Genomic DNA, 56,354 nt, shown 5'->3' with positions numbered 1-56,354 from the left:
TGACCCCGAGACTGAGGTCGGGCCGGGTGACGAAGTGGTGGGCGACCCGGCTGGCGACCATGTCGGCCAGCCCGGCGTCACCGTTCTCCGGCGCGGCCGGGAACATCTGCACCCCGGCGTCCGGGCCGGCCGGGCCGGCCGGCGGGAACGTGTTGAGCCGGCCCTGGTAGAAGGTGTGGTTGGCGAACGCGATCAGCGACTCGTGCCGGCTGCGGTAGTGGGTGCCCAGGTCCAGGACCGGGAACGCGGCACAGCCGATGGCCAGCTCCAGGACCGAGCGCCCGCCGCCGGGGGTGGGCAGCGCGGTGAGCTGCCGGTCGTCGCCGACCACCACGAACGAGGCGCCGCGGTAGACGCAGGTGATCGCGTCCGGCACCGGCACCCGGGACGCCTCGTCGATGATGACCACGTCGAAGGTGAGGTCGGCCGGGACGAGCCGGCTGACGTCGGCGGGCACGGTCAGGAAGCACGGTTTGACCGCCAGGGTGGCGTGCCGGGTGCGGCTGATCAGCTCCTGCACCGGCATCCGCCGGCCCTGCTCGACGGCGGCCGACCGGAGCAGCGCGGTCTCGGCCGCGGCGGTGCCGGTGGGCTGCATCTCGTCGACGGCGTTCATCACATCGGCCGCGGCGGCCCGCTGCAGCCGGGCGTCCCAGACCCGGAACTCCTCGACCAGGCGGTCCCGGGCCTCGGAGTCCAACGGTGGCAGCCGGTCGTCCTCGCGGATCACGGTGCCCGCCCAGGACTGGAACAGGGCCCGGCCGAGCACCGGCAGCAACTGCTCGACCGCCAGGCCGGCGGCGGCACAGAAGTCGATCACCTCGGACAGGCCGTGCTCGGCCAGGGTGGCGCGGGCCGCCTGGTACTCGAACCACTCCTGCTGGCCGCCGGCGTCGGCGAGCAGCGCCCGCAGCAGCTCCAGCGCCCGCCCGTGGTCGGCCAGGGCGGCGGTGAGCGAGGCGTGCCGGCCGGGTGCGAAGGCCCGCAGGATCCCGTCCTTGGCGGCCTGCCACTCGGCCACCCGGGACGGCAGCGTGTCGGTGGGCCGGGCCGCACGCAGCGCTGTTGCCTGGTCCCGGGTGAGAGGGGTGTCGACACCGACCCGGATCCGGCGGGCCTCCGATGTCCAGGCCATCGCGGTGGCGAGCGCGTCCACATCGGTCTGGGTGCCCTTGTAGGCGGCGCCCAGCACCCGGCCGTACTCGGCGGTGTTGGCCGACAGCGCGGCGGCGGCGTCCGCGGCGGTCTCCCGCAGCAGCCCGACGGCAGCCGACTCGGCCAGGGTGAAATCCCGCCCGCCGGCCGCGCTGTACGCCTGGACCAGCTCGGCCGCGGCGGTCAGCGGCTCGACGTGGGCGCGCAGCCAGGTGATCGCGTCGTGCACCGGCCCGGCCGCCAGCTGGGGCCGGGGCGCCGGCTCGGGGGCCGGGCGCAGCGACAGGATCCACCTGTCGAACTCCTTGCGGGCCTCCGAGACGATCCGGATGATCGCGCTGTTCGGGGTGGCCGCGCTGACCCGCTCGATCACCGCGGGCAGGGCTTCCGGCGGGGTCACCCGCATCACCTCGCCGGCGGTGGCCAGGGCCCGGTTGATCGCCTCGAAGTCGGTGTCCAGGCGCCGCCAGTGCCGGCCCAGCGCCCGGGCGTACTCCCGTTCGGTCCGGTCCAGGTCGTTCAGCGCCTTCTTCCAGGCTGCGGCGGTGGCCAGATTGGCGACCGCCTGGCTGCGCTTGACGTCCGGGCGGGCGATCTCGGCGGCCGCCTTCTTGTCCCGCCGGTACGGCGACCGCAGCTTCCGGATGCCCTTGTGCACGTTGGCGAACCGGTCGGCCAGCTCGTCCACCGGGTGCGCCAGCGCGGCCTCGTTGAAGTGCTCCCGGGCGGCGGCCTCGGCCACCCGGACCACCTCGACGGACCGCTGCAGCATCCGGGCGGCGGTCTGCGCGGCGGCCATCCCGGCCGTGTCGAACCAGGCCGCCTCCGGCTTGTCACCCCGGTTCAGCAGGTCGACGATGGCGGCCACCCGGTTCAGGTCGGAGAACGCCACCACGTTCGGCAGGCCCAGCCGGGCGGTCACCCGGTCCAGGCTGTGCTGGTGCTGTTCCAGCCGGTCGGCGTCCTCGGCGAACCGGCGGGCCAGCCCCCGGGCCTGGGCCGCGGTCAGCGGCAACAACTCGATGGCCGGCGGATCCAGGTGCGCCAGACTGGGTACGATCGGCAGCTTCGCCGGCGACGGCAGCGCCGCCCAGGCCACCCCGGCCCGGGACCGGACCGCCTCCTCGGCCCGGTGCAGCGACCTCAGGTGACCCAGCAGCCCCTCGGCGGCCCGGGCCACCGGCTCCAGGCTCTCCATCAGCAGCCACTCGTCGACGGCCTCGTCCGGGCGCCGGGCGGCGTGCCCGACCAGGGTGGTCAGCGCGATCGCGTCGGCCAGGTCCCGGGTGCGGAAGGCGATCGCCAGCCGGTCCTCACCGACCGCCTCGAGCAGGTTCTCCAGGGCGGTGTGCGCCTGCTGGAGGGTGCCCTCCAGACGGTTGCGGTCGACCACGTCACGCCACAGGAACGCCTCACCCTGTACGGCCGGGCGCCAGGCCCCGCCCAGCTGCTCGGCCGCGTCCCGGACCCGTTGCAGGGACTGGGTGGTCAGCGGGACCGGCAGCACCGGCGGCACCGGCGCGGACGCCACGTCGGTCATCTGCGCGCACATGCCCAGCACGTCGTGCAGCCGGTGCCCGAGCGGCTCGCGGACCTCGTTCATCGCCTCGGCGTACGCGTTCAGCTGCTGCCGGTGCTCGCGCAGCTCCTGTCGCTCGTCGGTGGACAGGCCGGGCGGCGGCAGCGGAATGAAGTCGAGCGCCCCGGCCAGGGTGGCGGCCACCTCGTCCCGCCCGGTCCGGTCGCTGTGCAGCTCCAGCAGGTAGTCGTCGAGTCCCGCGTGCGCCAGCCGGTCCTTGACCACGTCCAGGGAGGCGGCCTTCTCGGAGACCAGCAGCACCCGCTTCCCGGCGTGGATCAGCGCGGCGATCATGTTGGCCACGGTCTGCGACTTGCCGGTGCCCGGCGCGCCGCGCATCACGAAACTGCGCCCACCCAGCGCCGCCGACACACACGCCCGCTGCGCCGCGTCGGCGTCCAGCACCAGCGGTACGTCATCCGGCGGCGCCACGTCGTCGATACTGCGGGCCGGAATCGGCTCGAACTTGAACGCGTCGATCTGCGACCGGGCCTCGGTGGCCAGCGCCCGGATCACCGGGTGGGCCAGGATCTGCCGCTCGTTGTCGACCAGGTCGTGGTAGACCACCTCACGGTGCACGGTGAACCGGGACAGCAGGATCGCCTCGTCGGTGTGCCACTCCGGGTGCTCACTGATCGCCGCGTCCAGCCGGGCCCAGAAGACGGTGACGTCCAGCCCGGTCAGGCTCTCCACCCCCGGCAGCTCGACGCCGTGCTCCTTCAGCCGCACCGTCAGCGCCGGGTTGACCAGCGGATCGTCCGGCCGGGCCCGCAGCCGCGGGTAGTCGTGCGGGTCGCTGTCGGCCAGATCGACCGGGATCAGCAGGATCGGGCTGGCGTACTCCCGTTCGGCGTCCTTCCAGTGCAGGGTGCCGAGGGTCAGGTAGAGCGCGGACAGGCCGTACTCCAGCTGGTCCCGGTGGGCGGACCGGCGCAGCGACCGCAAGGTGGAGTCCATGTCGGCGTCCGGCATCGCGGTCTGGAACGCGCTGATCGCCCGCGGGCGGGGCCCCTCGGCCTGCTCCTCGGCGCCCAGGAAGCCGCACTCCCGGCCCTGCTGCAGCGCCTCCAGCACCCCGCGCGGCGACGGGTTGTCGATCGCCACCACGCCGGGACCGGCCGGGTCCACGTGGATCAGCGGGTTGGCGGCGGTGAGGTCGAGCAGACCGGCCCGCCACGTCTCCAGCACTCCCCGGACACGCGCATCCGGCCGCCCGGTCAAGCCGTCAGCATCATCCCACCGCATCTGCACATTCCAGCAAGGCGAGGTGGGTCACCGTGGGGCTTTTCCGGGTTAATCCGACGTATCCCACCCAGAAAAGCCGACGAAACCACCCGAATCAGTCAGACAAGCCCTCATCCGGGTGGCCCCTACCCAGCCGGGCCGTCAGATCAACACCATGATCCCCCGGTACGCACCCCGGGGCGAACCTCCCACGCCGACCCCCACGACTGACCACCCGCCCAGACAGTCCGATGCACCGCGAGGCTCGCACCCCCGACAGAACGTTCCATCTCGTCCTAGCCCACCCCGACCCCACCCCCGCCATCCAAGACAGAACGTTCTACCTCGCTCGCACCCGCTTCCACCCCACCACCCCCAGACAGAACGTTCTACCTCGCTCGCACCCGCTTCCACCCCACCGCCTCCAGACAGAACGTTCCGTCTTGCCCACGGCCCGCCCCAACCCCGCCAGACAGAACGCTCCATCTCGCGGACAGCTCACTTCCCCCAGAAGCTTCCTCCACGGCCACCAGCCCGCCCGCCGCCGATCCCCCGCGCAGGCGATCCACCCAGCCGCGATCTTGCAGGATTCACCACCGAAAAGAGCCTTCTCCGTAGCCAACGACTCACTCTCAGTGAACCTCTCGCACGAACAACCGCAAAATCTGCAATCTTGGAGGATTTTCCACCGATTTCGGTGGTAAATCGTCCAAGATCTGCCGCGGAAGGGCGCTCGCATGGGACATCGGCGGCAAATCAGGCGGCGATCAAGGGACGAGGCTCCTTTTCGCCGGCGATTCCTCTAAGGCCGATCCGAGTTCGGTCACCTCTACGAGCAATATCACCGCAAGTGCGCTGGCGACCAAGAGGCAAAAGCTCCGGTAGGTCATAACGTTCATCTCGCTGGCGGCTCGCCAGGCTCGAGCCAGACAGAACGTTCTGTCTCGTCGGCAGTTCGTCTCACCCGAACCACACAAAAGGTTCCAACTCGCTGGCCAGTAGCCTCCCTGAGCCAAACAGAACGTTCTGTCTTGCCGGCACGTCGGCCCACCCGGAGCAGACAGAACGTTCTACCTCGCCGACAGGTCGGCTCACCCCGAGCAGACAGAACGTTCTACCTCGCCGACAGGTCGGCTCACCCCGAGCAGACAGAACGTTCTACCTGGGTGGCAAGTCGGCCCACCTGGAGCAGACAGAACGTTCTGTTGTGCTGGTGGGCCGTGGGTGATTGGGGCGGCTGACGCGGGTTGCCGACTTGGACCGCGCCTGGCTCCTGTGCGGTTCGCCGTGTGGGAACTAGTCCCAGGTGGGGACCCACCACTGCCAGCCGGACGGGGCGGTGGGCCAGGACGGGTCGGGGATCCAGCCTTCGGGCGGGTACCAGCCGTCCGGCGGGGTCGGCCATCCCTGCGGGACCACGAATTTGATCCCGGTCGGTGCCGGCGGGATCGGCGCATGCGGGTTGGTGTCGGTCGGCGAGTTCGGCGAGGTGGGTGAGTTCGGCGAGGTGGGTGAGTTCGGCGAGGTGGGTGAGTTCAGTGAGCTCGGTGAGTGCGGGTTGGCCTCGGTGGGTGGGGCCGGGGAGACCGGAGTTATTCCGGCGATGGCTCCGGAGTTGGCCTTCACCACGGCGGCCAGGGCGGGGATCACCGTGGTCTCGGCGATGGCGTAGTCCGTGGAACCGGCGGGTGCCGGGCTCACCGGGGGCACGGCCGGGCTGACCGGGCGGGCCAGTGGGTCGGTCAGCAGCGCGCCGTCGGTCTGCGGCACCGGTGAGGTCGCCGCCGCACCATGTCGGCCCGAGGTCGCCCCGTCCGGCGCGCCGGACGGGGGCACACCGGTGCCGGCGGGCCCGCCGGATACCGACGCACCCGCTCCGGAGGACGGCACACCCGAGGTGGCCGAGGTCGCGGTGGCCACGCCGGCGCGGGAGAGATCGGGCAGCGCGCCGCTACTGGCGGACCAGGACGGTCCGCCGTTGCCGGGTGCGCTCCACGCCGGGACGCCGCTGTCCGATTCGGTCCACCCGGGACGGCCGCCCTCCGCCGGGGTCCGACCCGGGCGGTCCGCCTCCGACGGGGACCGGCCGGTCCGGCTCTCGTCCGACGGGGACCAGCCGGAACGAGACTCGTCCGACGGCGACCAGCCGGAACGGGACTCGTCCGACGGGGTCCAGCCGGGACGGTCTCCCTCCGACGGGGACCAGCCGGAACGGGACTCGTCCGGCGGGGTCCAGCCGGTGCTCTCCGGCGGGGTCCAGCCGGGACGGCTGTCGCTTGGGCCGGGCCAGCCGGGGCTCGGCGCGTCCGGCCCGGGGAAGCCCAGCCCCGACGAGGACGAGACGGACGACGAAGACGAGACGGACGGCTGCGACGAGGTGGACGGCGGGGGTGCGGGCGATACCGAGGAAGCGCCCAGCGACGCGGCGAACGGTGACGGGAAGGACGGCGCGGGCATGTCCTGCACCGGGGCGAAGCTGTCCGAGCCGCCGGCGGACGGGAACCCGGAGGTTCCCGGCACTCCGGATGACGGCGCACCGGACGGGGTGCCGGGGAAACCGGCGCCGGCCGAGGAAGGGGTTTCCGGGAAGCCGGTTCCGGCTGCGGAAGGGGTTCCCAGGGACGGGGTTCCGGGCGGGAAACCGGCAGCCGCGGCGGACGGGTAGGAGCCGGAGGGGAACGGGCCGGACGGCACGGGCGGGGCCTGACCGGCGGCCGGGAACTGCGCGAACGAGCCGCCGGACGAGGACGACGAAGAGGACGGGGACGACGGGGACAAGGACGGGGACGGCGACGGGCCGGAGGCCCAGCTCGGCAGGGCGTCCTCGGAGACCCAGTTCGGCACCAGGCCGCCGGCGGCGGGTCCGCCGGACATCAGGCCGGGCCCGGAGCTGCCGGGGGCGTTGATACCGGGGATCGGCGACGCGGATCCGGAGGCCACCGGGACGGATCCGGTGGGCACCGCGCCGGTGGGCACGGAAGCACCGGCGGAACCCGTGGAGCCGGTGGTGGACGGCGCACCGGGGGCGGACGGCGTACCGGCGGCGGGGTTGACGGTGGGGACGCTTGCCGTGCCGCGACCGGCCGCGGTGGCGGACCGCTTCGCCGCGCCGTGCCAGGACTCCGGCAGATCCTGGACTCGGGCCACGTACAGCATGACCTCGCTCTTGCCGCTGTTGCCCTTGACGATGGCCCGGGCCGCGGTGACGACGCCCTGTTCGGCCATGTGCCGCAGGATGGGCAGCAACTCGCCGCTCATCTTCGGGCTGAGGTCACCGACCCGGCTGTCGCCGGCGCGCACCTCGACCAGGTGGTCGGAGGTCTCGTGCAGGGTGACGTACGCCCAGCATTCGCCTTCCGCGCGGAGCAGCGGGGTGAGGGCGGCCAGTGATTGTTCCTGCCCGGTGACCTGGACGGCCGAGCCGGACGGCAGCAGCCGGTGTTCCTGGGTGGGTGGCGGGTTGGCGGGCACCAGCATGTGCGGTTCGGCCAGGTCGAGGCGGATGGTGGCGTCGAACGCGGCGGGGCGGCCGTCGGCGGCCATCCATTCCCGGCCGGTGATCCGGGCGTTGACCTCGGGGACGAGGCCCCGGTTGGTGAGTGCGGTGAGGGCGTCGACGTAGCGCGCGGCTTCCGGGCGGGGCAGGTGGCCGAGCAGGTTGGTTCCGGACCAGACTCCGACGGCGTTGCGGTCGTGTTTGTTGGAGCGGTCGGGTATGAGCTGGACGGGCACGGTTATGTCGGCGCCCCGGGGGTCGAGGTCAGCACCGAAGAGGGCACGTATCGCCTTCGCGTAGTGCGTCTCGCCGACCACTTCGGCACTTGCCCAGCCCGCTTGTCCCCAGAGGGGGAACCGATTCGCCACACGGGAACGTTAGTGTCTGCTTTCCGTCAGTGACCTCACCCGTACGGATGAGTGCGATCAACCGTACGTTCCGTATCCGTCCCACTCGTTAGCGCGACTGAATTACCGTTCAGTGTTGGGTCATTCCCGGCGACAGGCCCCAAACCGGTCGCCGGGTGGAGCTTAATCGCTGGTTAACCCACCTTGACCACCATCTTGCCGGTGTTGTCGCCGCGCAGGAGCCCGAGGAAGGCCTCCGGGGCGTTCTCGATCCCCTCGACCACCGTCTCGCGGGCAGTGATCTTCCCCTCACGGAGCCAGCCGCCGACCTCGGCCACGAAGTCGGGCGTCCGGTCCGAGTGGTTGGCGACGATGAAGCCGCGCAGGTTGATCTCCTTGCCGATGACCGACGCCAGGTTGCGCGGGGCGGTGGGCGGGGCGGTGTCGTTGTACTGCGCGATGGCGCCGCACAGGGCGATCCGGCCGAACTTGTTCATCGAGGCGATCGCCGCCTCCAGGTGCTCGCCGCCGACGTTGTCGAAGTAGACGTCGATCCCGTCCGGAGCGGCCTCGCGCAGCTGGTCACGGACCGGCCCGTCCTTGTAGTTGAAGGCCGCGTCGAAGCCCAGCTCGTCGACCAGGTGAGCGGCCTTCTCCGCGGAGCCGGCGCTGCCGATCACCCGTTTCGCCCCGCGCAGCCGGGCGATCTGGCCGGCCACGCTGCCCACCGCGCCGGCCGCGCCGGAGACGAAGACGGTATCGCCCTCCTGGAACCGGGCGATGTCGAGCAGCCCGACGTAGGCGGTCAGGCCGGTCATGCCGAGCAGGCCCAGGTAGGCGGAGAGGGACGGGGCGGCCGCCGGGTCGACCGGCCGGGCCCGCGCGGCGTCGACGACGGAGAACTCGCGCCAGCCGAGCGCGTGCACCACGAACGCTCCGACCGGCACCGACGGGTCCTCGGACGCGACCACCTCACCGACCGCGCCGCCGTCGAGCGGGGCGCCGACCTGGAACGGCGGGGTGTAGGACTTCACATCGTTCATCCGGCCGCGCATGTAGGGGTCGACCGACATGTAGACGTTGCGGACCAGCACCTGGCCGGGGCCGGGGACCGGGGTGGGCGTCTCGGCGATCTCGAACGTCCCGGCGGTCGGCCAGCCGACCGGTCGGGCGGCGAGGCGGATCTCTTTCATCGGGGCTCCCAGCGAGAAGACGGGTCGTCGTTACTTCTCGACACTACGTCGAAAAAATCGACACCGCGTTAATCTGTACGCATGACCACACTCCCCGGCCGGCGCCGTGGCCCGAGCAAGGGCGACCGGCGCGAGCGGGCGATCCTGGAGACCGCGCGGGAGCTGCTGGCCCGCAAGCCCCTCGCCGAGATCACCATCGACGAGCTGGCGGCCGGCGCGGAGATCTCCCGGTCCAGCTTCTACTTCTACTTCGACTCCAAGGTCGCGGTGGTGGTGGCGCTGCTGCACGAGATCAGCGGCCGGCTGGGCGCCGGCGCCGGGCCGTGGCTGGACGGCACCGGCCCGGACGCTCCGGCGCTGCACCGGTCGCTGGCCGCGCTCGCCGTTCTCTGGCGCGATCAGGGCCGGCTGCTGGCCGGGGCGCTGGCCGCCGCGCCCGGCTGCCCGCCGCTGGCGTCGTGGCGCGACGGGCTGCGGTCGGCGCACGTGGAGCGGCTGGCCGCGCGGATCGAGCGGGACCGGGCGGCCGGTCTGGCGCCGCCGGGTCCCGCGCCGCGGGTGCTGGCCGGGCTGATCGACGACCTGCGGGCCGCGGCGTTCCAGGGCGCCGCCGACCCGGAGGCGCTGGCCGGCGACCTGGTCACGGTGGAGCTGCGGATGATCTACGGCGATTTCGCCGATCACCACGCGGCCGGATGATCGGCAGCGCACCCTGGGAGCATGCGAATCGGGGTCATCGGAGCAGGTCAGCATGGTGGCACTCTGGCCAGGTGGTGTGCCGAGAGCGGGCACGAGGTGGCGGTCACCTCACGGCACCCGGAGCGGCTGAGGACCGAGGTGGGGCAGGTGATGTCGATCCCGCAGGCGGCGACCTTCGGCGACGTGATCATCTTCAGCCCGAACTGGTCGTCCGCGTTCGAGGCGCTGGAGCAGACCCGGGGCCTGCTCGCCGACAAGGTCATCATCGACGTGACGAACCCGGACATCCCGGATGACATCTCCGGCCTGGAGGCGCTGATGGACCGGGCGCACGAGGGGCACTGGGCGAAGGCGTTCAACACCGTGCCGACCGATGTGCTGAGCCGGCGGCGCGGGCACGACCCGCTGCTCACCGAATACCTGTGCACCGACGACCGGGACGCCCGGCAGGCCGCCTCACAGATCATCCGGGATCTGGGGTTCGCGCCGGTCTACGCCGGCGGGGCGCACGCCGCGCTGCTCACCGAGACCGGCGGGCCGCTGCAGATGCGCGAGGTCGACGTGAAGGACGCGACGGACGTGCTGGCCGAGGCGCTGACCATCCACCCGATCTGAGATCCGTCCCGGACCGGGAAGCCGGCGTCCCGGGTCGGGAGGCCGGCTCAGATCAGGACGTCGATGAACCCGGGCGGGGTCATCCGGGCGATCTCGTCCCGGCTCTCCAGGACGGCCGCCTTGTCCTCACGCAGCCGGCGCTCGCCCACCTCCCGGGCGTGGTCGGCGGCGAGCCGGGTGCAGTCCTCGCGCAGCCGCAGCCAGGCGGCGTGGGTCTCCCAGACGGACGTGGTGGACGAGGTTCCGATGCTGATGGTCATGACGACCTCCGAGGGGGCGTTGCGTTTCCGGGCCCCGACTATCGGCGGTCGGCCTCCGCCCTGAGGGAAATCGGCGAATAGAGTTCGACGAGCCGCCGCCGGTCGGCCTGCAACCGGCCGGCGACCACCGCCAGGAACCGGGTGGACAGGTCCCGGGCCAGCCGGTCGTCCCGGGCCATCAGCGCCCGGACACAGTTCGCGTCGAACTCGATCGCCTGGCAGACCTCCCCGGCCACCGCGCCGGTCGCCCACCGGCGCGGCGGCAGCAGCCAGGACCAGCCGAGCACACTGCCGGCCCGGATCCGCTCGATCACCACGTCGCCGCGGCCCGGGATGTCCATGTCCAGCACCACCTCACCGGCGTGCAGCAGCCAGAACCTCTCGGCCGGCCCACCGGCCCGGAACAGCCGCCGGTTGACCGGCCACATCACCCGCCGGGCGCGCCGGGACAGCCGGTGCAGGTCCTCGGCGGGCAGATCGGCGAGGAACGGGTGGAGCGCCAGGTGGTCGAAGACGGAGAGCATGGCCTATGACACCGCCCGTGCGGTCCGGGGCGACAGGGCCGTGCGTCCCGTGCGGGCCGGGCCGGGCGGGATCATCAGGACCGGGCTGAGGCCGGTCGGGGTGCCGTTGCCGGCCGTACCCAGCAGAAGGTCGCCGAGATGTCCGCGGTGCCGGATGCCGGCGACCAGCAGGCGTCCGCGCCGGGAGGCGCGTTCCAGGGTGTACGCCACCTCGGGCTCGGGGATGGCCAGCGGCTCCACCTCGACCCGCGGGTAGCGGCCGGCCCACCCGGCGAGCACCTCGACCAGGTAGCGCCGCGCCCGGACCGGATCCTCGCCGGGCCGCCAGACGTGCACCGCGACCAGTTTGGAGCCGGTCAGCGAGGCCTCCTCGAAGGCCCGGCGCACCGGGGCTGCGGGTTCCTCCGGGCCGGGCACGGCGAGCACCACCGGGCCGTGCCGCTGCCCGCCGCCGCGCTGGACCAGCAGCGCCGAACGGCTGTGCCGGGCCAGGTAGGCGGCGGTGGAGCCCCAGCCGGGGCGGCCCGGCCCCTCGTCCCGGCGCCCGATGACGACCAGGGCGGCCGTCTCGGAGTGTTCGGCGAGCACCCCGGCCGGGCTGCCGGTGCGCAACTCGGTGCCGACGGTCAGCCAGGGTGCCCGCTGGCGGGCCCGCCGGGCGGCGGCGTCCAGGAGCCGCCGGGCGTCCGGTTCGGCGGGAACCGGCCCACGGCAGCGGTACCGCCCGGTGTACTGACCGGGCCAGATGTGCAGGAGGAGCAGGGGTACGCCACGCCGGACGGCCTGGTCGGCGGCGAGATCCACGGTGACCGGATGCGTCCGTGAGCCGTCGATCCCGGCCACGACGGGCTGAGCTTCGGAGGTCCGCATGTTCGGACGGTAGTTCCCGGGTGACCGTTCGCGGCACGGCCGACGGTCCCATCCGGACAGGCCGGATGACAGGTCGGTCAGTGGGTAGAGCAGGAGTTCACCGAGCAGAGGAGACGGCGATGCCCGTGGTCCGTACCGAGAAGAGCACCGAGACCATGACGCTGACGTTCGTGGCCGAGTTCGATCATCCGCCCGGCGAGGTCTGGCAGGTCTGGGCGGATCCGCGCCGGCTGCAGCGCTGGTGGGGCCCGCCGACCTGGCCGGCCACCGTCGACCGGTTCGAATTCGAGCCGGGTGGCGCGGTCCGCTATCACATGACCGGCCCGGACGGGACGAAGGCGCACGGCTGGTGGCAGATCACCGACGTGCGTGAGCCGGCCCGGCTGGAGTTCGACGACGGGTTCGCCGGCGACGACGGCGAACCCGTCGACCCGGAGGACATCACGCACATCACGGTCGGGCTGGAACCGGCCGGCGCCGGCACCCGGATGACCACGGTCGCCACCTTCCGCAGCGCGCGACAGCTGGAACGGCTGGTGGAGATGGGCATGGAGGAGGGCATGCGGCTGGCCATGGGCCAGATCGACGAGGTCCTCGCGGGCCGGTGAAAGCCCGGACGGGTGACGGGCGGACACGGTAACGTCTGATCATCATGCCGCTCTGGTCGTCACTCCGCCGGCGTCGCACCACCGGCGACGCCGGTTCCGATGCCCGGGCTCTGGCCGAACTCACCGAAGCGCTGCGTGAACGCGACGCCGAGCTGGCCCGGCTGCGGGCCGAGCTGGACGCCCAGGCCCAGGCGTCCATGGTGCATCAGCGGGAACTGAACGTGCAGTTGCGCAAACGGGCCCGCGAGGCGATCGACGACACCGCCGAGGTGATCGGCGGCAAGCTGGAGGACGTGGTGGTCCAGGTGACCGCGGCCCGGGACGCGGCCGCCGCCACCAACGACCGGGTGTCGATCACCAGCGAGGCGGCGAACTCGCTGGTCCAGCGGGCGCACAGCGCCGACGAGGCGGCCACTGCGCTGAACGCCAGCCTGCGCCAGGTCGCCGGGATCGCCAGCGTGATCTCCGGGATCGCCTCGCAGACCCGGCTGCTGGCCCTGAACGCCACCATCGAGGCGGTCCGGGCCGGCACCGCGGGCAGTGGTTTCGCGGTGGTCGCCGACGAGGTGAAGGGCCTGGCCGACACCACCGCCGACTCGACCGAGCAGATCACCAGCACGATCGCCGCGCTGGAGGCCGACGTGGCCCAGATGGCCCAGACGCTCAGCGCGATCATCGGCGACGTGGGTGACATCGAGGACGCGATGCGCCAGCTCGGCGGGATCGCCGACGAGCAGCACGAGATCGTCGGCCGGCTGCACATGAGCGTGGACGCGACGATGGCGCAGATCGGCGACCTGTCGTCGGTGGCCGACCGGCTGGAACGGCGCCGGCACGACCGGCTGCCGGTGCACGGCACCGTCCATCTGGACCGGGCCGGCCGGCCACGGCTCACCGCCGACCTGCTGGACCTCAGCTCGGACGGGCTGGGCTGCACGGTTCCGTCGGGCACCCCGCTCGCGGTCGGCGACGCGGTCCGTGTCGAGCTCAGCCTGGACGGGCTGGCCGGCACGTACGACGCCCGGGTGGTCCGCCGGGTGGTCCGCGACGGCACCGCCGAGATCGGCGTCCAGTTCGGTGGCCTGCCGGATCAGACCCGGGCCCGGATCAGCGCCTACCTGTCCCGCCTGGTCGCCGGCATCTGACGGTCGTGTGCCGCACACCGGCGCGATCCGCACCGCAACGCACCACACGCCGTGCCACCACCCGCACCGTGCCGCACACCGGCGCGATCCGCACCGCAACGCACCACACGCCGCGCCACCACCCGCACCGTGCCGCACCGGACGCGGCACCCGAGGCTCAGCGCGTGCCGCACACCGGTCAGGGCGCCGGGAACACCCCCGGCAGCTCGCCGGTGAGGTAGCGCTGCAGGGCCGGGCCGTAGGCCGCCACCAGCGTCTCGGCCGGGGCGGAGGCCAGCGGCTCCACCTTGATCACATAACGGGCCAGGGCCAGGCCGACCAGCTGGCTGCCGGCCAGGGTCATCCGCAGCCGGCCCTCCTCCGGGTCCAGGCCGAGCCCGGGCAGCGCCCGGCGCAGCACCTGGGTGACCACGAACTCGCGGAACAGCTTCGTGGTCCACTCGCTGCCGACCGCCGAGCGCAGCAACGCCACCCCGGCCGTGCCGCGCGGGCCGTCCCAGATCTCCAGGAAGGCCCGCACCATCCGGGTGCCGATCTCGCCGCGCTCCCCCGCGGTCGCCTCGGCGAGCATGTCCAGGGGGTCCAGCGGCGAGTTCATCGCGGCCAGGAACAGCTTGTCCTTGGTGCCGAAGTAGTGGTGGACCAGCGCCGGGTCGACGCGCGCGCCGGTGGCTATCGCACGGATCGAGGCGCCGTCGAACCCTTTCTCGGCGAACGCTCCGCGCGCCGCCTCGAGGATCGCCTCCCGGGTGTCCGGGTTGCCGGGCCGGCGTCCGGTCCGTCGCACCATCGATCAAAACCCTTTCGCCGTACGTCCTACGCGGTCCTGCGCCGCAGTGTGGCCGCACCGAGCACGAGCGCCACCACGACGGCGGCCACCACCACGGTGAGGTCCCGCCACATGATGCCCGTCGGCTCGGCGTGCACACCCACCTCGGTCAGTGCCTCCACGGAGTACGACAGTGGCAGCACGTCACTGATCGCCCGCAGCCAGCCCGCCATGTCCTCGCGGGGCACGAACAGTCCGCACAGCAGCAGCTGTGGCGCGGCGACCACCGGCATGAACTGCACGGCCTGGAACTCGGTCCGGGCGAACGCGCTGGCCAGCAGCCCGAGGGCGACGCCGAGCACGGCGTTGGCGACGGCGATCAGGATGACCAGGCCGACACCGCCGGCGGTCCGCATGCCCAGCACGAGGGAGGCGAAACCGGCCGCGACCGCCGCCTGCACGGCCCCCGCCAGACCGAACGCGACACCGTAGCCGAACAGCAGGTCGAGTTTGCCGACCGGGGTGGTGAAGAGGCGTTCCAGGGTGCCGGTGGTGCGTTCCCGGAGCATGGCGATCGAGGTGATCAGGAACATCACGATGAACGGGAACACCCCGAGCATGGTCAGCGCGATCCGGTCGAAGACGGCGGGCTGATCCTCGTACATGAAATAGATCAGGGTGATCAGCAGCGGCGGGACCACGATGATCAGCCCGATGGTCCGCGGGTCGTGCCGCAGCTGGGTGAGGATCCGCCGGATGGTGCTGAGCAGGATCATGCCGGGCCCCCTCGGCCGGAGAGCGGAAAGGCGCGATCCTGGCGCTTGATCAGGGTGAGGAAGGCGCGGTCCAGGTCGTCGGTGCCGGCCGACGCCTTGACCGCGGCCGGGGTGTCGTCGGCGATCAGTGCGCCCTCGCGGATCAGCAGCAGCCGGTCGCAGCGGTTCGCCTCGTCCATCACGTGGCTGGAGACCAGCACCGTGGCGCCCTCGGCGGCCAGCCGGCGGAAGTGGTCCCACAGTTCGTCGCGCAGCACCGGGTCCTGCCCGACCGTCGGTTCGTCGAGGATCAGCAGGTCGGGGCGGCCGACGATGGCGCAGGCCAGGGACGCCCGGCTGCGCTGGCCGCCGGACAGGTCCGCCACCAGCCGGCCCCGGGTCGGGCCGAGACCGACCGCTTCGACGGCTGCGACGGCGTCGGCGGCCGGCAGCCGGTAGAGCGAGGCGAAGTAGCGGGCGTTCTCGTCGACGGTGAGATCGGCGTACACGCTGGGGGCCTGGGTCAGGTAGCCGATCCGGCGGCGCAGCGGCGCCGAGCCGGCCGGATGGCCGAGCACGGTGACCCGGCCGGCGGCGACCACCTGCACGCCGACGATCGCGCGCATCAGGGTGGTCTTGCCGCTGCCGCTCGGCCCGAGCAGGCCGGTGACGCTGCCTTGGGGAACCGCGCAGGAGAACCCGTCGAGGACGGCCCGGCTCCCCCGTCGTACGACGAGGTTCTCCACCTCGATCGCGGTGGGCATGTCTCCTCCCGGAAACTCATCGGATGTTGAATTAAACGCTAGATGAATTCCGCGGCGAGGAGAAGTCCCCCGGCCGGAAAACCGCTAAGCGGCAACCGGCCCGCACCGATCTGGAGAACAACGAACGCTGCACGCCGGAGGTCGCACCGCCCATGTCCATCACCCGGCCGACGCCGCGCCGGTCCGCACGCGCGGACGCCACCACCCTCACCGACCGCGACCGGGAACTGATCCTGCAGGCCACCGGGCAGCGCATCGATCCCGGCGAGACCAGCCGGGGCTGGATCAACGCCCTGGCTACGGCGATCGCCGCGGACCGGGTGGCCGGGCGGCTGCCGGCCGGGCAGGAGGTCACCGAGGTCTACCTGCGGGATCTGGCCCGCCGGTACGGCCGCTACCCGGTGGCCGGCTACGTCGAGCCGGCCCTCCGGCACCTGTCCCAGCACACCCACTGACCCCGCGTGCCGCACAACGGCGCGAAACACACCGCAAAGCGACACGCGATGCCAGCCCGCGTGCCGCACAACGGCGCGGAGCGCGCCGGAAAGCGGCACGCGGTTCAGCCGCGGCGGGTGCGCTCCACCAGGGCGGCGGCGACGTCGCGCAGCTTGCGGTTGGAGTCCTGGGAGGCCTTGGTGAGCAGGGCGAACGCCTCGTCCGGCCCGCACCGCCGCTCCCCCATGATGATGCCCTTGGCCTGTTCGATCACCGCGCGGCTCTCCATCGCCGCCTGCATGTGCCGGGCCAGGTCGGCGGTGGTGTCGTAGAGGTGGGCGTTGGCCAGGGCGATCGTGGCGTACCGGGCGAAGGTCTCGGCCAGCGCGACCGCGTCGGTGTCGAAGGCCCGGGGCGCCGTGCCGTAGAGGTTGAGCGCGCCGCGCAGGCCGTCCCGGATCGGCAGGCCCAGTGACAGCGCGCTGCCGGCGCCGGCCGCGGCGGCCTCCGGCCCCCAGCCGTCCCATCGCCGGTCGGTGGTGGTGTCCGGCACCAGCACCGTGGACGCGTCCCGGGAGGCTTCCAGGCAGGGGCCGTCGCCGCGCTCGTACTGGAGGTCGTCCAGCCGTTCGGCGGTCTCGCCGGTCCGCGCCACGGTGGCCACGCCCCGTTCCCGGAGCAGGGTGATCGAGACGTGGGCGGCACCGGGGATCGTCCGCCCGGCGAGGTCCGCGACACGGTGCAGGACACCGTCGAGATCGGTCTCGCCCAGTCTGATGCGGCCGAGCTCCGCGAAGGCGGCAGCGGCGGCCGGGTGGTGCGCCATCAACGTCAGTGGTTCTCCGCAGCGGTGCACGAACCGCGGTGGGCGGCTCGTGACTGTCGATCTTGTCGCCCGGGGAACGCGTGAACCCCGGGGTTCGCGCCGCTGCTTGACGCCGATGCGCCGGCTCCGATGTCGGTTCCGGCCGCAGGACGCCGATAATACCGGTCGGTGTACGGACCGGTACCGCGGGTACAGAGCCGGGATGGACACCATCGACGCGTTCCGCGAACTGGGCCGGATCGATCTGGGCGAGAACAGCCTGGACGGCGTGCTCGCCCGGGTGGCCGAGCTGGCCCGGGACGCGGTGCCGGGCGCGGCCGAGGTGTCGGTGACCCTGGTCCGCGACGGCGGCCCGCGAACCGTCGCCAGTACCGGGCCGGCGGCTTCCGCGATCGACGAGTGGCAGTACTCGTACCACCGTGGGCCCTGCCTGGACGCCGCGGCGGACCGCCGGACCGTGTGTGTCGACGAGGTGGAGGGTGAGCGCCGCTGGCCGGGCTGGGCGGAGCATGCCGGAAGTGTCGGAGTTCGCAGTGCGCTCACGGTCGGGCTGCCGATCCGGCAGGCGGTCGTCGGGGCGCTGAACGTCTACGCGACCACCTCCCGCGCCTTCGACGACGAGGCGGTGGAGCTGGCGCGGGCCTTCACCGGGTACGCCGCGATCGCCCTGGCCAACGCCGAGCTCTACGACAGCACGGCGGCCCTGGTCCGGCAGATGCAGGCGGCGATGGCGAGCCGCGCGGTGATCGAGCAGGCCAAGGGCATCGTGATGGGTCAGCGCCGGTGCGGGCCGGACGAGGCGTTCGCCGTGCTCACCAAGGCCTCGCAGGACGCGAACCGCAAACTGCGCGACGTGGCGGCGGATCTGGTGCGACGGGCACATCGACGGTCTTGACAGTCTTGATGTGATCGTTAACATACTGGCAACACCCCGTGCACACACCGCCCGCCAACCCCCATCGGCGGGCGCGCTCACATCCGTGCGCCGGGGTGCATCCCCGATCCATTGAGAAGGGACTGCCATGTCTCTCGCACGCCTCAGATCCCTCGGAGCCGTCCTGCTGCTGCTCCTCGCGATCGCCGTCGCCGTCGAGGCCCGCACCGCGCCCACCCCGGCCCGGGCCGCGACCACCTTCACCAATCCGGTCGCGTCCGCCCCGTACGGCGCCGACCCCTGGGTGGGTTACTGGAACGGCTACTACTACCTGGCCGCGACCACCTGGAACAACCAGATCGTGATCAAGCGGGCCACCTCGGTCGCCGCGCTGCCCGGCGCCACCGAGTCGGTGATCTACACCGGCACCGCGGCGGCCAGCTGCTGCAACGTGTGGGCGCCGTCGGTGCACCGGCTGAACGGGCCGAACGGCTGGCGCTGGTACTTCTACTACTCGGCCGGCACCGCCGCCTGCTGCGACGGGCAGCGCTCGTTCGTGCTGGAGAGCTCCGGCGACAACCCGATGGGGCCGTACACCTTCAAAGGCCAGCTCAACGTGCAGGCGAACAACGGCTGGGCGATCGACGGCAGTGTCGCCACCATCAACGGGACGAACTACTTCCTCTACTCGTCCTGGGTCGGTGACCTGCAGAGCCTGTTCATCGCGCCGATGAGCAACCCGTGGACGGTCTCCGCCTACGGGACACGGATCTCCTATCCCACGTACGACTGGGAGAAGCAGGGTGGCAACACCGAGGAGGGGCCGTACATCCTGCAGCGCAACGGCCAGACCTTCCTCACCTTCTCGGCCAGCTCCTGCAACACCCCCGACTACAAGATCGGCATGCTGACGCTGACCGGCGCCAACCCGCTGTCCGCGTCCTCCTGGACCAAGAAGTCCACCCCGATCTTCCAGCGGTCCGACGCCAACAGCGTCTACGGCCCCGGACACCACTCGTTCTTCACGTCCCCGGACGGCACCGAGACGTGGATGGCCTACCACGCCAACGAGACCACCGCCCAGGGCTGCGGCGCCACCCGCACCACACGACTCAAGAAGGTCAACTTCAACAGCGACAACACCCCCAATCTGGGTACGCCGGACAAGCTCTCCAGCACGCTGACCGCCCCGTCCGGTGACCCCGGTGGCACGGTGTCGTTCCCGGCGGCGGGCACCCGCTACCGACTGGTCAACCAGGCCAGCGGCAAGGTCCTCGACGCGCAGAACTGCGGCACCGCCAACGGCACCGCCATCCAGCAGTGGACCTCACTGGGCAACGCCTGTCAGCAGTGGACGTTCACGAGGACGACCAGCAACTACTACCGGATCACCAACGCCAACAGCGGCACCGTCCTGGACTCGGTCAACTGCGGCACCGCCAACGGCACCGCCCTCAACCTGTGGGCGTCGCTGGGGAACTTCTGCCAGGAGTGGAGCCTCACCCCGATCAACGGCGGCTACCTGATCGCCAACCGGGGCAACGGCATGGTCCTGGACGTCACCGACTGCGGCACCGGCGACGGCGTCGCGGTCCGCCAGTGGGCCTCCCTGGGCAACGCCTGCCAGCAGTGGAACATCACCGCCTGACCGGCCCCCTCGAACGACCGGCGCCTCACCGGGTCACCGAATCCCGGTGGGGTGCCGGCTCCCGGCCCGCCCCCACCGGTGGGCGTCCCGTGCGGTGGCCGACCCGTCCCCCGGTCGTCACACGGCCGCCCGCCCCTCCGGGCCGGAGCCCGAACTCCGGCCCGGAGCCGGGACCCGCTCCCCCGCCGCGTCCCGCACCCCGGCGTCCTCCATCGGATCGTCGCGGAGGTACACCAGCCGCTCCCGCACCTCCGCGGACAGCCGGGCATGCTCGGCGGCGATCCGGCGCACCTCGTCCTCGCAATCCCACAGCCCCTCCACCAGCAGCGGCTCCGCACCCGCCGGGTCGAGCGCCAGCAGCGCCCGCAGGTAGGCGGCCCGCTCGTAGCTGTGCGGGGCCGTCCACAGCTGGTGCAGCCACGGCACCACCCGCGCCGCCTCCGGCCCGCCGATCCGGGCCAGGCCGGTGGCCAGATCGTCGAAACCACAACGGTCCGGCCGAGCGGCTCCAGCACCCGCGACACGGTGTCGAAGGCGTCCTCACCGGGGGCATCCCACAGCATCCTCAGCAGTGGCCGCACCGGCATCCGCAGGTCACGGACCAGCCGGGCCAGATAGATCGACCGCTCGTCGGCCTGCCGATCCCACCGGGTGTCCTCCACCAGGCACCGGGTCACCGCCTCGCCGGCTCCGTCCGCACCCGCCGCCCACCGGGCACCCCGGCCCAGTCCACGCTGCAACGCCCCGAGCAGTGTCTCCACCGGTTCCCACGTCTCCGTCATCGCGGCCCACGGTAGAACCGCCGCCACCGTCCCGCGAGCCGGTTTCCGGCCATCCGGTCCGGGCCGGCGTCTCCTGCCGAGCCGGTCAGCGCACCGTCTTCTCGATCAGGTCGGCCACCCGGTCGGCGTCCGCTTCGGCGGTCCGCCAGTTGCTGAACGCGGCCCGCAGCGCCGGCCGGCCCTGGTAGACGGTGGGAGTCAGGAACGCCTCACCGGAGTCGGCGATCCGCTGTGCCAGGGTGGTGGGGTCGGTGGGTACGGCGAAGCAGACGACGTTCAGGCGTACCGGCGCGAGCAGTTCGATCCCGGGAACGGCCGTGAGGCGCTCGCCCAGCCGGTGTGCCGCGTCGATGGCGGCGGTGACGATGGCGCGGTGCCCGGCCACCCCGTAGGCGCTGAGGGTGAACCATGCGGTCAGCGCCCGCAGCCGGCGGGAGTTCTCCGGGGTGAGGTGGAAGAAGTCCGGGGTGCCGGTGATCGGCGGCAGGTAGGCGGCCGCGTTCTGGAAGACGGTGACCTGCAGATCCCGGCGGCGGGTGAACTGGACCGCCCCGTCGTAGGGAACGTTGAGCCATTTGTGCAGGTCGACGCAGACCGAGTCGGCTTCGGCGATCCCGTCGACCAGGTGGGCGTGGGCCGGGGAGAGGGCCGCGAACCCGCCGAACGCGGCGTCCACGTGCAGCCAGAACGGGAACCGCTCGCGCAGCGCCAGGATGGCCCGCAGATCGTCGAAGTCGACGGTGTTGACGGTGCCGGCGTTGGCGACCACGATCGCCGGCTGCCCGTCCAGTGCCGCGAGGGCCTCGGTGAGGGCGGTCACGTCCACCGCCTCCCGGCCGGGCCGGGTGGCGACCGGGCGCAGCGCGTCCCGGCCCAGGCCCAGGATCGACAGCGACTTGTAGATGCTGGAGTGGGCGGCGCCGGACAGCACCGGGACCGGGCCGAGGGCGGCCAGGCCCTGCCCGGCGACGCTGAGGCCGCGCTGTTCGCCGATCCATTCCCGGGCGATGGCCAGGCCGACCAGGTTGGACATGGTGGCGCCGCTGACGAACGCTCCGGTGTGTGCCGGGCCGAGTCCGAACATCTCGCCCAGCCAGCCGACCGTCTCGTCCTCCAGGGCGGCCGCCGACGAGCCGGATCGGTTGGAGCCGTTCTGGTCGAAGGCGCCGGTCAGCCAGTCGCCGGCCAGCGCGGCCGGGGTGCTGCCGCCGGTGACGAAGCCCAGGTAGCGGGGCCCGGCGCTGCCGGAGAAGCCGGGCGCCCAGCGGCGCTGGAACTCGGCGAGCGCCCCGGCGGTCCCACCGCCGTCGACCGGCAGCGGGGCGGCCGGCACGTCGGCCGGGGTGGGCGCGACCGGCCGCTCCCCCAGCCCGGCGAGGACGGCGACCGCGTAGTCGCGGGTGCTCTGGAGAAGCGCGGGCAGGGCGGCCAGGTCATCGGCGAGAGAGGGATACACATCTAGAACAGTAGGACCACGGATCCGGCCTGTCCCGGTCCACTTCCCGGTATCTGGCCGGTGTTGTCAGCGGCAGGCCGGGAACTCCGGGCGGGTACCCACGGTGAAGCGGCAGCCGAAGCCCGGGGACGCCACCGCGCGCCGGTCCAGGATCGGATCGCCGGACGGGCGGCGGCCCCGTTCCACCCAGCCGACCAGGTCGTCGAAGGCGCGGGTGGCCTCACCGGCGGTGAACCCGCAGTGGGTGACGTCCCGGATGGCGCGGGACACGAACAGGTGGGAGCGCCCGTTGGCGGCGGCCCGCCGGGCGTACTCCTGCTCCATCGAGAACGGCACGAACAGGTCACCGATCCCGTGCAGCGACAGCACCGGCACCGGCGGGCGGCCGGCGATCCGCGGCACCCCGTCGGTGGCGGTCCGGCCGACCCGCAGCACCGTGGCGTTCAGTTCACGTTCCGCCGCGGTCAGCCGCCGGGTGTCGCCGATGCGGTAGACGGTCCGCCGGTTGTCGGTCAGGTTGCCGGACGCGATCCCGGCGGTGCCGCCGCTGAGCCCCGGCCACACGCTGAACAGGAACGGCAGCCCGCCCTGGGAGGCCGCGTCCCAGTAGCCGAAGGCCCCCGCGAATCCGGGCCGTTCCCCGCCGCTGCGCCGTTCCAGCACGTCGGACCAGGCCTGTTCGGTCAGCGCGGCCTTGATCCGGGTGACCTGCCCGGCCCAGCGTGCCGGATAGTCGGCGCCCGGCCGGAGCGGGAACTCGATGCCGACGCCGGCGAGCGCGGCGGCGGTCACGCCCGCGTCCAGGAAGTAGTCGAACAGTTCGACGTCGCCGAGCACCCCGCAGTAGGGCATCGCCCCGGCGAAGGCGCGCGGATACCGCTCGATGGCGACTGCGGTGACGTGCCCGCCCATCGACGCGCCGCTGATGTACACCAGCTTCGGGCGGAGGATCCTCCGGAAGACCCCGATCAGCGCGTACGTGTCCCGAACGCCCTGATCCACGTCGTACCCGTTGGTGGCATAGCTGGACGCGGCCCAGGCGAAGCCCTTGTCGATGTAGTGCTCGCGCAGGTCGGGATCGCTCACGTGGACGGTCGTGCCGGTGCCGCGATAGCCGTGGGCGTAGACGACGAGTCTCCCGTTCCACCGCCGCGGGATCTCGATCCGCCAGGCCGCGCCGTTCTCCACTCCGGTGTGCACCCGGGCCCCGGGAAGCGCGGTGAACGGGGTGCCGTCCAGGTCGCAGTCCGGGTCGGCGATCAGATATCCGGGCCGGGTGGGGCTCGGGGCGGGCGCCGCGCAGGTGTCCGCGGCGGCGGCCGGTGTCCCGGTCAGGATCCCGGCGATCAGGGTGGCGGCGAGCACGGCCCGGCGAACGATCATCGTGTTACCTCCCGGTAACATCCAATGACCGCAGTCGATCCATGTCAAGCGTCAGCGCGGCCCATTGCAGCAGCATGATCGTCTTGGCGTCGGCGATCCGACCGGTCCCGATCATCGCGAGGGCGTCGGCGAACGGCAGCTCGACCGGCTCGATGTCCTCGCCGTCGTCGGCCAGCCCGCCGCCGGCCGAGGTCCGGGACTCCGCCGAGTACGGCGCGGCGAAACAGTGCACCCGCTCGGTCACCGATCCCGGGCTGGTCCACACCGCGAACACCGGCGTCAGCTCGCCGATCGTCACACCCAGCTCCTCCTCGGCCTCGCGCCGGATCGCCGCCACCGGGTCGTCACCGTCCAGCAGCCCGGCCGCGGTCTCCAGGAACATCCCGTCCGGGTGGCCGTTGACGTACACCGGATAGCGGAACTGCCTGGTCAGCAGCACGGTGCCACGGTCCGGGTCGTAGAGCAGCACGGTCGCGCCATCGCCCCGGTCGTAGGTCTCCCGCTGCTCGGTGGACCAGCTGCCGTCGCGCCGCCGGTAGTCATAGGTGGTGCGCCGCAGCACGTGCCAGCCGGCCGAGGTCAGCTCGACATCGCGCACGATCACGGACGGGTTGCCGGTCAGGTCGCGCCCAGCCTGGTCCAGCCCGACCCGGCCACGCGCGTCGGGAACGTCGATTCCTGGTGTGTTCACGTCCGGCAAACTACACTCCGAAACGCGCAACAGTCGACAAAAATAAGGAGAAACACGGAATGCTTGCCGCCGAGCGTCGTGACTTCCTGCTGGCCCGCCTCAGAGCCGACGGCAAGGTGGTCGCCAAGGATCTGGCCGCCCGGCTCGGAGTCGCCGAGGACAGCATCCGCCGCGATCTGCGCGAGATGGCCGCCGCCGGCCTCTGCCAGCGGGTCTACGGGGGCGCGCTGCCGGTCTCCCCGGCGGTCGCCGACTACGCCACCCGGGCCGGCGTCGCCACCGCCAGCAAGGAGCGGGTCGCCGCCGCGGCGGCCGCGCTGATCCGCCCCGGCAGCACGGTCCTGCTCGACGGCGGCACCACCGCGCTCGCCGTCACCGCGGCCCTCCCGCCGGAGCTGTCCGCGACCATCGTCACGCACAGCCCGACGGTCGCCGCCGCGCTGGTCGACCACCCCACCGTCGACGTCTGGGTGCTCGGCGGGCGGCTCTTCAAACACTCCGCGGTGACGTCCGGGGCGGCCGCCGCCGAGGCCGCCCGCGACGTCACCGCCGACCTGTTCCTGCTCGGCGTCACCGGCGTCCACCACGAGACCGGCCTGACCACCGGCGACCCCGACGAGGCGGCCATGAAACGGGTCCTGGCGAGTCGCGCCGCCGAGACGTATGTGCTGGCCAGCGCCGAGAAGGTCGGTGCCGCTTCCCCGTTTCGGGTCCTTCCGCCGGACCGCGTCACCGCCGTGATCACCGACGCGCCACCGGATCATCCGGCGCTGAAAGGCATACCCCTTCTTTCGGTACGGCCGTGAAGAGTCCCGTGGGCTCCGGCGACACGGCAGGCGGTCCCCCCGATCGTCCCCGGCCGCCGGGTCATGCATGCCCCAGACGCCCGGCGTGTGCCGCGTTCCGGCGCGGAACGCACCGCAACGCGGCACAACAGCCCCGGGCCGACCCCGTGTGCCGCGTTCGGGTCCGATTCGGACCCGAACNCCGCGCCCCACGACTGTCAGGCCCGGCGCAGGCGCACGGTGATCGTGTCGCCGCGCTGGTCCAGGGCGGCGTGGTAGCCCGGTGTGGTCACCACGACCTTCGCGAACCGGCCGCGCACCCGGCGCGCCGTGAGCACCGGGACCGGCCTGTCGTCCCGGACGTTCCCGCCGACCGCCACCTCCAGGACCGCTCCGGAACCGATCACGACGTCGCGGCCGACGGTGAGCGGGGCCGCGCCGTGCGGGCGGACGGTCAGCGCCAGCCGGCCGGCACCGAACCGGGCCGAACCGCTGACATGCGTCTTCGCGGCGTCCAGGCGCAGCGTGCCGCCGTCGACGGTGAGGTCGCCGGAGCCGAGCGCCCGCTTCGAGGCGGCCACCAGCGTGCCGCGGGCCACTGCCGTACCGCCGCGGTAGTCGTTGTCGCCGGTGAGCGTGAGCGAACCACCGCCCCGCTTGACCAGCCCACCCCGGCCGCCGATGTCGTTGCGCCACACATCGGCGGTGTCCAGGTCGACAGTGACCGTCGAGTCGAACGCGCCGTATCCGTCGGCGGCGGCGAACAGGTTGATCCGGCCCCACTGCTCGGGACCGTCCTGGATCGGGTTGCCGGCGGGCAGCCCGGTGGTCCGCAGCACCTCCCGGCGCTGGGCGGCGTCCAGATAGGGCAGCCGGGTCTCCAGCAGCACCTCGGCACCGCGCGGCACCACGAAGCGCTGGTTCGAACGGCGTGACGGCAGGCCGTAGGTGAACTTCGGCGCGACGATCGCGAGGTTGGCCGCCCGGTCCGCGCCCGACCCGGCGTACGGCAGAAGGTCCTGGAAGTAGGCGAGCGCCTGCGCCCGCGCCTCCACCTTGAGCACCGCGTTCGCCGGGTCGTTGAGGATCGCGGCGGCCAGCGCGGTGCCCAGGATCCGCCCGCCGATCACGTCGGCCGGCGAGTGCATGCCGGTGACGATCCGGGTGTGCGCCAGGTCGAACGCGACGGTGACCATCTCCTGGAACCGTTCCGGCACCGCGTAGGCCATCGCCAGCGCCGCCAGGAACAGCGCGTTGGTGTGCCCGGAGACGTACCCGCCGTCCTCGGCCGGGGTGGTGCTCCGCTGGCGCAGCAGGGTCGGGGTGACCACGACGTCCGAGTCGTAGACCGGGTAGCCGAACCCGTCGACCGCCCCGGTGTCGACGACCTGGTTCTTCTCGGTCATCCGCCACGGCCGCGGGTATTGGAAGGCGAACTTGCTCGGGTTCCCGGACGACCAGCTGCCGCGCAGCGTGTTCACCAGGGTGACCACTTTGCCCAGCTCGGACGTGGTGGACCCGGCGCCCAGCGCGGAGCCGGCCGGCGCCCCGGCCGGGATCGAATCGCTGACCGTGGTCGCCGGGGTGGTGGCCGGCGCGGCGGTGATGCCGGTGACGGCCAGCGCCCCGGCCCGGTAGGCATCGGCGAGCGGGCCCAGCCCGGCGATCACCGAATAGCTCTGGTGCTGCCGGTCCACGATGAACGACTTCGCGGCCTCGGCGGCGGTCCGGGTGCGGGTGGTCCGTACCACGTACCGGATGTTGGCCCGCAGGAACTCCCGGTCGAACGGGGTGCCGGTGTTCCACGCGGTGCCGGTGTCCCACACCTTCTGGAACCCGGACAGGATCCGGATGGCCGCGTTGGTCCCGGCCGTCAGGTTCGCCGTGGTGTTCGTCCGGTAGGCGTCCACGAAGGCGAGGGCGGGCGGGGCGGCGGCGAAGGCGGGGCGGGCCGGGGCGACAAGCGTGGCGGCACCGGCGAGCAGAAGTGTGCGGCGGCTGAGGTTCACGAGCAGGGAGACTCGCCGGGGCACACGACCGCTTCACCAACGGCCGCCGGTGTTGATGTGAATTATTTTCAAAGGGACTTCCATCGCCGGGTGGCCGATCGCTACCGTCCGGTAACCCCCATCGATGGAAGGCGTCCCCCATGAGACGTGCCGTCCTCGCGCTCGCCGCCCTGGTGAGCCCGTTCGTCCTCGCCCCCGCCCCGGCGCACGCCGCGTCCGGATCGTTCACCGTCCTGACGTACAACGTCGCCGGTCTCCCCGACATCATCTCCAGCGCCGAGGTCGACCGGCGGACCGCGCACACCGCCATCGGCCAGCGGCTCGGCCCGTTCGACATCGTGCAGGTGCAGGAGGACTTCAACTACCACGCCCACCTGTACGCGGCCGACACCACGCACGCCCACCGCACCCCGACGAGCGGCGGCGCCGGCCTCGGCTCGGGACTCAACACCCTGTCGACGATCCCCTACGACGACTTCGAACGCGGCGACTGGAACTCCTGCCAGTTCGACTCCGGCGACTGCCTCACCCCGAAAGGCTTCACGTTCGCCCGGCACCGGCTGGCCGAGGGTGTCTTCGTCGACTTCTACAACCTGCACACCAACGCCGGCACCAGCAGCGGCGACCAGACGTCCCGGGCCGACAACCTGAACCAGCTGACCGCGTTCATCGGCACCCACTCGGCCGGCAACGCGGTGGTGGTGATGGGTGACACCAACACCCGGTACACCCGGGCCGCCGACACCATCCGCGCTTTCAACGCCGCCAACGGCCTGACCGACGCGTGGGTGAAGCTGGAACGGGCCGGCACCCCACCGGCCGCCGGCTCGAACGCCCTGGTCTGCGACGCGGCAGCGGTCACCGACGCGTGCGAGGTGGTCGACAAGATCCTCTACCGGGGCAGCCGCTCGGTCACCCTGAACGCCACCGGCTACCACAACGAAGACGCCGGTTTCCGCACCGCCGACGGCCTGATGCTGTCCGACCACTTCCCGATCAGCACCGCCTTCACCTGGTCGGCGAACAGCGCATACACCCTGAGCGACCAGTTCGGCGGCCCGCACGGCACCCACTTCACCGACATCGACGCCGTCACCGGCACCCCCATCACCGTCGGGGTGCGAGCCGGCTCCCGGGTGGACCAGGTGAGCCTGGGCACCCTGACCCACGGCGGCACCGGCGGCACCGCCCGCTCATTGACGCTGGCCGCCGGCGAGTACGTGGCAAGCGCCCAGATGTGCCGCGCCCAGCACAACGGCCGCACCCGAATCTTCTACGCCCGCTTCACCACCAACCAGGGCCGCTCGGTGGAAGGCGGCACCACCACGACAGACTGCGTGACCCGGACCGCCCCCACCGGCTTCCAGATCGCCGGCTTCCACGGCCGCTCCGGCACCGAGGTGGACAAACTGGGCGTCATCTACACCCGTCGCTGACCCGTATCCCCGCCAGCCGCGCACGATCTGTATCTCGTGGGCGCGCACCCGACGCCCCGGCCCGCTGAGGCCGCGCACATGCCGAACCGTGAGCGGCCAGCGGGTGCGGGGCACCGACGGGAGCACTCGATCTGTCGTCGTGCGTGCCGGACGGTGAGCGGCAAGCGACGGTACCGGCGGGCCGGCCCCGCCCGATTCAGAACAGGGGCGGGGCCATGCACGCCGCGAAGAGCAGGCCGGTCAGGACGTCCAGGTCGTTCGGGTAGGTCAGCCAGCCCACGAAGCCGGGGCGGGGTATCGGGCGGTCGTCGAGCCGGGCGCGGAGGGGTCCTTCCAGGATCTTGGAAAGGAACAGTCGGCAGGCGCTGAGCAACACCAGCCCGCAGGCGAAGGTGAAGAGCACCGCCAGCGCCTGGATCAGAACGTCCGGGGTGGGCAGGAAGCTCGTCGGGACGAACAGGAACAGGAACCCGAACATCAGGCCCATCCACACCATCATCCGGTGCAGGTTGGACGAGAACACGTCGTCCGCCTCGCGCGGGCGATCGACGGCGGCCGCGCGCACGTCCCGCAGCGCGCACGGGTAGGGCTCGACGTCGGATTTCAGCTACCGGGCCAGCAGCGGGCGGCGGCGAGGACCGCGAACGCTCCGATGTCGTACATCCTTCGCACCGGGCCATCATGGCATCGACGATCATGCGCCCGCGACGGTGTGCTCCAGGATCTCGCGGAACGCCCGGGCCGCCGGGGAGGCCGCCCCGGCCAGCCGCTGGGCGGTGAAGATGGTGCGGTGCGGGGCGTCGTCCAGTTCCAGCAGGCGCGCTGACGTGCCGCGGCCGGCCCAGATCAGGTCGGGGATCAGGGCGACCGCGTTGCCGGATTCGACCAGGCGCATGTGGGCCTGCAGGTCGGCGGTCTCGTAGCGGACGTCGGGCTCGAATCCGGCCCGCCGGCACACCTGTTCGGCGAAGTGCCGGGAGGCGGCGCCGCGTGGTTCCATCACCCACGGCATGTGCCGGGCCGAGTCCAGTGAGTCGACCGGGTGCAGTGATTCGGGCGGGGCGGGCAGGGCGAGCCGGATGGCGTCGGTGGTGAGGTCGCGCCGGTCGAGGCCGGGGTGGTGTGGGGCGGCGTGTGCCGGGTACTGCTCGGCGATCACCATGTCGAAGTCGCGGGCCCAGGTCTCACGTAGTGCCTCTTCGGGCTCCCGCTGGGTCATCTCCACCCGTACATCTGGGTAAAGGTTTGCCATGGCACGCAGGGTGGCGGGCATGAAGGCGAGGGCGGCGGACTGGAACACGGCGACCCGGACCCGGCCGGTGACGGTGGCGGCGGCGGCCTGGAGGCGGGCTTCGGCGCGTTCCAGGGTGTCCAGGACCTCGCCGACCGAGGCGACCAGCACTTCGGCCTGCGGGGTGAGCCGCACCCGCCGGCCGGCTTTGCGCAGCAGCTCGGTGCCGGTCTCCCGTTCGAGCTGGCTGAGCTGCTGGGACACCGCGGACGGGGTGAAGTTGAGCGCTTCGGCGACGGCGGCGATGGTGCCTCGCACGGCCAGTTCGCGGAGCAGGACCAGTCGGCGGATCTCCAGCACCTTTTTACATTAGCGGAACTTAACTACACAGCTCAGAAAGCATCGCTTTTCCTAAGGTGAATGAGGCCTTCATGCTGTTGCGCAGAACGGAAGGAGTTCCCGATGTCTGAGATCGCCGAAGAGACGATCGCCCTTGTCCGGCGCTGGCTGCGCGAGGCCGCGGACGTCCCGGTCGGCGGTTCGGCCGCGCAGCTCGCCGCTGTGCTGCGCGACCCGAAGGGCCTGGCGTTCACCGTCGGTTTCGTGGACGGTGTGATCCGCCCCGAGGACCTCAAGGTCAGCGCCCGCACGCTGAACCGGCTGTCCAAGGACGTGCCCGGATTCCTTCCGGCCCACCTGCGCCTGGCGGTCAAGGCCGGCGGCGCGCTCGCCCCGGTGATGCCCGGCGTGGTGGTGCCGATCGCCCGCCGCGCGCTGCGCCACATGGTGGGACACCTGATCGTGGACGCCACCGACGCCCGGCTCGGCAAGGCGATCAGGAAGATCAAGCAGCGGGACGTACGCCTGAACGTCAACCTGCTCGGCGAGGCCGTCCTGGGCAAGGGCGAGGCCACCCACCGGCTGAAGAGCACCGAGAAGCTGCTCGCCCGGCCGGACGTCGACTACGTGTCGATCAAGGTGTCGTCGGCGGTCGCCCCGCACAACCCGTGGGCGTTCGACGAGGCCGTCGCGGACATCACCGAGAAGCTGCTGCCGCTCTTCACACTGGCCGCGAAAGACGGCAAGTTCGTCAACCTGGACATGGAGGAGTACAAGGATCTCGATCTGACGATCGCGGTCTTCACCCGGCTCCTCGACCGGCCCGAACTGCTCGGCCTGGAGGCCGGCATCGTGCTCCAGGCGTACCTTCCGGACGCGCTCGGCGCCATGCAGCGCCTCCAGGTGTGGTCCGCGTCCCGCCGCGAGCGTGGTGGCGCCGGCATCAAGGTGCGCCTGGTCAAGGGCGCCAACCTGCCGATGGAGCGGGTCGAGGCGGAACTGCACGGCTGGCCGGTCGCCACCTGTGACAGCAAGCAGGCCACCGACACCAACTACAAGCGGGTCCTCGACTACGCCCTGCACCCGGACCGGATCGGCAACGTGCGCCTGGGCGTGGCCGGGCACAACCTGTTCGACGTGGCGTACGCGTGGCTTCTCGCCGGCCGGCGGGGTGTCCGCGAGGGCATCGAGTTCGAGATGCTGCTCGGTATGGCCGAGGGCCAGGCCGAGGCGGTCCGGCGCGAGGTCGGCGGTCTGTTGCTCTACACGCCGGTGGTACGCCCGGAACAGTTCGACGTGGCCATCGCCTACCTGATCCGCCGTCTGGAGGAGGGCGCGAGCACCGACAACTTCATGTCGGCGGTGTTCGAGCTGCACACCGACGAGCCGCTGTTCGAGCGGGAGCGGGACCGCTTCCTGGCCTCGCTGACCGACCTGACCACCATGCCGGAGCCCAAGCCGCACCGGGTGGCCGACCGGTTCGCCGCGGTGCCGCGCAGCACGGCCGGGCACTTCGTGAACACGCCGGACACCGATCCGGCCGTGGCGAGCAATCGACAGAACGTTCGTTCTCTGCTGGCCCGGGTGGAGTCCTCGCAACTGGGCCTGGACCTGCCCCGCGTCGACGACCGTGAGCACCTCGACCAGGCGCTGGAGAAGGCGGCCGCCGCCAATTGGGGAGCCGCCGACCGGCGGGCCGTCCTGCACGCCATCGGTGACGCCCTGGAGGCCCACCGGGACACCCTGCTCGAGGTGATGGCCGCCGAGGCCGGCAAGACCGTCGACCAGGCCGACCCCGAGGTGTCCGAGGCGATCGACTTCGCCCACTACTACGCCGAGCTGGCCGCCGAGCTGGCGTCGACCGACGGCGCCGTCCCGGTCCCGGCCCGGCTCACCCTGGTCACCCCGCCGTGGAACTTCCCGGTCGCCATCCCGGCCGGCTCGGTGCTGGCCGCTCTCGCCGCCGGTTCCTCGGTGGTGCTCAAGCCGGCCGGCCCGGCCGAACGCTGCGGCACCGTGCTCGCCGGCATCATCCGGGACGCGCTGTCCGCGGCCGGCGCCGACGCCGACCTGGTCACCCTGCTGCAGGTCGACGAGGGCACCCTCGGGCGGGAGCTGATCGCGCACCCGCTGGTCGACCGGGTCATCCTGACCGGGGCGTACGAGACCGCCGAGTTGTTCCGCTCGTTCCGCGCCGACCTGCCGCTGCTCGCCGAGACCAGTGGCAAGAACGCGATCATCGTCACCCCCAGCGCCGACCTGGACCTGGCCGTCAAGGACGTGGTGGCGTCCGCGTTCGGGCACGCCGGCCAGAAGTGCTCGGCCGCCTCACTGGTCGTGCTGGTCGGCTCGGTCGCGAGGTCGCAGCGGTTCCGCACCCAGCTGCTGGACGCGGTCTCCTCGCTGGACGTCGGCTATCCGTTCGACGCCCGTACCAAGATGGGCCCGCTCGTCGAACCGGCCGCCGGCAAGCTGCTCGACGGCCTGACCACCCTCGGCGCCGGTGAGCGCTGGCTGATCGAGCCGGCCAAGCTCGACGACAGCGGCAAGCTGTGGGGTCCCGGCGTCCGCGACGGGGTGCGCCGCGGTTCCGAGTACCACCGAGTCGAATACTTCGGCCCGATCCTCGGCATCATGACCGCCGACTCCCTCGACGAGGCGATCGACATCGTCAACGAGGTGGAGTACGGCCTGACCTCCGGCCTGCACTCGCTGGACGCGGGCGAGATCCGCACCTGGCTGGACCGGATCCAGGCCGGCAACCTGTACGTCAACCGGGGCATCACCGGCGCGATCGTGCGGCGGCAGCCGTTCGGCGGCTGGAAGAAGTCGGCGATCGGCCCCGGCACCAAGGCGGGCGGCCCCAACTACCTGACCGGCCTGACCGGCTGGGAGTCCCGCCCGGCGACCACCACCACCGAGATCACCAACCCGGGGGTGCGGGCCCTGCTCGCCGACGCCCGCGCGGTGGTCGAACCGGCCGAGTTCGAGCGGCTGGAACGCGCCGCCCGCAGCGACGCCGACTTCGACGTCACCACCCCCACCGACGTGTCCGCCCTGGAGGTGGAGCGCAACGTGTTCCGCTACCTGCCGGCCCCGGCGACGGTCCGCCTCACCGCCGGCGGCTCGGTCGCCGACCTGGTCCGGGTGCTGGCCGCGGCGCTGCGGGCCGGTTCCCCGGTGACCGTCTCGACGGCGGCGCCGCTGCCGGACCGGCTGGCCGCCCGCTACCCGTCGGCAAGGGTGGAGGACGACGCCACGTTCGCCGCCGGCCTGACCGCCGGCCGGGTCCGCCTGATCGGCGGCGACGCCACCACCCTGGCCACCGCCACCGGCGGCCGCCCCGACCTGGCGGTCTGGTCCGGCCCGGTGACCGAGTCCGGCCGCCTGGAGCTGCTCCCGTTCCTGCACGAGCAGGCGGTGAGCATCACCGCCCACCGGTTCGGCAACCCGCTCCCGCTGGCCGCCGAGGTCCTCTGACCGTTTCCCCTGACGTCGCCCTCCACGCCCTCTCACGGCGCGGAGGGCGGCGCCGTGTCAGGCCGCGGCGGCGGCTGCGGCCTGGGCCTGGGCCATCAGGACGCCCAGGGTGAAGACCTGGACCGGCTGGGGCAGGCCGGGCAGGTCGGCGGCGTAGGAGCCGGTCCAGGCGCTCGTTCGTTTGATCACGCCGACCGTGCGCTCGCCGTCCATCAGGTGGTGGTCGCTGCTGAGGAAGGACGGGCGCTGGAAGCGGTAGGTGTGGCCGCCGGCCAGCACCGCCCAGTTGCGTTTGCCGACCCGCTCCGCCTCGGCGACCACGTGGCCGCCGTCGTCGAACATGGTGAAGCGGCTGCCCCAGGCGTTCGACTTCACCGTGTAGGTCCGGCCGGCCAGGTCGAAGCTGCCGCCGCTGGTCCACCAGTGCGAGTCCCAGACGGTGACCGGCCGGCCGTCCTCGGTCAGCGTGTACTTCCCACCCCAGAATCCGGTGCGTTCCGCTGTAAGCATTCCCCCAGCCTAGGCGGCGCCGACCAGGAAGTCGGCCAGGCGGGAGGCGGCCGCCGCCGGGGTGGAGGCGGTCTCCCGGGCCGCGGAGAGGATCTTGGTCAGGGTGTCGCCGATCGCGTCGATGCGGGCGGCCACCTGCTCCGGGGTCTCGTGATGCAGTTCGGTGGCGACGGCGTGGATGATGCCGCCGGCGCTGACCACCACGTCCGGCGCCCACAGGATGCCGCGCGCATGCAGCAGGTCGGCGATGCCGTCGGCGGCGAGCTGGTTGTTGGCCGGGCCGGCGACCGCACGGCAGCGCAGCGACGGCACGGTCTCCTCGGTGAGGACGCCACCGAGGGCGGCCGGCACCAGCACGTCGACGTCGGCGGTGCGGCAGGAGTGCGGGTCGGTCCAGGTGGCGCCGAGGGCTTCCACAGCGGCACGCCGGGTCTCGTCGACGTCCGACACGAGCACTGTCGCCCCGGCCGCGGTGAGCAGGCGCACCACGTGGGTGCCGACCCGCCCGGCGCCGAGGACGGCGAAGCTGCGCCCGGACAGCGGGGCGGGGGCGACCACGGCCCGCAGTGCGGCGACCACCCCGGCGGCGGTGCCGGGTGAGGAGTCCCCGGTGCGGCACAGCACGTGGGCCGTACGCTCGCCGATGATCGTCATGTCGTCCGGCCCGGTGCCGACGTCCGGCCCGGTGGCGTAGATGCCGCCGAGTCCCTCGATCACGTCGCCGACGTCGTGCAGGACGGCCCGCCGGTCCGGTGTCACCCCGGGTGGCAGGGCGACCACGGTCTTGCCGCCGCCGTGGGGCAGCCCGGCCAGCGCGGCCTTGGCGGTCATCGCGGTGGACAGCCGCAGCGCGTCGTCGAGACCGTCACGCCAGTCCGGGTAGACGGCCATCCGGCATCCGCCGAGAGCCGTGCCGAGGGTGGTGGAGTGCACCGCCACGATGATCGGGAAACCGGATCGTGGACCACGTTCCACGACGACCCGCTGATGCTGGAGGGACATGGCTTCTCCCGTACAACTGAAGGATCCAAGGTCTTGACGTTAAACTCCCGACGGCATCCGGGACTAGACGCCGAACGTCGTTCGGTGGATCAGGGAGAATGGCGTACGTGGACGACATTGATTCGGCGATCGTGCGGGAATTGCAGGCGAACGCCCGGCAGACCAACCGGGACCTGGCCGCCGCGGTCGGCATCGCCCCGTCGACATGCCTGGAACGGGTGCGGCTGCTGCGTGACCGCGGGGTGATCACCGGCTATCACGCGGACGTCAGCCTGACCGCTCTCGGCCGCGAGGTGCAGGCGCTGCTGAACGTGCAGGTCCGCCCACTGAACCGGGAGGTGATCGAGGGCTTCAAGGCGTACGCGGCCGGCCTGCCCGAGGTTCTCTCGGTCTTTGTGCTGGCCGGCGGCGACGACTTCCTGGTGCACGTGGCGGTGCCCAGCGTGGAGAGCCTGCACGGCTTCCTGATGGACCGGTTCACCGGCCGCCGGGAGATCGTCGGATTCCGCAGTTCGGTGATCTACCAGCATCACCGCAACCGGGTCATCGAACCACTCGGCTGATCACCGCTCCCACGGGGCCGGCACCCGCACGCACGCCATCCCGGCCGCCTCGGCCGCGGCCACCCCCAGCTCGGTGTCCTCGAAGACCAGGCACCGCTCCGGGGCCACCCCGAGCAGCCGGGCCCCGGTCAGATAGCCCTCCGGGTCCGGCTTGGGGCGTGCGTAGTCCTCCGCGCACACCAGCACCTCGAACCGGTCCAGCAGGTCCAGCGCCGTCAGCGAGGCGGTCACCGACTCCCGGGTGCTGCCGGACACCACCCCGAACGGCACCTTCCCGAACGACGCCTCGATGTGCTCCAGCACCCCCGGCACCGCGCCGATCTCCGGCAGCATCGCCTGGAACAGCTCCTCACGCCGGGCCGCCAGCACGTCCACCGGCATGTCGAGACCCTGCATCCGGTTCAGGTCGGTGATCACGTCGACGACGGTCCGCCCGCCCCAGGCGTAGAACAGGTCCCGCGGGAACTCGGCCCCGTGCTCCGCCAGCGCCGCCAGCCAGGCACGGTGATGCGCCGGCATCGAGTCGGTGATCGTCCCGTCGCAGTCGAACAGGTAGGCCTCGAACTCGCCGGCCGGCAGGGGTAGCAGCACAGACGGCAGGTTACGGCCCGCGTCCGGGCACCGCGGCCGGGCATGCGATTTTGGTGAGATGGACTACCGCCGCACCTACCGCGCCGCCGCCATCGTCTTCGCCGACCTGGCCTCCCGCATCCCCGCCGCCGGTCTGGACGGCCCCGGCCTCGGCGAGTGGACCTTGCGCGACCTGCTCGGCCACACCGTCAGCTCGGCGCTGCGCCAGGTGCCCGCGGTCCTCGCCGAACGCGCGCCCGGCATCGTGGTGCCGGTCCCGGAAGGCTATTTCGCCCTGCTGCGCCTGGCCCCCACCGAGATGGTCGCCGCCGCCCGCACCGCCGCCACCGACGACGCCCGCGCCACCGGGACCGTCCTCGGCGACGACCCGGCCGGCGAGATCAGCGGCTACATCGGCCAGGCCACCGCCGCCCTGGCCGGGGTCTCCGACGACGACGTGGTCGCCACCCCGGCCGGCGGCATGCGGGTCCGCGACTGGCTCCCGACCCGCACCTTCGAACTGGTCGTGCACGCCTCCGACGTCGCCGCCGCGGCCGGCCTGCCGATCGAATTCGACCCGGAGACCCTCGCCGAATCCGCCGCCCTGGCCGCCCGGGTCGCCGCCCTGACCGGTGGAGGCCTGACCGCACTGCGTTCCCTCACCGGCCGCGGCCCCCTCCCGGAGGGCTTCTCCGTCCTTTAGACCCTTTGCCGGTACGTTCCACGGCCCCACGACCGCACCGGCCCGCCCCGCCTCGTCCCCGCGAGGCGGCCCCCTCCCCGGACCGGCCCGCGACCGCCGGGCGCATGCGGTGGTCCCGGAAACCCCCGGGCACCCGGAAACCCCCGCCGCCACGCGCCGCACTTCCGCGGTGACCCGTTGCGGGTCGTTTGTGGAGATTGCATGGAGATTCGCTCCCGGGGCATCCCGTCCGGCCGTCCGGGTGGTTCGCTGCCGTCCATGATGCGGATGGTCTACGCGTTCTACACCCGGCGGCTGCGCCGGCGCCTCGACGGAATCACCATGCCCCGGCACGTGGCGATGGTGCTGGACGGCGACCCCCGCCGCGCCCGCCCGGCGGATTTCGGCGCCGGCCGGCTCGACGAGATGCTGTCCTGGTGCGCGGAGATGGGCATCCACCACATCACCGTCTTCGTCGCCTCCGCCGACCACATGCGCCGGCACGGCACCGGTGAGGCCGACCACGTGCTGCGCACCCTCGAAGAGGCGGTCGCCGGCAGTCTGACCAGCCGGTGGCGGGTGCATGTGGCCGGCCGTCTCGACGTGCTCCCCGACACCACCCGGCACGCCCTGAAACTGGCTGTCGACGCCACCCGCGACTCGGCCACCGGCTTCCACCTGAACATCGCCATCGGTTACGACGGCCGGGAGGAGATCGTCGACGCGGTCCGGGAGATCCTGGACGCGGGCGCCCGGTCCGGCCACTCGCTCACCGACATCGCCGAGACGCTGACCGCCGAACGCCTGGCCGCCCACCTGTACACCGGCGACCAGCCCGACCCCGACCTGGTGATCCGCACCTCCGGCGTACCCCGGACCTCGGGTTTCCTGCTCTGGCAGGCCGCCCATTCGGAACTGTACTTCTGTGACGCCCACTGGCCGGGCTTCCGCAAACTGGACTTCCTCCGGGCCCTGCGCGCCTACGCCGCCCGCCACCGCCGCTTCGGCACCTGACCGCCCCGCGCGCCGATCCGGGCGACCCGTCTTCTAGGCCGTGACGGTGGCGTACAGGAAGGTGGCGTAGGCGGGCAGGGCCAGCATGGCGACCCGCTGGGCGGCGGCCGCCGCGCCGAAGCCGGCCAACGCGGCGGCGACGGCCAGGATCAGCCAGGTCAGGGAGTGCGACCAGCGGAGGGCGAACCACACGAAGCCGGTGGTGGTGGCGGCCTGGCCGGAGGGCCAGACGAAGAGCCAGAGGACGGACAGGGCCAGGCAGAGGGCGGACCAGGCGAAAGCCGGCACCCCGAGCAGCTTGATCACACCGGCAGGGTAGTGAACACGTGCCATCAGAACGGGTACGCGCGGGGCTCCCGGCGTGCCACGGCACACCGGTTCGGCTGGTGCGCTGCGGCACACCGCCGCCGGGATCAGCGCCCGGCCGGGCCACCGCTGACCGGGATCGTGCCATTCCCGGCGCCGGTGTTCGATCTGCTGGAACGCTCCGTTGATCTGCCGGAAACACTGGCATACCGTCAGCGCACCCCTGCGCTTGGAGGCGACGCGGCATGCTTCTGGACGAGAGACTGTGGACCGGGAACATCTTCATCGGCGGTGAGTGGCGGCCGGGACGGGGCGGCGGGTACGACGTGACCGAACCCGCCACCGGCGCGGTGCTCGGCCGGATCGGGCGGGCCACCGGCGAGGACGTCACCGAGGCCGCCCGGCACGCCGCCGCGGCCCAGCGCGACTGGGCCGCCACCCCGCATCCCCGGCGGGCCGCGATCCTGCGCCGGGCCGCGCAGCTCTGGGCCGAGCACGCCGAGGAGATCTCCGGCTGGAACGTCCGCGAGGTCGGCGCGATCCCCCCGATGGCCGGCTTCGCCCTGCACGTGGCCCAGGAGGAGTGCTACGAGGCGGCGGCACTGCCATCGAGGCCCTATGGGGAACTGCTCCCCAGCGAGGACCCCCGGCTGTCGATGGCGCGCCGGGTCCCGGCCGGGGTGGTCGCGGTGATCGCGCCGTTCAACGTACCGATCATCCTGGCCATCCGGTCGGTGGCGCCGGCCCTGGCCCTCGGCAACGCCGTCCTGCTCAAACCGGACCCGCGGACCGCTGTCACCGGCGGTGTCACGCTCGCCCGGATCTTCGAGGAGGCCGGGCTGCCACCCGGTGTGCTGCAGGTGCTGCCCGGCGCCGCCGACGTGGGCGAGGCCCTGGTCACCGATCCGCTGGTACGGGTGATCTCGTTCACCGGCTCGACCGCGGCCGGGCGCCGGGTCGGTGCTCTCGCCGGTGAGCACCTGAAACGCGCCCATCTGGAGCTCGGTGGCAACTCGGCGCTGGTGGTGCTGGCGGACGCGGACGTCGAGGGCGCGGTCGCGGCGGCGTCCTTCGGGTCGTGGTTCCACCAGGGCCAGATCTGCATGACCACCGGGCGGCATCTGGTGCACACCAGCCTCTACGACGAGTTCGTGGAACGGCTGGCGGCGAAGGCGGCCCGATTGCCGGTCGGCGACCCGGCGCGGGAGCAGGTGGCGCTCGGGCCGGTCATCGACGCCGGACAGCGCGACAAGATCCATTCGGTGGTGACCCGCTCGGCGGACGCCGGGGCCCGGGTGGCGGCCGGCGGCACCTTCCGCGATCTCTTCTACTCGCCGACCGTGCTGGCCGGCGTGGACGGCGACACGCCCGCATTCCGGGAGGAGATCTTCGGTCCGGTGGCACCGGTCGGGCGGTTCTCCGACCCGGACGAGGCGGTCCGGCTGGCAACCGCGAGTGAGTACGGGCTGTCGCTCGGCATCATCACCCGCGACGTGATGCGCGGACTGGATCTCGCCGACCGGATCCCCACCGGCATCGTGCACATCAACGACCAGACCGTCAGCGACGAGGCCAACAGCCCCTTCGGCGGAGTCGGAGCCTCCGGAACCGGCTCCCGCTTCGGTGGCGCGGCAGCCAACGTGGAGGCGTTCACCGAGACCCGCTGGGTCACTGTGCGTGACAAGCCACCGGTGTACCCGTTCTGACGAAAGTTGTTTCCGCGTAGTAACAGGCACTCCGGGAGCCTTGCGTCACATGTACGTTCATCAATAATGAGCGCCATGAATCGAGCCGAGGCGACACCGGTTGACGGAAGCCGGAGCACGACCGAGCCCCCCGCCTCAACCACGGTCACCGCGCCGGCCCTACCGGCCGGTGGCAGCCCCACGGCGACGGCCCGGCCCATGGTCCGGCTGCGCCCGCCGGCCCCCGCCGTTCCCCCCGGCCGGGGCCGGACCGCGGCGCCCCCCTTCCGCGACCGTCCCGCGACACCGGCCGGAAACCTCCCCCACCAGTTCCCCGCCCGGCGCCCGCCGGACCAGCCCCCGGACGACCGTCTCCCACGGGATGAGAGCTGGCCGGAGCGGCCCGGGGTCCGGGCTGCCACCGGGGTGACCGTGACCCGGCCGGGTGGACGGCGGCGTGGGGCGGTCGCCACCCGGCGGGTGGTCGGGCTGTGAGCGCGGCCACCCGGCAGGCCGGGGCGCCAGCGCACCGCCCACCACGGCGGAACCGGGGCCGGTCCGAGCCACCGGACGGTCACCCATGCGCGGTGACGGGGGCACCGGCTTGCGGATCACCGGTCCGGAACCGGCGGGCCACCCCGCCGCGGACCACCGAGCGGCTGCTCCTCGGTCTCGCTCATGGGGGGCCGCGGCGGGCGGCGACGCGAGGCCCGGGTCCGGGACGGGACGGGTCCCGCCCGTTCCGCGTGGGACGTGACGCCGGCGGGCGCAACGACGCCCCTCCGATACCGGAAGCGGGCGGGCCGGAACCGGCGGCCGATGAGGCACACGACACCGAACGCGGACCGGGGCCGGTGGCCGGCGGGCCGCCGCCGGGAGTGGGCGGGTGGATCGCCGGCGGGGACCGTACCGGCGCTGGGGAATGCCGGCAGACGCGGACGGTGACGCCCGTTGCCGGCCGGGCGGCCGGGACGGGTGTTTCCGGTGTCGCCGGCGACGGGCCGGGGCGGCGCCCACCATCCGGGGCGCACGCGGGACGGCCACCACCATGAGCCGGGGTGGCCCGGAGTGATCCCGACCAGGTAAGGGCGCCGAGTTGCCCGGGGCGGCCCGGTCGGCGGGGTAGAAGTTATTCACCACCGCTGACAGAGGAGACCACCCGCCATGGGCGATACGCCTGCCATCACGCTCAACAACGGCGTCACGATTCCGCAGATCGGGTTCGGTGTCTTCCAGATCCCGGAGGCGGAGACCGAGTCCGCCGTCAGTACGGCGATCGAGGCGGGGTACCGAAGTATCGACACGGCCGCGATCTACCACAACGAGGCGGGTGTCGGCGCCGCGCTGGCGGCCTCGGGGGTGCCGCGCGACGAGCTGTTCGTCACCACCAAGGTCTGGAACAGCGATCAGGGGTACGACGAGACCTTGCGCGCCTTCGAGGCCAGCCTCGCCCGGCTGGGCCTGGACCGGCTCGACCTCTACCTGATCCACTGGCCGACCCCGAGGCACGGGCGCTTCCTGGACACCTGGCGGGCCCTGGAGTCGCTGCTCGCCGAGGGCCGGGTGCGGGCCATCGGGGTGTCCAACTTCCTGCCCGGTCACCTGCGGGCGATCGCCGAACCGGGTGGGACGGTGCCGGCGGTCAACCAGATCGAGTTGCATCCGGCGCTGCAGCAGCGGGCCGCGCAGGAGGCCAACACCGCGCTGGGTGTGGTGACCGAGGCGTGGAGTCCGCTCGCCCAGGCGGGGGTGCTCGGCGATCCGGCGGTGGTCCGGATCGCCGGGGCACACGACCGGACCCCGGCTCAGGTGGTGCTGCGCTGGCACGTCCAGCAGGGCCGGATCGTGATCCCGAAGTCGGTGACGCCGTCGCGGATCCGGGAGAACCTGCGGATCTTCGACTTCGCGCTGTCCGCGGACGAGATGGCCGCGATCGACGCTCTGGAGGCGGACGGCCGCACCGGGCCGCATCCGGATCACTTCAACTGAGGGTTTTGTGCTGGTCACGTACTGACGTGAGGGTCACAGAGTTCGCCAAGCGAGTTCACAGGAAACCACCGCATAGTGGTGGCACGTCCCCCCTCACACGGAGGTTTCGATGATTCTCGGCCTGGTCAGCTTCGCGCTGCTGCTCGTCCAGCTGGTGCTGGTGGCTCGGCTCGTGCTGGAGTGGAGCGTGGTGCTCGCCGGCCCCGCCGCCCCCGGCTCGTTCCGGTCCAAGGCGTTCGACGTGATCTTCCGGGTCACCGAGCCGATCCTGGCCCCGGTCCGTAAGGTGCTGCCGCCGCTGCGCGCCGGTGGCTTCTCGATCGACCTGGCCTTCGTGGTGGTCTTCCTGGCGATCAGCATCATCCGGTCGATCATCTGACCCGGCGGGAAGAGAGACCCGGCGGGGAAAAACCCCGCGGGAAACGACATGTCAGGGAGAGGCCGGACCCGACGGGCGAGACCCATCGGGCGGGACCCGGCGGTCAGGCCCCGGTCCGCACCGGGACCGTAGCGGGAGGGTCCGGGATCGGGCCGGGACCGGACGGATCCGGTTCGGGCCGATCCGGGCCGGGCACCGCGGCCACCGGGGGTGTGCCACCGGCGCGGGCGGCCACCCAGACCGCGGCCGGCAGGAGCATCAGCACCGTTCCGGGGACCACCGAGATCCCGTCGGCCGGATAGCCGGTCCCGTCGATCTGGAAGAGGATCGTCGGGACGAAGGACAACAGGATCGCCAGGTAGATGACGGCCACGGTGGCCGGGACCGCCGCGACCGTGAGCAGCGTCCAGATCAGCGCGGTCCGGCCCCGGCGGCGCGGGCGGTGCCGCCGCAGCAGTGCCGTCACCACCACGGCCAGCGGCAGGCCGAGCATCATGCCGAGGCCGGCGGCCGAATCGTCGGACCCGTTGCCGAGCAGGACCGACAGACCGGCCACGGCGCCGGCGGGCACCACCACCAGCAGGGTGATCACCACCGGGTGGAGGCGGGTCCGGCTGGTGGCCGCCCCCGTGACGGTTCCGAGCAGGACCAGGCCGACCGCGATGACGGCGGTGGTGACCGGCAGTCCCAGCGGCATGAATTCGTGGTTCTCGCCGGGGGTGGACTGCATGAACAGGAACGGCCCGAGGGCGCTCGCCGCGATGGCCACGGCGGTGACCCGGACCCGGGCCGCCGTGGCGGGGGCCGGCGCCCGGCCGGCCAGCGCCCAGCTCGCGGCGATCACGGCGGCCGCGACGAGCAGGGCGACCCGCAGTCCGGCGCCGCCGGCCAGCGGTCCCGCCTCCGTGTCGCCGGTGACGATCAGGCCGCTGATCAGCAGCACCGACTCGGTGCCGAGCAGTCCGGCCGCGAGCAGGGCGGCGGCCCGTGGGGCGGAGCGCCGGTCGGCGGTGGCGACCAGCATGCCGAGGGCGGCGAGCAGGATGGCGGTCCAGCGTAGTTCGGCGACCCACAGGTAGATCTCGCCGTCGCCGCCGGGCATCGGCGCCCGGGAGGCCATCACCGGCATCGCCGGAGTCAGGATGGTGACGGTGTACGCCCAGGTCAGCACACCGGCTAGGACGGCGGTGAGGCCGGCGCCGAGGAGCACCGGCGAGGTCGTGGGCCGGGGCCCGGCGGCCGGTGTCTCGGTCTCGGTCTCGGTGAGCCGGATCGGCCGGTCCGGCGCGGCGGCGGCGCGGCGGCCGTAGAGGACGGCGAACCAGCCGTACGCGATGAGCTGCCAGACGTATCCACCGGTGTACGGCACCAGCCCGTACTCGTCGGCGCGCAGGATCAGTTCCGGGTCGCCCAGCAGGAGTGCGGCCCGCGCGGCCACGGTTCCCCGCTCGATCAGCACCGGGATGGTGGCGGCGACCGCGGCGGTGACCGCGATCACCGGCACTCCGGCCAGGACCAGGAGCGTCGTGCCGGATCGGCGGCTCGGGGCGGCGACGGCCCGGCCGAGCAGGACGGTCAGGACCGTCCAGGTGCCCACGGCGAGCGCGGTGATCAGGGACGGGATCAGTGGCCCCTCACCGCCGGAGGGCGGCACGAGCAGGGCCGGGAGGGCGGTGAACGGCGCCAGCATGGCGGGCCCGGCCGTTCCGAGCCGCCCGTCGCGGGCCATCGGCAGCCGGCGGCCGAGCCACCAGCCGACCGGGGCGCACCACAGGGCGAGCACCACCCCGTTGATGATCACCTGGCCGCCGGGCCAGATCCAGTCGTGGTTCTCGATCCCGAGCAGGTCGAGCATGGGGAACAGGAGCGACCCGGCGAACTGGACCACGCCCAGGCCGAACAGCGCCGCGATGATCAGCGCGGCGGCCGGGCTCAGGCCGGTGCGTGCCTCGGCCCACCCGCGCGGGACACCGGCGGCGTCCCGCACCGGCGGGGAGGTGAGCAGGCTGAACGCGAACCCGAGGCGCTGCCCGGCGGTGCCCGGCCGGCTCTCCAGGTGGGCGTCCTCGGCCTGCCATTCCCGGTACAGTTCCTCGCGCTGGTCGGCGGGCCAGCGCCGGGCGGCGGCCCGCAGCGCCCACCGGGTGAGCCGGGTCAGGATCATGCCGGACACCGTAGCCCACCCTTGCTTGTTTCTCTACATAGGGATCAGTTCAGCCGGTCGTCGACGAACTCCAGGGCGGCCACGTCGAAGTGGGTACGGCCGCCGTCGTGACCGTCCCACTCGTACACCTCGATCTGCTTGGGCCCCTGGATCGCGTGGTAGGCGGCGAACACGCCGGAGGGCGGGCAGGTCGCGTCCATCAGCGCGGTGGACAGGATCGCGGGCGCGGTGATCCGCCGGGCGAAATGCACCGAGTCGACGTGGTCGAGGGTTCGCAGGGTCCGCTCGGCGGCGCCCGGATTGGCCCGCAGGAACCGGACCACCTCGTGGAACGGGTCGCTGTCGGTGATCGTCAGCGCCCGCCGGATGTCGCACAGGAACGGCACTCCGGAGACCACCGCGGCGACCAGATCGGGGACCAGCCCGGCGGCGGCCAGGGCGAGCGCGCCACCCTGGCTCTTGCCGGCGACCACCACCCGGGAGGCGTCGACACCGGGCAGTTCGGTGGCGGTCTCCACGGCGCGGACCGCGTCGGTGATCAGCCGGCGGTAGTAGTAGGTCTCCGGCGCGCCCACCCCACGGGTCATCACGCCGGGATGGGCCGGGCCGGCGCCGTACTCGTCCGGGTCCGGGGTGTCGCCGCCGCGCCAGCCGCCGCCCTGCCCACGGGTGTCCATGATCAGGTGGGCGTATCCGGCGCTGGCCCAGATCAGCCAGTCCAGTGGCAGGCCGCGGCCGCCGCCGTACCCGATGAACTCGACCACCACCGGCAGCGGGCCGGTGGCCGTGGCGGGACGGTTCAGCCAGGCCCGGATCGGCTGGCCGGCGTATCCGGTGAACGTCACGTCGTGCGTGGTGACGCCGGTCAGCGGGGTGGGCACCGCACTGAGCCCGGGCGGCAGCGCGGCCCGGCGGGCATCGGCCAGGGTGCCGGCCCAGAAGTCGTCGAAGCCGTCGGGTTCGGGGCGGGTGAGGCGGTACTCGCGCAATTCGTCGAGTGGAAGGTCAAAGAGCGCCATGCGATCACGCTAGTGGTTGTTTCGGGGGAGGGGCCACGCCGCAGCCCAGCCCCGCCCTCTAAACAACCACTCCCGTACCGGGTTGGCTCATACCAGCCCTGGCGGGCACGATGGGCGCGTGCCTCCGGAGACCGCCCGCCCGCAACAGGTTCTCGAAGCCGTGCTGGAGCGGCTGACCTATGTGAACGAGGAGACCGGGTACACGGTGGCCCGGGTCGCGTACAAGAGCAGCAGTGATCTTCTGACCGTGGTGGGCGCCCTGCTCGGGGCGCAACCGGGTGAGAGCCTGCGGATGTCCGGGTGGTGGTCGTCGCATCCGCAGTACGGCCGGCAGTTCGAGGTGCTCTCCTACACCACCGTGCTGCCCGCGACCGTCCAGGGGATCCGCCGCTACCTGGGGTCGGGGCTGGTCAAGGGGATCGGGCCGGTGTTCGCCGAGCGGATCGTGGAGCACTTCGGACTCGACACCCTGGAGATCATCGAGACCGCGCCGGAGCGGCTGATCGAGGTGGCCGGGCTCGGGCCGAAACGGACGAAGAAGATCACCGCGGCGTGGGCCGAGCAGAAGGCGATCAAGGAGGTGATGGTCTTCCTGCAGGGGGTCGGGGTGTCCACCTCGATCGCGGTGCGGATCTACAAGAAGTACGGCGACGCGAGCATCTCGGTGGTGAAGAACTCGCCGTACAAGCTGGCCGCCGACGTGTGGGGCATCGGGTTCAAGACGGCCGACACGATCGCGCAGGCGGTCGGCATCCCGCACGACAGTCCCGAACGGGTGAAGGCCGGCCTGCAGTACACCCTGTCGCAGGCCACCGACAACGGGCACTGTTTCCTGCCGGCGAACGAGTTGATGGCGGACGCCGCGAAGATCCTGGAGGTGCCCGGCACGCTGATCCCGGCCTGTCTGGACGAACTGGTCGAGGAGGAGGGGGTGGTGCGGGAGGACGACGCGATCTATCTCGTCCCGTTCCAGCGCGCCGAGCAGTCCCTGGCCTCCACACTGATCAGCTTGTTGCGCGAAAAATCAGACCGGATGCCGCATTTTCGGGACGTCGACTGGGACAAAGCCCTCACCTGGCTGCACAAGCGCACCGGATCCACCCTGGCCGAAGAACAACGACAGGCTGTCAAACTCGCCCTGACCCACAAGACCGCGGTCCTCACCGGCGGCCCCGGCTGTGGCAAGAGCTTCACCGTCCGCTCGATCGTCGAGCTCGCCGCGGCCAAACAGGCGAAGATCCAGCTGGTCGCCCCCACCGGCCGGGCCGCGAAACGCCTCGCCGAACTCACCGGCCACCCCGCCGCCACCGTGCACCGGCTGCTCAAACTCCAGCCCGGCGGCGACGCCCAGTACGACCGTGACAACCCCCTGGACGCCGATCTGATCGTGGTCGACGAGGCCTCGATGCTCGACCTGATCCTGGCCAACAAGCTGGTCAAGGCGGTCCCGCCGGGCGCGCACCTGCTGCTGGTCGGCGACGTGGACCAGCTGCCGTCGGTGGGCGCCGGCGAGGTGCTGCGCGATCTGCTGGCCGCCGACGTGATCCCCCGGGTGCGGCTCACCCAGATCTTCCGGCAGGCCGCGCAGAGTGGGGTGGTCACCAACGCGCACCGGGTCAACCAGGGCCGGTCGGTGCAGCTGGACGGGATGACCGACTTCTTCCTGTTCCCGTGTGACGACACCGAGGCGACGGCCGCGCTGACCGTGGACGTGGCCTGCAACCGCGTACCGCGGAGGTTCGGTCTTGATCCTCGCCGGGACATCCAGGTCCTGGCGCCGATGCATCGTGGCCCGGCCGGCGCGGGCGCCCTGAACACGCTGCTGCAGCAGCAGCTCACTCCGGCCCGGGAGGGTCTGCCGGAGCGGCGGATGGGCGGGCGGGTGTTCCGGGTCGGCGACAAGGTCACCCAGATCCGCAACAACTACGACAAGGGGGTCGCGGGAGTCTTCAACGGCACGGTCGGCGTCGTCACGGCGCTGTCGACGGACGATCAGACGCTTGCGGTACGCACGGACGAGGACGAGCTGATCGACTACGACTTCGACGAGCTGGATGAACTGGCCCACGCCTATGCCATCACCATCCACCGTTCCCAGGGGTCGGAGTACCCGGCCGTGGTGATCCCGCTGACCACCAGCGCCTGGATGATGTTGCAGCGCAATCTGCTCTACACCGCGATCACCCGGGCCAAGAAGCTGGTGGTGCTGGTCGGGTCGCGCCGCGCGCTGGCCGCCGCGGTCCGCACGGTGGGCGCCGGCCGCCGGCACACCGCGCTGACCCGCCGGCTCGGTGGATAACACACCCCTCCCGGTTCTGGGCGGCGTTTGCCGAAATCGGGCCGAATGGCCCGGTTGTCAAAACTCGGGTACAGCTGTTCCGCGCCGCGCTCCGGCCCGTTCCGCAGATCGCTAGGGTTATCGCATAAACAATTCTTCAGTCCTTTTCCGAACCATTCTCGCGGCTTCGCGAAAAGGAATGCGAAAACCAACGGGGGGATTTCTCATGTTGCGTTCCATCACCACCGGGGCCGCACTTCTCGGCGCTCTCGCCATGGCCGCCCCGGCGCAGGCCGCACCGAAACCGGACAAGATGATGGTGATCGACGTGGTGTCCGCGAACGGTTCCGGATGCCCCAAGGGCAGCGCCGAGATCACCGTGTCACCGGACAACACCGCGTTCACGGTGACCTACTCGAAGTACACCGCGTCGGTCGGCCCGGACGCCGGCCCGCTGGACTTCCGGAAGAACTGCCAGATGGCGCTGGACATCAAGGTGCCGTCCGGATTCACGTTCGCCATCGCCAGCGCCGACTACCGCGGATATGCCAGTCTCAAACCGGGCGCGCGCGGCCAGCAGATCGCCAGCTACTACTTCCAGGGCCATTCGCACACCACCCGCAGCACCCACGATTTCAAGGGACCGTTCGACGACTCCTGGCAGCGCAACGACAAGGTGGCGATCGCCTCGACCAGTTTCCTGCCGTGCGGTGAGCGCCGTTATCTGAACATCAACACCGAACTGCGGGTGAACCGCGGCACCTCGGACACCAGGAAGCACACCAACTTCCTGTCGATGGACTCGGCCGACGCCGCGATCAACACCCTCTACCGGGTCGTCTGGCAGAAGTGCTGAACCCTCAGCGTTCCACGAACGCGGTCCACGGATCCTCGGCCGGGCGCTCCCGATGCTTAGCCTTCCCGGCGGGCTTCGCGGGAGCCTCCGGCCGATGCCGGCGCGACGCCAGCAGCGCGGCCAGGGCGGTGGTGATCGGCACCGCGGCGACCAGGCCGATCGTGCCGACCGCGCTGCGGACCAGCTCCTGGGCGATCAGCTGGGTGGTCAGCACCTCGCCGACCGGGGTGTTGCCGGCCGCGAAGAGCAACATCAAGGGCAGGGAGGCGCCCGCGTACGCCAGGACGATCGTGTTGATCACCGAGGCGATGTGCGCGCGGCCGATCCGGGTGGCGGCCCCGTAGAGGCGGCGGAACCCGTACGCCGGATTGGCCAGCGCCAGCTCGGTGACCGTCGCCGACTGGGTGACCGTCACGTCGTCGAGCACCCCCAGCGAGCCGATCACGATGCCGGCCAGCAGCAGGCCCTGCATGTTGACGTCGCCGTGGGTGATGGTGAGGAAGTTCGACGTCTCGTCGGCGACCCCGGTCAGGTGCACCGCCGCGGTGGACACCGCCGCCAGCACCGCGGTGATCGCCAGGCTGGCCAGGGTGCCGGCCACCGCGATCGTGGTGGTGATCGACAGCCCGTGTGTCAGGTACAGCACGATCAGCATGATCGCGGCCGCGCCGACCACCGCCACCAGGATCGGCGATTTGCCGTCCAGGATCGCCGGGACGATGAACCACAGCAGGATGCCGAAGGTGACCGCCAGCCCGGCCAGCGCGGTCAGCCCCCGCCACCGGCCGAACGCGATCACCGCGAGCGCGAACACCGCGCCCAGCATCCACAGCTCGGTGCCGCGCTGGTGGTCGGTGATGGCGTACGCCTTGGCGCCGTCCTCGTTGTTGAGCTCCATCAGCGTCACGTCGTCGCCGGTCTCGACCACCGGGGCGCCCGGGCCGGTGGGCAGATCCGTGGTGATCACCGCGCCGCCGTCCAGCCGGACCGTGACGGTGCCGCAGGTCTGCTCGGGGGTGTCGCCCTCCGGGACCGGCGGGCACTCCACCCGGGCCACCGCGACCGCCTCACCGGTGGTCATCACCGGGCCGCTGCCGTCACCGGCCGTCTCGATCTCCCCCGGCCAGAGCAGCAGCATGCCGAGCAGGGTCAGCAGCACCGCCGGGACCAGGAGGTAGAGCGTGACACGGTGGCCGCCGGGCAGCGCCGGCAGTTCGCCGTGTGCGTGGGAATGCTGGTCGGCGCTCATCGTGCTCCTCGGTACGGCGGCTGCGGGCTACCCGCGAACCGTACCCGCGCGAGCTGATCAGCGGGTGGTGCGCTCCCGGGACCGGGCCCGCTCCTCGGCGGAACGGCCGAAGACCAGCCAGAAGTCGGTGATCGCCAGGCTCAGCACCGGGCGGTGGCCGGCCAGGTGGCCGAGCGGCCCGCCGGGCTCCGGGCGCCACGCCACGTCGGCGGCGCGCAGCCCGGACCGGCCGCGCACCGGGGTCCGGCGCACCTGGCCGCCCAGCGCCTGGGCCACCGTGAAACCCAGCGGGAACCGGCCGGGCAGGCGGCGGCGCAACCGGACCAGCGCCGAGGCGAACGGCTCGGCCGCCTCCGGCGCGGTGATCGTCGCGTCGACGAGCGGCTCGTTCTCCGCGTCGAGGGTGAACGCGGCCAGCTCCTTGGGGATGCCCCAGAGATTCCGGCCGCCCTCCCGGGAGGCGACGCTGTCCACCCAGATGTCGGTGATGCTCACCCGGGGCCGGCCGCGCTCGTGCACCAAAACGGCGCTGAGCAGCTCCTTGTAGTGCAGGACACCACCGGGCTCGTACGACACCCAGGCGGCGCCGACCGCGACCCGCCCGCCGGCGGTGACCGGCCGGACGGCGGCGGCCAGCACCGGGGGCAGCTCCGGCAGGTCCCGCCGGGGGATCAGGAAGATCGAGAGGTACATCTGTCCGCGCAGGTGCCAGGGCTCGGGCGGGTACATGGGTCCACCCTGTCAGCACCGACCGGCGGGTATCAATACCTGAACCGGGAGACCACCGCATGCAACTGGGCGGCGGTCGCGGACAGATCCTCGGCCGCGTGCCGGGTCTCGCCGACGGTGTCGGTGGTGCGCTGGGCCGCCGACGACACCGAGCCGATCGTCATCGCGATGTCCCCGGCGCCGTTCGCCGCCTCGCTGAGCGTCCGGTTCATCTCCTGGGTGGTGGCGGTCTGCTCCTCGACCGCCGAGGCGATGGTCAGCTGGATGCCGTTGATCCGCTCGATGATCTCCGAGATCTCGCCGATCGCGGTGACCGCGCCGCTGGTGTCGGACTGGATCGCCTGCACCCGCTGGGAGATGTCCTCGGTCGCCTTGGCGGTCTCCTGGGCCAGGTCCTTGACCTCGCCGGCGACCACCGCGAAACCCTTGCCCACCTCACCGGCGCGGGCCGCCTCGATGGTCGCGTTCAGGGCCAGCAGGTTGGTCTGCTCGGCGATGCTGGTGATCACCTTGACCACGGTGAAGATCTCCTCGGACGACTCGCCGAGCCGAGCCACGATCGCGTTGGTCTCGGCCGCCACCCGGACCGCCTGGGCGGCCACCTCGGTCGCCTCCGAGGTGGAGATGCTGATGTCACGGATCGCCGAACCCATCTCCTGCGAGCCGGCCGAGACGATCTGCAGATTGTTGGAGACCGTGTCGGCGGCCGCCGCGACCGTGCCGGCCTGGCTGGACGCCTCCGAGGCGGCGTCGCTCACCGACCCGGAGACCGAGGTGAGCCGGCCCGCCGCGTCCTGCAGCGTGCCGACGCTGCCGGCCAGGTTGACGATGTCGTCGCGCAGCCGGGCCACCCCGGAGTCCAGGGCGGCGGCCATCCGGCCGATCTCGTCCTGGCTGCGCACCCCGGACGTCCGGGTCAGGTCGCCCTCGGCCAGGCCCTCGGCGATCCGGCCGACCGAGCGGACCGTCTGCCGGACCCGGGACGCCACCTGGAACCCGATCAGCAGGCTCAGCACCATGCCCGCCACCAGCAGCCCGGCCACCAGCCAGGCCGCGCTGGTCCCGGACGACTCGGCCTCGCCGATCCGGGACTCGGCGATCGCCTTGGCCTGGTCCTCCAGCGCCTGCTGGTCGTTGCTCAGCTCGGTGTGCAGGTTGTTGTAGTCCTCCAGGGCCCGCGCCAGTTCGGCCTGGGTGGCGCCGCGCACGTCCACGGCCATCAACTCCAGGAACGACGACCAGTCCTCCTCGGCCTTGGCGACCGCCGCCTCGCCGGGCAGGGCGGCCTTCAGGTCGTTCAGCGCGGTCTGCACCGCGGCCTGGTTCTCCCGCATCCCGGCCTGGATGTCGGTGGCGATGGCCGGATAGAGACGCATGGCGGAGACGCCGCCCACGTACGCCTCGATGTTGCGCCCGAACGACCCGACCGCACTCTGTACCGCGATCGACTGCCGTTGCGCGGTGGCCGCCTTGTCGTTCAGGTCGGAGATGGTGCTGATCGCGACCGCCCCGACGATCAGGCCGCTGACCGTGGCGGTCATCGCGGCCGCCCCGATCTTGGTACGCAGCGAACGGTCGTCGAACACCCCACTCAGCCCCACCCCCGTAGTCTGGTGCCCAACCGGGCAGTCCGGGGCGGACAACACCTGATTGACGGGTGGGGCCGGTGGGACCCGCGCGATCCGCCACACAGAACCTAGGGAGCGGTCACGTCGGCCAGCGCCTGCAGGATCAGCCAGGTCGAGACGGCGCCCGGGTCCTGGTGACCGGCGCTGCGCTCCCCCAGGTAGGACGCCCGGCCCTTGCGTGCGGTCAGCGCCACGGTGGCCCGCGCGCCGTCCCCGGCCGCCCGGGCCGCGCCGGCCGACGCCTCGGGCAGCCCGGCACCGGCCACCACCGCCTCCTCGAACGAGGCCACCGCCGGGGCCAGCGCGTCGACCATCGTCTTGTCCCCCGGCGCGGCCCCGCCCAGCCCGCCGACCGCGTCCAGTCCGGCCCGCAGGGCGGTGGCCAGGTCGGCCGGGCTCACCGTCGCCCCCGGCGGCAGCGCCTTGCCGATCGCCCGGAACGCGCTGCCGAAGAGCGGGCCGGACGCGCCGCCCACCTTGGCGATCAGGGTGGTGCCGGCCTTGACGAACACGTCGCCGACGCCGGTGAAAGCGGTCGCCTCCAGGGCGGCGGTGACCGCGGTGAACCCGCGCCGCATGTTGACCCCGTGATCGCCGTCGCCGATCGCGGCGTCCAGTTTCGTCAGCTCGTCGGCGTCGGCGACGACGGCTTCGGCGGCGGCCCGCAGCCAGGCGGTGGCGAGGGCGACATCCATGTCAGGCTCCCCAGCGCAGGCCGGGGGTGCGCACCGGGGCGTCCCAGAGCCGGATCATCTCGCCGGTCACCCGGGTCAGGGTGATCGACAGGCCGGCCATGTCGAGGCTCGTCACGTAGTTCCCGACCAGGCGGCGGCTGATCTGCACTCCCCGCCCGGCCAGCGCCCGCGCCACCTCGTGGTAGACCAGGTACAGCTCGATCAGCGGGGTCGCCCCGAGCCCGTTGACCAGCACGATCACCGGCTCCCCGGGGCTGACCGGCTTGGCCTCCAGGATCGCGTCCAGGGCCGACTCGACCAGCTCCCGGGCCGGGCGGATCTTCTCCCGGCGGCGGCCCGGCTCACCGTGGATGCCGACACCCGCCTCGATCTCGTCGTCCGGCAGGTCGAAGCCGGGCCGTCCGGAGGCCGGGGTGGTGGCCGCGGTCAGCGCGTACGCGAACGAGGCCGACGCGGCGTTCACCTCCCGCCCGATCGCCGCCACCTCGGCCAGCTCGCCGCCCTCCTCGGCCAGCGCCCCGGCGATCTTCTCGACCAGCAGAGTCGCGCCGGTGCCGCGGCGGCCCGCCGTCCACGTCGAGTCCCGCACCGCGATGTCGTCGTCGACGAGCACCGTCTCCATTGTGATCCCCTCGTCGGCGGCCAGCTCGGCGGCCATCTGGAAGTTCATCACGTCACCGGTGTAGTTCTTCACCACGTGCACCACGCCCGCGCCGCCGTCCACGGCCTTCGTCGCGGCCAGGATCTGGTCCGGCACCGGCGAGGTGAACACCTCCCCCGGGCAGGCGGCGTCGAGCATCCCGGCGCCGACGAACCCGCCGTGCAGCGGCTCGTGCCCGGAACCCCCGCCGGACACCAGCACCACCTTGCCCGGCCGGGGCGCGTCCGCCCTGGCCACATATCGTTGCGCCGCGTCCACACGCAGCTCCGGATGGGCGGCGGCCAGACCGGCGAGCGCCTCGGCCACCACGTCGGCGGGATCGTTGACGAACTTCTTCACGACCGGCTCCTTCCACGGGCGACGGCGCCCCGCGTCCCAGCATCGTCGCGCTGAGCGATTCGGCCAAGACTTCGGGTGACTACGATCAGAGGTTATGGCGTACGTGGGGATCGTGCTCGTGTCACACAGTCCGTCACTGGCTTCCGGGTTGCGGGACCTGCTCGTCCAGGTCGCCGGCGGCGAGGTGCGGGTGGAACCGGCCGGCGGGACCGGCGACGGCTCACTCGGCACCGGCTTCGACCTGATCACGGCCGCGATCACCCGGGCCGACACCGGCGCCGGCGTGGTGGTGCTGGCCGACCTGGGCAGTGCCGTGCTCACCACCCGTGCCGTGCTGGACGGTCTGCCGGACGGCCCGGTGCTGGTGGACGCCCCGTTCGTGGAGGGCGCGGTGGCCGCCGCGGTGACCGCCTCCACCGGCGCCGGCCTGGCCGATGTCGCCGAGGCCGCCCGGGAGGCCCGTGATGTCGCCAAGTTCTGAGGTCACCGTGGTGCTGCCGACCGCCCTGCACGCCCGCCCGGCCGGCGCGGTGGTCCGGGCCGCGGCCGCCTTCCCCGGCGCCGTGGAGGTCCGGCTCGCCGACGGACGCTCGGCGACGGCTCGCAGCGCCCTGCGGCTGATGGCGCTGAACGCCCCGGCCGGCGCGACGGTCACGGTGCACGCCGACGAACTCTCCGCAGCCGAGGCGGTCGCCGAGGTGCTGCGTACCGCGGATTAGCTCCGAAAGTTTCGGAGTGCCACATGCTGCGCTGATCACGAATCGTCGATTGAAGTTTCCGGAAGGTATCGGTAGCGTTTCGGTCGGCATCGATATCTGTCGACGCCTCCAGATCCCCGACTGGAGTCCCCATGAGACGATCCCTGGCCATCCTCACCGTCCTGACCAGCGGCGCCCTCACCGCCGGCGCGGTCGCCGTCCTCGCCCCCGGAGCCAACGCCGCCACCACCCTCGGCGCGGCCGCCGCCGAGAAGGGCCGCTACTTCGGCACCGCGGTCGCCGCCTACAAACTGTCCGACCCGGTCTACTCCGGCATCCTCGACCGCGAGTTCACCTCGGTCACCCCCGAGAACGAGATGAAGTGGGACGCCACCGAACCCACCCAGGGCACCTTCACCTTCACCTCGGCCGACACCATCGTCAACCGGGCCATCGCCAACGGGCAGAAGGTCCGCGGCCACGCCCTGGCCTGGCACTCCCAGCAGCCCGGCTGGGCGCAGAACCTGAGCGGCACCGCCCTGCGCAACGCCATGGTCAACCACGTCACCCGGGTCGCCACCCACTACCGCGGCAAGATCGACTCCTGGGACGTGGTGAACGAGGCCTTCGCCGACGGCTCCACCGGCGCCCGCCGCGACTCCAACCTGCAGCGCACCGGCAACGACTGGATCGAGGTCGCCTTCCGCGCCGCGCGCGCCGCCGACCCGGCCGCCAAGCTCTGCTACAACGACTACAACACCGACGGGCAGAACGCGAAGAGCAACGCGGTGTACGCCATGGTCAGCGACTTCAAGGCCCGCGGCGTCCCGATCGACTGCGTCGGCTTCCAGTCCCACTTCAACGCCCAATCCCCACTGCCCTCCGACTACCAGGCCAACCTGCAGCGCTTCGCCGACCTCGGCCTGGACGTGCAGATCACCGAACTCGACATCGAGGGCTCCGGCACCACCCAGGCGAACACGTACGCCGCGGCCACCCGCGCCTGCCTGGCGGTGACCCGCTGCAACGGCATCACCGTGTGGGGCATCCGCGACACCGACTCCTGGCGGGCCAGCGGCACCCCGCTGCTGTTCGACGGCAACGGCAACCCGAAGGCGGCGTACACCGCGGTCCTGAACACCCTCGGCGGCACCACCACGTCCCCGTCACCGTCGCAGTCGTCGGCGTCGCCGTCCCCGTCGGTGAGCCAGCCGCCCGGCACCAGGAGCTGCGCCGCCACCGTCGCGATCAACGCCTGGACCGGCGGTTTCGTGGCGACGGTGAAGGTGACGGCGGGCGCCACGGCCCTGACCGGCTGGACCGCCGCGGTGACGTTGCCGTCCGGTTCCGCGGTGACCAACACCTGGAACGCCACCGCCTCCGGCAGCACCGCCACCGTCTCCTTCACCAACGTCGGCTACAACGGCCCGGTCCCGGCCGCCGGCACCACCGAGTTCGGCTTCCAGGGCACCGGCCCCGCCCCGTCCACCACCGCCACCTGCACCGCCCGCTGACGGTTCCCGGCCGGTGAGCGGGCGCCGCTCACCGGCCGGGAGGGCTGTACCGAGCCGGACCAGGAGGTTCGGGGCGACGGGCGCGGTGCCGGCGGGGGCGCCGCATACGTCACCCGGGTCATCCTGCCGGTTTCCTTCAGTGGGCTCTCGGGGCGCCGATCAACCGGGTCGAGCGGCCGGGGAATCCCGCAACCGGGCGGCACCGGTTCGGGCACCGGCCCGGCACCCGCCGACCTGGAATCTCTTTCCCATGCCCGGCCGACATACGCCGGACAAACGGGGGAGAACATTTCTTGCGACGTGCCAAGCTGCCGATGTTGCTGACAGCTCTGACCGCCGTCATCGCCGGTGCCGGTGCCGGTTCCGCCGCCCAGGCCGCTCCGGCCGCCAAGACCACGACCAGCTGCGTGACCGACGCCAAGCTCGTGCCGTCGTGTGGCGTGCTG

General features: G+C 72.2%; 49 protein-coding genes (1 of these 49 running past the window's edge). 21 read left to right on the top strand and 28 right to left on the bottom strand.

The window, feature by feature from the left end:
• The 3 genes from ACQ0O7_RS38295 to ACQ0O7_RS38285 all read right to left on the bottom strand — a co-directional run.
• On the bottom strand, positions 1-3,979 hold the 5' portion of the coding sequence (locus ACQ0O7_RS38295; protein ID WP_430790064.1) for a DUF3320 domain-containing protein. Its footprint begins 2,348 nt before the window's first position; 3,979 of the gene's 6,327 nt are visible here — the first part of the coding sequence; the start codon lies at positions 3,977-3,979; its stop codon lies off the left edge, out of view.
• Between the two features lie 1,275 nt (positions 3,980-5,254).
• Positions 5,255-7,822, bottom strand: coding sequence for a hypothetical protein (locus ACQ0O7_RS38290; RefSeq protein WP_430790062.1), 2,568 nt, complete (start codon positions 7,820-7,822; stop codon positions 5,255-5,257).
• 173 nt (positions 7,823-7,995) lie between these two features.
• Positions 7,996-8,994: an NADP-dependent oxidoreductase gene (locus tag ACQ0O7_RS38285; RefSeq protein ID WP_430790060.1), complete on the bottom strand. Its 999-nt coding sequence runs from the start codon at positions 8,992-8,994 to the stop codon at positions 7,996-7,998.
• Positions 8,995-9,075: 81 nt separating this feature from the next.
• Between ACQ0O7_RS38285 and ACQ0O7_RS38280 the strand changes: the two genes are divergently transcribed.
• Both ACQ0O7_RS38280 and ACQ0O7_RS38275 read left to right on the top strand, forming a co-directional pair.
• Complete coding sequence (locus ACQ0O7_RS38280; RefSeq protein WP_430790058.1) at positions 9,076-9,693, top strand: TetR/AcrR family transcriptional regulator; 618 nt, start codon at positions 9,076-9,078, stop codon at positions 9,691-9,693.
• Positions 9,694-9,714: 21 nt separating this feature from the next.
• Entirely contained in the window at positions 9,715-10,308 is a 594-nt protein-coding gene (locus ACQ0O7_RS38275; RefSeq protein WP_430790056.1) for an NADPH-dependent F420 reductase, read from the top strand.
• Between the two features lie 47 nt (positions 10,309-10,355).
• Here the strand turns inward: ACQ0O7_RS38275 and ACQ0O7_RS38270 are convergent, their stop codons facing one another.
• The 3 genes from ACQ0O7_RS38270 to ACQ0O7_RS38260 are packed head-to-tail and all read right to left on the bottom strand — an operon-like array spanning position 10,356 to position 11,962.
• On the bottom strand, positions 10,356-10,568 hold the full coding sequence (locus ACQ0O7_RS38270) for a hypothetical protein (RefSeq protein ID WP_430790054.1): 213 nt from the start codon (positions 10,566-10,568) through the stop codon (positions 10,356-10,358).
• Between the two features lie 38 nt (positions 10,569-10,606).
• Positions 10,607-11,092 carry a cyclic nucleotide-binding domain-containing protein gene (locus ACQ0O7_RS38265; protein ID WP_430790052.1) on the bottom strand — a complete coding sequence of 162 codons (486 nt, stop codon included), beginning with the start codon at positions 11,090-11,092 and terminating at the stop codon, positions 10,607-10,609.
• A 3-nt stretch (positions 11,093-11,095) separates the two neighbouring features.
• A complete protein-coding gene (locus ACQ0O7_RS38260) occupies positions 11,096-11,962 on the bottom strand; it encodes a universal stress protein (protein WP_430790050.1) in 867 nt (288 codons plus the stop codon).
• 119 nt (positions 11,963-12,081) lie between these two features.
• Here ACQ0O7_RS38260 and ACQ0O7_RS38255 point away from each other — a divergent pair, with 119 nt between their 5' ends.
• Both ACQ0O7_RS38255 and ACQ0O7_RS38250 read left to right on the top strand, forming a co-directional pair.
• On the top strand, positions 12,082-12,570 hold the full coding sequence (locus tag ACQ0O7_RS38255) for an SRPBCC family protein (protein WP_430790048.1): 489 nt from the start codon (positions 12,082-12,084) through the stop codon (positions 12,568-12,570).
• A gap of 44 nt (positions 12,571-12,614) precedes the next feature.
• The gene (locus ACQ0O7_RS38250; RefSeq protein WP_430790046.1) at positions 12,615-13,715 is read left to right on the top strand and encodes a methyl-accepting chemotaxis protein; all 1,101 of its coding nucleotides are present in this window, start codon (positions 12,615-12,617) and stop codon (positions 13,713-13,715) included.
• 178 nt (positions 13,716-13,893) lie between these two features.
• Here ACQ0O7_RS38250 and ACQ0O7_RS38245 read toward each other — a convergent pair whose 3' ends face one another.
• The 3 genes from ACQ0O7_RS38245 to ACQ0O7_RS38235 are packed head-to-tail and all read right to left on the bottom strand — an operon-like array spanning position 13,894 to position 16,003.
• Positions 13,894-14,505, bottom strand: a complete 612-nt coding sequence (locus tag ACQ0O7_RS38245) for a TetR family transcriptional regulator (RefSeq protein WP_430790044.1) — start codon at positions 14,503-14,505, stop codon at positions 13,894-13,896.
• 26 nt (positions 14,506-14,531) lie between these two features.
• Positions 14,532-15,260 carry an ABC transporter permease gene (locus tag ACQ0O7_RS38240; RefSeq protein ID WP_430790042.1) on the bottom strand — a complete coding sequence of 243 codons (729 nt, stop codon included), beginning with the start codon at positions 15,258-15,260 and terminating at the stop codon, positions 14,532-14,534.
• Positions 15,257-16,003, bottom strand: coding sequence for an ABC transporter ATP-binding protein (locus tag ACQ0O7_RS38235; RefSeq protein ID WP_430790040.1), 747 nt, complete (start codon positions 16,001-16,003; stop codon positions 15,257-15,259). The genes ACQ0O7_RS38240 and ACQ0O7_RS38235 overlap by 4 nt, the downstream gene beginning before the upstream one ends.
• Positions 16,004-16,155: 152 nt before the next feature.
• Between ACQ0O7_RS38235 and ACQ0O7_RS38230 the strand changes: the two genes are divergently transcribed.
• Positions 16,156-16,458: a hypothetical protein gene (locus ACQ0O7_RS38230; RefSeq protein WP_430790038.1), complete on the top strand. Its 303-nt coding sequence runs from the start codon at positions 16,156-16,158 to the stop codon at positions 16,456-16,458.
• Between the two features lie 104 nt (positions 16,459-16,562).
• On the opposite strand, the gene ACQ0O7_RS38225 is transcribed toward ACQ0O7_RS38230, so the two are convergent.
• Positions 16,563-17,264 carry a GAF and ANTAR domain-containing protein gene (locus tag ACQ0O7_RS38225; RefSeq protein ID WP_430790036.1) on the bottom strand — a complete coding sequence of 234 codons (702 nt, stop codon included), beginning with the start codon at positions 17,262-17,264 and terminating at the stop codon, positions 16,563-16,565.
• A gap of 202 nt (positions 17,265-17,466) precedes the next feature.
• Between ACQ0O7_RS38225 and ACQ0O7_RS38220 the strand changes: the two genes are divergently transcribed.
• Complete coding sequence (locus ACQ0O7_RS38220; protein ID WP_430790034.1) at positions 17,467-18,159, top strand: GAF and ANTAR domain-containing protein; 693 nt, start codon at positions 17,467-17,469, stop codon at positions 18,157-18,159.
• Positions 18,160-18,286: 127 nt separating this feature from the next.
• The gene (locus ACQ0O7_RS38215; RefSeq protein ID WP_430790032.1) at positions 18,287-19,786 is read left to right on the top strand and encodes a family 43 glycosylhydrolase; all 1,500 of its coding nucleotides are present in this window, start codon (positions 18,287-18,289) and stop codon (positions 19,784-19,786) included.
• 117 nt (positions 19,787-19,903) lie between these two features.
• Here the strand turns inward: ACQ0O7_RS38215 and ACQ0O7_RS38210 are convergent, their stop codons facing one another.
• The 4 genes from ACQ0O7_RS38210 to ACQ0O7_RS38195 form a co-directional block, all read right to left on the bottom strand.
• Entirely contained in the window at positions 19,904-20,248 is a 345-nt protein-coding gene (locus ACQ0O7_RS38210) for a HEAT repeat domain-containing protein (RefSeq protein ID WP_430790163.1), read from the bottom strand.
• A 405-nt stretch (positions 20,249-20,653) separates the two neighbouring features.
• Entirely contained in the window at positions 20,654-22,024 is a 1,371-nt protein-coding gene (locus tag ACQ0O7_RS38205; protein WP_430790030.1) for a pyridoxal phosphate-dependent decarboxylase family protein, read from the bottom strand.
• Between the two features lie 66 nt (positions 22,025-22,090).
• On the bottom strand, positions 22,091-23,407 hold the full coding sequence (locus tag ACQ0O7_RS38200) for an alpha/beta hydrolase family protein (protein ID WP_430790028.1): 1,317 nt from the start codon (positions 23,405-23,407) through the stop codon (positions 22,091-22,093).
• Positions 23,408-23,411: 4 nt separating this feature from the next.
• On the bottom strand, positions 23,412-24,098 hold the full coding sequence (locus tag ACQ0O7_RS38195) for an NUDIX domain-containing protein (RefSeq protein ID WP_430790026.1): 687 nt from the start codon (positions 24,096-24,098) through the stop codon (positions 23,412-23,414).
• Positions 24,099-24,157: 59 nt separating this feature from the next.
• On the opposite strand from ACQ0O7_RS38195, the gene ACQ0O7_RS38190 reads away from it, so the two are divergent.
• The gene (locus ACQ0O7_RS38190) at positions 24,158-24,904 is read left to right on the top strand and encodes a DeoR/GlpR family DNA-binding transcription regulator (protein ID WP_430790024.1); all 747 of its coding nucleotides are present in this window, start codon (positions 24,158-24,160) and stop codon (positions 24,902-24,904) included.
• A 197-nt stretch (positions 24,905-25,101) separates the two neighbouring features.
• Here ACQ0O7_RS38190 and ACQ0O7_RS38185 read toward each other — a convergent pair whose 3' ends face one another.
• Positions 25,102-26,892: a phosphatase PAP2 family protein gene (locus ACQ0O7_RS38185; RefSeq protein WP_430790022.1), complete on the bottom strand. Its 1,791-nt coding sequence runs from the start codon at positions 26,890-26,892 to the stop codon at positions 25,102-25,104.
• Positions 26,893-27,032: 140 nt separating this feature from the next.
• On the opposite strand from ACQ0O7_RS38185, the gene ACQ0O7_RS38180 reads away from it, so the two are divergent.
• Positions 27,033-28,328, top strand: a complete 1,296-nt coding sequence (locus tag ACQ0O7_RS38180; RefSeq protein ID WP_430790020.1) for a jacalin-like lectin — start codon at positions 27,033-27,035, stop codon at positions 28,326-28,328.
• 196 nt (positions 28,329-28,524) lie between these two features.
• On the opposite strand, the gene ACQ0O7_RS38175 is transcribed toward ACQ0O7_RS38180, so the two are convergent.
• Together ACQ0O7_RS38175 and ACQ0O7_RS38170 are read right to left on the bottom strand one after the other, a co-directional pair.
• On the bottom strand, positions 28,525-28,893 hold the full coding sequence (locus ACQ0O7_RS38175) for a hypothetical protein (RefSeq protein WP_430790018.1): 369 nt from the start codon (positions 28,891-28,893) through the stop codon (positions 28,525-28,527).
• 129 nt (positions 28,894-29,022) lie between these two features.
• Positions 29,023-29,919, bottom strand: a complete 897-nt coding sequence (locus ACQ0O7_RS38170; protein WP_430790016.1) for a LysR family transcriptional regulator — start codon at positions 29,917-29,919, stop codon at positions 29,023-29,025.
• A 102-nt stretch (positions 29,920-30,021) separates the two neighbouring features.
• Between ACQ0O7_RS38170 and ACQ0O7_RS38165 the strand changes: the two genes are divergently transcribed.
• The gene (locus tag ACQ0O7_RS38165) at positions 30,022-33,378 is read left to right on the top strand and encodes a bifunctional proline dehydrogenase/L-glutamate gamma-semialdehyde dehydrogenase (RefSeq protein WP_430790014.1); all 3,357 of its coding nucleotides are present in this window, start codon (positions 30,022-30,024) and stop codon (positions 33,376-33,378) included.
• A 57-nt stretch (positions 33,379-33,435) separates the two neighbouring features.
• On the opposite strand, the gene ACQ0O7_RS38160 is transcribed toward ACQ0O7_RS38165, so the two are convergent.
• Together ACQ0O7_RS38160 and ACQ0O7_RS38155 are read right to left on the bottom strand one after the other, a co-directional pair.
• On the bottom strand, positions 33,436-33,888 hold the full coding sequence (locus ACQ0O7_RS38160) for a hypothetical protein (RefSeq protein WP_430790012.1): 453 nt from the start codon (positions 33,886-33,888) through the stop codon (positions 33,436-33,438).
• 9 nt (positions 33,889-33,897) lie between these two features.
• On the bottom strand, positions 33,898-34,890 hold the full coding sequence (locus tag ACQ0O7_RS38155; protein ID WP_430790010.1) for a Glu/Leu/Phe/Val dehydrogenase dimerization domain-containing protein: 993 nt from the start codon (positions 34,888-34,890) through the stop codon (positions 33,898-33,900).
• 98 nt (positions 34,891-34,988) lie between these two features.
• Here ACQ0O7_RS38155 and ACQ0O7_RS38150 point away from each other — a divergent pair, with 98 nt between their 5' ends.
• The gene (locus ACQ0O7_RS38150; protein ID WP_430790008.1) at positions 34,989-35,453 is read left to right on the top strand and encodes an Lrp/AsnC family transcriptional regulator; all 465 of its coding nucleotides are present in this window, start codon (positions 34,989-34,991) and stop codon (positions 35,451-35,453) included.
• Here ACQ0O7_RS38150 and ACQ0O7_RS38145 read toward each other — a convergent pair whose 3' ends face one another.
• Complete coding sequence (locus ACQ0O7_RS38145; protein ID WP_430790006.1) at positions 35,454-36,044, bottom strand: HAD family hydrolase; 591 nt, start codon at positions 36,042-36,044, stop codon at positions 35,454-35,456. It abuts the gene before it with no gap.
• 58 nt (positions 36,045-36,102) lie between these two features.
• Between ACQ0O7_RS38145 and ACQ0O7_RS38140 the strand changes: the two genes are divergently transcribed.
• Together ACQ0O7_RS38140 and uppS are read left to right on the top strand one after the other, a co-directional pair.
• Positions 36,103-36,726, top strand: coding sequence for a maleylpyruvate isomerase N-terminal domain-containing protein (locus tag ACQ0O7_RS38140; RefSeq protein ID WP_430790004.1), 624 nt, complete (start codon positions 36,103-36,105; stop codon positions 36,724-36,726).
• Between the two features lie 201 nt (positions 36,727-36,927).
• Positions 36,928-37,719: a polyprenyl diphosphate synthase gene (gene uppS, locus ACQ0O7_RS38135; RefSeq protein WP_430790002.1), complete on the top strand. Its 792-nt coding sequence runs from the start codon at positions 36,928-36,930 to the stop codon at positions 37,717-37,719.
• Positions 37,720-37,752: 33 nt separating this feature from the next.
• Here the strand turns inward: uppS and ACQ0O7_RS38130 are convergent, their stop codons facing one another.
• Positions 37,753-38,025, bottom strand: coding sequence for a hypothetical protein (locus tag ACQ0O7_RS38130; RefSeq protein ID WP_430790000.1), 273 nt, complete (start codon positions 38,023-38,025; stop codon positions 37,753-37,755).
• Between the two features lie 245 nt (positions 38,026-38,270).
• Here ACQ0O7_RS38130 and ACQ0O7_RS38125 point away from each other — a divergent pair, with 245 nt between their 5' ends.
• The 3 genes from ACQ0O7_RS38125 (at position 38,271) to ACQ0O7_RS38115 (ending at position 42,078) form a co-directional block, all read left to right on the top strand.
• Positions 38,271-39,731 carry a benzaldehyde dehydrogenase gene (locus ACQ0O7_RS38125; RefSeq protein WP_430789998.1) on the top strand — a complete coding sequence of 487 codons (1,461 nt, stop codon included), beginning with the start codon at positions 38,271-38,273 and terminating at the stop codon, positions 39,729-39,731.
• A 1,143-nt stretch (positions 39,732-40,874) separates the two neighbouring features.
• Entirely contained in the window at positions 40,875-41,699 is an 825-nt protein-coding gene (locus ACQ0O7_RS38120) for an aldo/keto reductase (protein ID WP_430789996.1), read from the top strand.
• A 109-nt stretch (positions 41,700-41,808) separates the two neighbouring features.
• The gene (locus ACQ0O7_RS38115; protein ID WP_430789994.1) at positions 41,809-42,078 is read left to right on the top strand and encodes a YggT family protein; all 270 of its coding nucleotides are present in this window, start codon (positions 41,809-41,811) and stop codon (positions 42,076-42,078) included.
• Positions 42,079-42,181: 103 nt separating this feature from the next.
• Here ACQ0O7_RS38115 and ACQ0O7_RS38110 read toward each other — a convergent pair whose 3' ends face one another.
• Both ACQ0O7_RS38110 and ACQ0O7_RS38105 read right to left on the bottom strand, forming a co-directional pair.
• On the bottom strand, positions 42,182-44,242 hold the full coding sequence (locus ACQ0O7_RS38110; RefSeq protein WP_430789992.1) for a hypothetical protein: 2,061 nt from the start codon (positions 44,240-44,242) through the stop codon (positions 42,182-42,184).
• Positions 44,243-44,286: 44 nt separating this feature from the next.
• On the bottom strand, positions 44,287-45,261 hold the full coding sequence (locus tag ACQ0O7_RS38105) for an acetylxylan esterase (protein ID WP_430789990.1): 975 nt from the start codon (positions 45,259-45,261) through the stop codon (positions 44,287-44,289).
• A 118-nt stretch (positions 45,262-45,379) separates the two neighbouring features.
• On the opposite strand from ACQ0O7_RS38105, the gene recD2 reads away from it, so the two are divergent.
• Positions 45,380-47,560 (top strand): SF1B family DNA helicase RecD2, encoded by a 2,181-nt coding sequence (recD2, locus tag ACQ0O7_RS38100; protein WP_430789988.1) that lies wholly within the window; start codon positions 45,380-45,382, stop codon positions 47,558-47,560.
• A 205-nt stretch (positions 47,561-47,765) separates the two neighbouring features.
• The gene (locus ACQ0O7_RS38095) at positions 47,766-48,395 is read left to right on the top strand and encodes a DUF4360 domain-containing protein (RefSeq protein WP_430789986.1); all 630 of its coding nucleotides are present in this window, start codon (positions 47,766-47,768) and stop codon (positions 48,393-48,395) included.
• 4 nt (positions 48,396-48,399) lie between these two features.
• On the opposite strand, the gene ACQ0O7_RS38090 is transcribed toward ACQ0O7_RS38095, so the two are convergent.
• From ACQ0O7_RS38090 to dhaK, 5 genes are all read right to left on the bottom strand, one after another.
• Positions 48,400-49,644 carry a YibE/F family protein gene (locus ACQ0O7_RS38090; RefSeq protein ID WP_430789984.1) on the bottom strand — a complete coding sequence of 415 codons (1,245 nt, stop codon included), beginning with the start codon at positions 49,642-49,644 and terminating at the stop codon, positions 48,400-48,402.
• A 57-nt stretch (positions 49,645-49,701) separates the two neighbouring features.
• Positions 49,702-50,373, bottom strand: a complete 672-nt coding sequence (locus ACQ0O7_RS38085; RefSeq protein WP_430789982.1) for an acetoacetate decarboxylase family protein — start codon at positions 50,371-50,373, stop codon at positions 49,702-49,704.
• Positions 50,374-50,405: 32 nt separating this feature from the next.
• Positions 50,406-51,974, bottom strand: coding sequence for a methyl-accepting chemotaxis protein (locus ACQ0O7_RS38080; RefSeq protein ID WP_430789980.1), 1,569 nt, complete (start codon positions 51,972-51,974; stop codon positions 50,406-50,408).
• 95 nt (positions 51,975-52,069) lie between these two features.
• Positions 52,070-52,696 carry a dihydroxyacetone kinase subunit DhaL gene (gene dhaL, locus ACQ0O7_RS38075; protein WP_430789978.1) on the bottom strand — a complete coding sequence of 209 codons (627 nt, stop codon included), beginning with the start codon at positions 52,694-52,696 and terminating at the stop codon, positions 52,070-52,072.
• A 1-nt stretch (position 52,697) separates the two neighbouring features.
• A complete protein-coding gene (dhaK, locus tag ACQ0O7_RS38070; protein WP_430789976.1) occupies positions 52,698-53,696 on the bottom strand; it encodes a dihydroxyacetone kinase subunit DhaK in 999 nt (332 codons plus the stop codon).
• Positions 53,697-53,790: 94 nt separating this feature from the next.
• Between dhaK and dhaM the strand changes: the two genes are divergently transcribed.
• From dhaM to ACQ0O7_RS38055, 3 genes are all read left to right on the top strand, one after another.
• Positions 53,791-54,177, top strand: a complete 387-nt coding sequence (dhaM, locus tag ACQ0O7_RS38065) for a dihydroxyacetone kinase phosphoryl donor subunit DhaM (protein ID WP_430789974.1) — start codon at positions 53,791-53,793, stop codon at positions 54,175-54,177.
• A complete protein-coding gene (locus tag ACQ0O7_RS38060; RefSeq protein ID WP_430789972.1) occupies positions 54,161-54,415 on the top strand; it encodes an HPr family phosphocarrier protein in 255 nt (84 codons plus the stop codon). The genes dhaM and ACQ0O7_RS38060 overlap by 17 nt, the downstream gene beginning before the upstream one ends.
• A gap of 131 nt (positions 54,416-54,546) precedes the next feature.
• A complete protein-coding gene (locus ACQ0O7_RS38055) occupies positions 54,547-55,908 on the top strand; it encodes an endo-1,4-beta-xylanase (RefSeq protein ID WP_430789970.1) in 1,362 nt (453 codons plus the stop codon).
• Positions 55,909-56,354: the final 446 nt, after the last annotated feature.

Origin of the sequence: Actinoplanes sp. G11-F43, from assembly GCF_050589265.1 — a bacterium.
Lineage (GTDB): Bacteria > Actinomycetota > Actinomycetes > Mycobacteriales > Micromonosporaceae > Actinoplanes.
The sequence above is the reverse complement of the archived record's forward strand: the minus strand, read 5'-3'. Positions and strand labels throughout refer to the sequence as shown.

Excerpts from the sequence above, each read along its gene's own strand:
- ACQ0O7_RS38285 (WP_430790060.1), bottom strand. The coding sequence starts at position 8,994 with ATGAAAGAGATCCGCCTCGCCGCCCGACCGGTCGGCTGGCCGACCGCC.
- ACQ0O7_RS38280 (WP_430790058.1), top strand. The coding sequence starts at position 9,076 with ATGACCACACTCCCCGGCCGGCGCCGTGGCCCGAGCAAGGGCGACCGG.
- ACQ0O7_RS38275 (WP_430790056.1), top strand. The coding sequence starts at position 9,715 with ATGCGAATCGGGGTCATCGGAGCAGGTCAGCATGGTGGCACTCTGGCC.
- ACQ0O7_RS38270 (WP_430790054.1), bottom strand. The coding sequence starts at position 10,568 with ATGACCATCAGCATCGGAACCTCGTCCACCACGTCCGTCTGGGAGACC.
- ACQ0O7_RS38265 (WP_430790052.1), bottom strand. The coding sequence starts at position 11,092 with ATGCTCTCCGTCTTCGACCACCTGGCGCTCCACCCGTTCCTCGCCGAT.
- ACQ0O7_RS38260 (WP_430790050.1), bottom strand. The coding sequence starts at position 11,962 with ATGCGGACCTCCGAAGCTCAGCCCGTCGTGGCCGGGATCGACGGCTCA.
- ACQ0O7_RS38255 (WP_430790048.1), top strand. The coding sequence starts at position 12,082 with ATGCCCGTGGTCCGTACCGAGAAGAGCACCGAGACCATGACGCTGACG.
- ACQ0O7_RS38250 (WP_430790046.1), top strand. The coding sequence starts at position 12,615 with ATGCCGCTCTGGTCGTCACTCCGCCGGCGTCGCACCACCGGCGACGCC.
- ACQ0O7_RS38245 (WP_430790044.1), bottom strand. The coding sequence starts at position 14,505 with ATGGTGCGACGGACCGGACGCCGGCCCGGCAACCCGGACACCCGGGAG.
- ACQ0O7_RS38240 (WP_430790042.1), bottom strand. The coding sequence starts at position 15,260 with ATGATCCTGCTCAGCACCATCCGGCGGATCCTCACCCAGCTGCGGCAC.
- ACQ0O7_RS38235 (WP_430790040.1), bottom strand. The coding sequence starts at position 16,003 with ATGCCCACCGCGATCGAGGTGGAGAACCTCGTCGTACGACGGGGGAGC.
- ACQ0O7_RS38230 (WP_430790038.1), top strand. The coding sequence starts at position 16,156 with ATGTCCATCACCCGGCCGACGCCGCGCCGGTCCGCACGCGCGGACGCC.
- ACQ0O7_RS38225 (WP_430790036.1), bottom strand. The coding sequence starts at position 17,264 with ATGGCGCACCACCCGGCCGCCGCTGCCGCCTTCGCGGAGCTCGGCCGC.
- ACQ0O7_RS38220 (WP_430790034.1), top strand. The coding sequence starts at position 17,467 with ATGGACACCATCGACGCGTTCCGCGAACTGGGCCGGATCGATCTGGGC.
- ACQ0O7_RS38215 (WP_430790032.1), top strand. The coding sequence starts at position 18,287 with ATGTCTCTCGCACGCCTCAGATCCCTCGGAGCCGTCCTGCTGCTGCTC.
- ACQ0O7_RS38200 (WP_430790028.1), bottom strand. The coding sequence starts at position 23,407 with ATGATCGTTCGCCGGGCCGTGCTCGCCGCCACCCTGATCGCCGGGATC.
- ACQ0O7_RS38190 (WP_430790024.1), top strand. The coding sequence starts at position 24,158 with ATGCTTGCCGCCGAGCGTCGTGACTTCCTGCTGGCCCGCCTCAGAGCC.
- ACQ0O7_RS38180 (WP_430790020.1), top strand. The coding sequence starts at position 27,033 with ATGAGACGTGCCGTCCTCGCGCTCGCCGCCCTGGTGAGCCCGTTCGTC.
- ACQ0O7_RS38165 (WP_430790014.1), top strand. The coding sequence starts at position 30,022 with ATGTCTGAGATCGCCGAAGAGACGATCGCCCTTGTCCGGCGCTGGCTG.
- ACQ0O7_RS38160 (WP_430790012.1), bottom strand. The coding sequence starts at position 33,888 with ATGCTTACAGCGGAACGCACCGGATTCTGGGGTGGGAAGTACACGCTG.
- ACQ0O7_RS38155 (WP_430790010.1), bottom strand. The coding sequence starts at position 34,890 with ATGTCCCTCCAGCATCAGCGGGTCGTCGTGGAACGTGGTCCACGATCC.
- ACQ0O7_RS38150 (WP_430790008.1), top strand. The coding sequence starts at position 34,989 with ATGGCGTACGTGGACGACATTGATTCGGCGATCGTGCGGGAATTGCAG.
- ACQ0O7_RS38140 (WP_430790004.1), top strand. The coding sequence starts at position 36,103 with ATGGACTACCGCCGCACCTACCGCGCCGCCGCCATCGTCTTCGCCGAC.
- uppS (WP_430790002.1), top strand. The coding sequence starts at position 36,928 with ATGGAGATTCGCTCCCGGGGCATCCCGTCCGGCCGTCCGGGTGGTTCG.
- ACQ0O7_RS38125 (WP_430789998.1), top strand. The coding sequence starts at position 38,271 with ATGCTTCTGGACGAGAGACTGTGGACCGGGAACATCTTCATCGGCGGT.
- ACQ0O7_RS38120 (WP_430789996.1), top strand. The coding sequence starts at position 40,875 with ATGGGCGATACGCCTGCCATCACGCTCAACAACGGCGTCACGATTCCG.
- ACQ0O7_RS38115 (WP_430789994.1), top strand. The coding sequence starts at position 41,809 with ATGATTCTCGGCCTGGTCAGCTTCGCGCTGCTGCTCGTCCAGCTGGTG.
- ACQ0O7_RS38110 (WP_430789992.1), bottom strand. The coding sequence starts at position 44,242 with ATGATCCTGACCCGGCTCACCCGGTGGGCGCTGCGGGCCGCCGCCCGG.
- ACQ0O7_RS38105 (WP_430789990.1), bottom strand. The coding sequence starts at position 45,261 with ATGGCGCTCTTTGACCTTCCACTCGACGAATTGCGCGAGTACCGCCTC.
- ACQ0O7_RS38095 (WP_430789986.1), top strand. The coding sequence starts at position 47,766 with ATGTTGCGTTCCATCACCACCGGGGCCGCACTTCTCGGCGCTCTCGCC.
- ACQ0O7_RS38090 (WP_430789984.1), bottom strand. The coding sequence starts at position 49,644 with ATGAGCGCCGACCAGCATTCCCACGCACACGGCGAACTGCCGGCGCTG.
- ACQ0O7_RS38085 (WP_430789982.1), bottom strand. The coding sequence starts at position 50,373 with ATGTACCCGCCCGAGCCCTGGCACCTGCGCGGACAGATGTACCTCTCG.
- dhaL (WP_430789978.1), bottom strand. The coding sequence starts at position 52,696 with ATGGATGTCGCCCTCGCCACCGCCTGGCTGCGGGCCGCCGCCGAAGCC.
- dhaM (WP_430789974.1), top strand. The coding sequence starts at position 53,791 with ATGGCGTACGTGGGGATCGTGCTCGTGTCACACAGTCCGTCACTGGCT.
- ACQ0O7_RS38060 (WP_430789972.1), top strand. The coding sequence starts at position 54,161 with ATGTCGCCAAGTTCTGAGGTCACCGTGGTGCTGCCGACCGCCCTGCAC.
- ACQ0O7_RS38055 (WP_430789970.1), top strand. The coding sequence starts at position 54,547 with ATGAGACGATCCCTGGCCATCCTCACCGTCCTGACCAGCGGCGCCCTC.